This window comes from Yunchengibacter salinarum, from assembly GCF_037658235.1.
In the GTDB taxonomy this organism is placed as follows: domain Bacteria; phylum Pseudomonadota; class Alphaproteobacteria; order Sphingomonadales; family Kordiimonadaceae; genus Yunchengibacter; species Yunchengibacter salinarum.
Genome location: NZ_JBBJLN010000001.1, coordinates 340,005 through 395,779 on the forward strand (window position 1 = coordinate 340,005; position 55,775 = coordinate 395,779).

Consider the following 55,775-nt stretch of genomic DNA (forward strand, 5'->3'; position numbering starts at 1 on the left):
GGAATCGCCGTCCGTATGGGCATGGGGAACATGGATGACGCGCGCCTCCTCCCCGTTCAGATGCAGGCTCATTTCCTCATTGAAGGTGACAACCGGCAGGGTCGCATCGGAAGCCGGGTCCATCACGGCACCGAACGCCTTGATCTCCGCCCCGGTTTTCAGGCGATGGCGCACATTGTCATGGGCGATGATCAGCGCCCCGCTCTGCCCCAGATTCTCGTTGCCCCCGGAATGATCCATATGGAAATGGGTGTTGATGACGAAGCGCAGAACCGGATCGCCGGTTTCGGCCACCGCCGCACGGATTTTATCCGTCAGCGGCGCGTACTGATCGTCCACCAGAAAGGCACCATCCGACCCGCTGGACAGCGCAATATTGCCGCCCCGGCCAAAGATCACATGAACCGGGCCGCGCAGCGCCTCCCGCGTGACGGTTACATCCGCCATGTCATTCTGCGCGAAAACCGGCGCGCCCGCACCCATCACAAGCGCGCAAACCGCCGCAAACTTCCCGAACCCGCTCATAATGTCGCCCCTTTTGCCTGTGCGTTATCATTGGCCAAGAGCCTACCGCCTTCGCCCTTCCGGTCAAGCATGTCGGGCCGGGCGTGTTGCAGGCTGATCGCCTTTGGGCTTGTATGACCGGGGCGGGATTGGCTAAACCGATTGAAACCGGCGACTCATTTGGGAAGGCCGGGCGCGCTTCTTTTGGGATAAGGTGAATTATGGCCGACAGGCAGGTCATCGCGGTTCTTTTCGGCGGCCGCAGCGTGGAACATGATGTGAGCATCCTGACCGGCTTGCAGTTCCTGGAGGCACTGGACCCGGAGCGCTATAGCGGCCTTCCGGTCTATATCGACCCGCTCGGTCACTGGTGGACCGGGGCGCCGCTGCTCAGGCGCAGCCAGTATCCGATCAAGGCCGATGATCCGCCCCGCGGACTTCAGCGGGTGCGGCCCGATCTGGCCCGCCCGGCGGGCAGCCGCCCCCGTCTGGTGGCCACCCGGAAGGGCCTGTTCGGTACCAGGGAAACCCTGTTGCCCTTCGATCTGGCGGTGCCCGCGCTGCACGGCTCCAATGGGGAGGACGGCACGCTTCAGGGGCTGCTGGACTTTGCCGACATACCCTATGCCGGATGCCGTACGCTGGCGGCGGCAGCCACCATGGACAAGGCATTCTTCAAGTCCATCTGCCGCGACGGCGGGCTGACCGTGCTGCCGGACCTGGTGGTGGACAGGCCGGAACACGGCCAGTTCCTGGACCCGGACACGGTGGCGCAAACCCTGTCGGATGCACTGGGCGCGGACCCCTATCCACTGATCGTAAAGCCCTGCAATCTGGGCAGTTCCGTTGGCGTGCAGCGCGCCACCGACCGGGATGGTCTGATGGCCGCGCTGACCGGGGTGTTCCGGCTGGATGGCCGGGCCCTGGTGGAGCCATGCGTCACCTCGCTGGTGGAATATAATGTGGCGGTGCGCCGGGCGCCGGATGGCAGGGTGCTGACCTCCGCCATCGAACGCCCGCTGGCCAAGGGGGATGTGCTGGACTTCGCCAACAAATACCGCGCGGGCGGCGATGCGGGCGGCCCCAAGCTGGACGGCGCCGAGAGCGAGGGCATGGCATCGCTCAATCGGGAGCTGGACCCGGAAAGCCTGAGCGACGCACAGGCCCGGCAAATCCGGGAGACGGCGGAAAGCCTGTTCGACGGGCTGGACCTGGCGGGCAGTGTGCGGGTGGATTTCCTGGCCGATGCGGACAGCGGCGATTTGTGGCTGAACGAGGTGAACACCTGTCCCGGCAGTTTCGCCTATTTCCTGTGGGAAGCGGCGGAAACCCGCACCAGTTTTCTGGACCTGACCCATGACCTGATCCGGGAAGGGTTCCGGCTTTCCGGCAAGCGGCTGGGGCTGACCGATGCCGCCGCCGGGGGCGCGACCCTGTTCAAGGGGCGGGACTGACCCATGGCCAGCGCCGCCCAGAACATTGCGGCTGACCGCGCGGCCACCATGGATGGGAACAAGGCCGCCGCGCCGGATGGCCCCACACCGGAAGGCCCCTGGGCGGCGAAAACGCTTTCCCCGCCCACGGACGGGGCAACCGCCCATCGCAGCTTTGTCTGGCTGCATGGCTGGGGGCAGGACCATAACAGCTTTAACCGCCTGACCCGCCTTCTGGCGGATACCGGCCATCACCAGATATTCGACCAGCCGGGGTTCGGCGCCACGCCCAAACTGGCGGACGGCGCGGGCACGGCGGATTATGCCGACGCGCTGGCCCGTGAGCTGGACCGCCGCGGCGCTGCCGGTGGCCCCAGGGGGCCGCACATTCTGGTGGGGCACAGCTTTGGCGGGCGCGTGGCGCTGCAACTGGCTCAGCGCCACCCGAAAAAGGTGAAAGCCGTCATCATCATTGCCGGAGCGGGCCTGCCCCGGCGGCGATCGCTGCGCTTCCGGCTCCGGGCCATGGCCCTGAAGATGCTGGGGCGGCTGGCGGCGCTGGCCGACAGCCTGGCCCGCAATGCGCAGGACACGGGTTACCGCGCCCGCTTCCAGGCCCGTTTCGGCAGCGCGGATTACCGGAATGCGGGCGCCTTGCGGGCCACCTTCGTGGCCGTGGTCAATGAAAACCTGACCAATGTGGCGCGCGCCGTGCGCCAACCGGCGCTGTTGCTCTATGGCAGCGAGGACAGCGAAACACCGCCGGAACTGGGCGCCCGGCTGGAAGGGCTGATGCCGCTGTCCCGCTTCAGCGAACTGGCGGGGTTCGGCCATCTGGATATCCTCGATCGGGGTGCCTATCAGGTGGAAGCCCGCATCCGGCGCTTCCTGAACGATCTGGACCCGGACAATCGCCAGACCCGGCACCACGGGCCGCAGACACGGGGCGGCCAAGGCAGCAGGGGCAGCACAGGAAGCGGAAGCAACGGGGATAATGGCGCCACCGCCCCCCCTGACCGCGACCCCGGTGACAGGGAGTTCCGCACGCCATGATCTTCGACCCCGCCAACGGACTGATCCTGCTGGTGGCCGCCGCGCTCGGCTGGCTTCTGTTGGAACGTGCCCTGCTCTATATGACCTATTTCCAGCAGGAGGAATACGACACGCCGCGTTTTCTGGGCTGGATGTGGCGCGCCCGCGCCGTGGACAGCCGCACCACGCTGGCGCTGCTGACACTGGCGGCAATGGACGGGCTGGTCTTTCTGGCGCTGAAACAGCACCCCACCCCCTTTACCCTGGCACTGGCCGCCGTGATCCCGGCGCTGGCCGCCCATCAGGAACGGGCGCGCCGCCGCGGCCACAAGAAACCGCTGGCGCTGACCCAAAGGGTGCGGCGCATTCTGGGCGTTCATGCAGGGCTGATGCTGGCGCTGGTGGCAACGGCCTATCCGCTGGTATTGCAGGCCCCCACCGGCACCCGGCTGGATCTGGACCTGAGCGCGCTCACCATGGCGCAGGCACGCTATGACTGGCGCGGGCTGGCGCTGATCGCGCTGATGGTGGCGCTCATCCAGCTAACACCGCTGATGCTGGTGGTGGCCAATCGGGCGCTGGCCCCGCTGGAAGCCCACATCAGGGCCGGGTTCCGGCGGGAAGCCGAGGACCGGCTGGCCCGGCTCAACCCCACCGTGATCGGCATTACGGGGTCGTTCGGCAAGACCTCCACCAAGCATATCCTCGCCCATATCCTGTCCAGCGCCGCGCCCACGCTGGCCACACCCGGCAGCGTCAATACGGATATGGGGATCACCCGCATCATCCGCGAAAAGCTGACCGGCGAGCACCGCTATTTCATCGTGGAAATGGGCGCCTATGGCCCCGGCTCCATCGCCCGGCTGTGCCGCCTGACGCCGCCGGATACGGGCATTATCACCGCCGTGGGACCGGCCCATTATGAGCGCTTCAAAACGCTGGACGCGGTGGCCCGCACCAAGTTCGAGCTGGCGGAGGCCGTGTTCCAGAGCGGTGGCCGCATGGTGGTGAACCGATCCGGCATCCCGGCGGATCTGCTGGAAGACCGGCTGGACCAGGTGCGCGGCGATTATGTGATGGTGGCCATCGGCCCGGACGAGGGCGGCGCCCATGTGACGCTCACGGACCATCATATGACGCCCGACGGGCTCAACCTGACCCTTATCGAAAAAGCGGGCACCTTTGACACGGATGGCGCCACCCACACCCTGACCCTGCCGCTCTTTGGCAGCCATCAGGCGGGCAATGCGGCAGCGGCCATTGCGCTGGCGCGGTCACTGGGGATGCCCATGGCCGCCATCAAGGCCGCGATCGCCGATATGCCCCAGATCAACCACCGGCTGGCGGTCATTCGCGCGGCGGGCCAGCCCACCATCATCGACGACGCCTATAACAGCAATCCGGTGGGCTTCGAGCAGGCGCTCACCGTATTGGACTTTCTGGCCCACCACAGTGGCGGGCGCCGCATCCTGATCACGCCGGGCATGGTGGAACTGGGCGCCCGGCATGACGAGGACCACGCCCGGCTGGGCCACTTCGCGGCGGGCAAGGTGGATCTGGCGCTGGTGGTAACACCCCAGCGCATTCCCAGCTTTGTGGACGCGCTGAAGGCCGCCTCGGGCGGGGCCACCGTGCTCACATTCGATCGCCAGCAGGAAGCGGAAAGCTGGGCCGCGAACCAGTGGCGGCCCGAAGACGTGGTGCTGTTCGAAAACAATCTGCCGGACCTGTTTGAGAGCCGACTCTCGCTATAGGGCGTGGGATGGCAACCGCGCCCCTTTGCCCTGTTAATCAGGGTCCGGTTGATCCGGCGCGGGCGCTTCCGGGTCCACTTGGCCCGCCGCCTCTTCCTTTGGAAGATCAAGGTCCATCACCTCGATGGTGCGGCGGGCGATCTCGGCCTCCTCACTGTCCGGCGCCTGCTGGATAACCCTCACGAACGCCCGGCGCGCTTCCGCCAACCGGTCCTGCGCACGGCGCAGATTGCCCAGTTCCAGCAATCCATCCACCCGTTCGGGAAAGGCATCCCGGTAGCGGGACAGAATGTCCGCCGCCTCGTTCAGCCGGCCAGTCTGGCGCGCGGCGGATGCCAGAAGGGCGAGAGCGGGCGTGTCCTTACGCATCCCGTCCAATGCTTCCTTCAGAGTGTCATAGGCGGCCTCCATGTCCCCGTCCGCCGCATGGATGCGACCCTGATCCACCAACAGACTGCGATGCAGCGCCGTTCCCGATTCCACCAGCGACAGCGCCTGACCGATCGCCTGATAGGCGCGGACAATCTCCGACGCCATCAGCCAGGCATTGGCCGCCTGGCCCAGCATGTCCGCCAGCGCCCGCCCCGTGGCGGTGACCCGGCGGCCATCCACCAGCGGCATGTCCTTGCCGGTGCGCATGTCTTCCACCAGGCTTTCCAGCCTGACCGCCGATTCGGCATATTCGCCCAGCTCATACAGGCCCACCGCCTCGCAGTGGCGCGCGGGCACGCCGCCGCCATCCGCCTGCCAGGCCAGCGCCATGTTGATCCCCGCATCGGGGCTGCCCATCGCCTTGTTCATGCACTGGTCATAGCGCGCCCGGCCCGGGCGCTCGGCCACCGCATCAACGCCAAGCGCAAGAACACAACAGGCTGTCAGCATCAATCGGATCATGGTGAACGCACTCCTTCGACAGGGACCGCCTTGATTCGCCATCGGCATCGCCCCATTGTCGCAACTGGCATGGCCATTTCGGGGCAGTGGAAATTTAAGCGGAGACAGCATGACGGACACCCATCTTCTTGTGTTCGGTCCCGGCTACAGTGCCCGGGCCGTCATGGCAAGGGCCCGCGCGGCGGGATGGCGGATCAGCGCCACTGCCCGCACGACAGACAAGGCGGAAGCCCTGGCCGATATGGGCGTTACGCCGATCCCGTTCCAGGCGGGCACCCCCTTCGCCCCGCCGAAACAACCGGTGACCCATGTGCTCGCCAGCCTTGCCCCAAGCGCCGACCGGTCGGCGGAAGACCCGGTGCTGGCGCAGGCGGAAACCTGGCTGAGGGGTGAAGAAACACTGGTCTGGGCGGGCTATCTGTCCAGCACCAATATATATGGCGACCATGACGGCGCCTGGGTGGATGAAACCACGCCCCCCGCCCCCACGCTGGATCGCGGGCTGGACCGGCTGCGCGCGGAAACGGCCTGGCGGAGGCTGGCCGGGCCGGGCCGGGTGGTGGATGTTTTCCGCCTGGCGGGGATTTACGGGCCGGGTCGCAACGCGGCGCGCAGCCTGCGACTCGGCAGGGCGCGGCGCGTGATCAAGCCGGGTCAGGTGTTCAGCCGCATCCATGTGGACGATATCGGCGATGCGGTGATGCGGGCGATGGGTCAGGCGCTGGCATTTTCAAAGCCGCCAGGGGGGCTGGAAACCGACGGCGCCCGGCTGTTCAATCTGGCGGACGATATGCCCGCCCCGCCTCAGGACCTGATAACGCAGGCCGCCCACTGGATGGGAATCACCCCGCCACCGGAGCAGGACTTCGACACCGCCGACCTGCCCCCCATGGCAGCCAGCTTCTATGCTGACTGCAAGCGTGTGCAAAACAGGCGCGCGAAAGACATTCTGGGGTGGCAACCGCTATGGCCTGACTGGCAGAGCGGGCTGAAGCCACTGGCCGCGGCGGAAAAGGCGGTGCTGGCCATGGGACGGCACGGGGGCGCCTGACGGAATCCACCCGACACGCCTCGAATCAGGCCATGGCGTCCACATCCTCCACCGACATGGTGCCGGGAATGATGAAGATGGGGCAGGGCATCTGAGCAATATTGTGATGGGTGAAATAATCCACCAGCGGGCCGGGGTCGCCTTCCGTACCCGCCCCCAGCGCAAGGCCGAAAATATCCGGCGCCTCCCCCAGATATTTCAGCAGTTCTTCCCGCGGGTCTCCTTCCCGGATGACCAGTTCGGGCTGAACGGAATAACGGGATTCCAGCTTCTCCGCCTCGTCCCGGAGCATGATATCCGCTTCTTCCCAGGCTTCTTCGCGCATCCGGTTGGCCACCGCCATCCAGTGCTGAAACTCCCCCGGACGGATGCAATGGAACAAGACCAGTTCCCCGCCGGTAATGTGCGAAGCCCGCGCCGCGGCGAACCGGATGGCCACCCTTGATTCAGGCGAGCCATCCACCACGGCGACGATTTTCCGCACCCGTTTGGGCACCGGCTGCAATGGCGGGTGGATATCCCCGGTCTGGTCGGGTTCAGTCATGGCGTCTCCCCCTCGGATCGCGGTCAGCGTGACACCGCCGGGGGCCGATGACAAGATTGACGTTCCCGTTATTTCAACAGGACATTGGTGACCTCACGCATCTGAGTTCGGGCACGCAGAAGATAAAAACCCTGCATGGCCAGATGGTTGGCTAGAACGCCCGCCACCGCGCCATTGGTCACCACAAGGGGATCGAGCCGCGCCGCCGCGCTCAGGGAGGCGATCAGCTCATCGAACAACTGCACCAGATCCCTGTCTTCGAGAATTTCCCGGAAATCCTTTTTCAGCGCTTTCAGAACCATCGTATAGGCATAGACCTGCCCCTTGGTCCGGTAAAACAGATCGTCGGCGCCGGTGTCCGGCAGGAAGCCGCCCCCATGACCGGCGATATATTCATCCAGCGCCGCGCTGGATGAGCCAAGGTCCAGCGCCACCCGGTCCAGCGTGGCCAGCAGATTGTCCGCCCGGCGATCAAAAACCGCATCCCCCTTGCCCAGCCGGGCATTATAGGCGCGCAACTGGCGGGCGGCTTCCCGGTAATAGCTGTCCGCCGGGGTGGTGGGCAAAAGCGAGGTGGAAAAATTGATGATCCAGCGATCCGCTTCCTTTGACAGGTTCCCGGCAGCCTGTTCCAGGTCCGCGTCCTCCGCGCTGGAGCCGCGCCGCCGCCCCAACTGGTCCCGCAACTCAAACACGAAGCGGGACAGCGCCCCCATCATGCCGCGCTGAAAATTGGGGGTATTGTCCAGCCACCAGCCGGGCAGGATCATGGGATCATTGGGCAGCCAGTTATGGTCGCGGGTCTCCCGCTCCACCAGACGGGCGGTCATGGCCACCACATGGGCGCCACCCCCGACCGGTTCGGGCGCCATGTCCAGCGTATCATCGATCCGGTGGGCAATGGGCATACCGATCAGAATATAGAGCACAAAGGCCACCGGCAGGCCCAGCACCAGCTTGCGCCAGGTGCTTCCCGCCACGCCGCCCAGCGCCGCCGCCGCCCGCCGCCAGAGCCAGCGCATCCCCGCCACGATGCGGCGACCCGCACCGCGCAGCTTTTCCGCAATCCACAGCATCAGTTCCTTGATCATCCGAGACCGCCCCCATTTACCGGCGCATCGTTTGCCCGCGTGAAGATGCCTGTCCCTTCTTTGTCGGGGTACGGCGCCCTTAATGCAAGGACAGCATGGACATTCAGCACAATTCAGCCCCGGTTCATGCCCTTGGTGCATGGTGAAAAGGCATGATAGGGCTATGCCCTGTCCGGGTGTCGGCCCTGATCCGAAATTGTGATCCGAAATTGTGATCCGCGCCCGCCAACAAACCGGCCCCGCAGTGTGAAAGGTTGCGCCCGTGCACCCTCATCCCCGAACCATGGCTGAAGCCCCCTGCCACCCGGCCCCCGACAGGAAAACGGGGCTGACCGGGCGCATGAAGGGCGCCGTGATATCCGGTATGATAATGGCCGGTGCGCTGGCGCTGTCCACCCCCCCGGCTTCGGCACAGACACACAACGAACAAACCGAAAACCGCATCGTCACACAGGAAATAGACTGCCTGCGCGTCAGCCGCATTCGCAGTTACAGCATTGAATCCACCCGCCTGGTGCGGCTGGCACTCAATCACGGGCAGGACGGGCTGATGCAGGTGGGGTCGCATTGCGGCGATCTGGCGTTTCACGGCTATTTCAGCTTCATCCCGCGCAATGGCCGCCTGTGCCGTCGATTCGATTCGATTCAGACCCGATCCGGCCACCGCTGCGAGATCGAGCGCCTGATGCTGGTGCCGGAAGGGGCATCGGTTCCAGAAAGCCTTCGCGACCCGCCACCCGACGGGTAACGCGACAAAAAGAACCGATCCTGCCGCGATGCTTGTCACCATCGGGCCCACATGCCAAAACATGCCATCGGATAAACAAGATGACGAGACGGGCAGCATGACAGGACCAGCCTTTGACAGCCGTGGCCATGCCTTCAAGGTTTTGACCCTGGCACAATGGCGGGATCTGCGCGAACGGGGCAGCTTTTCCGGCAGCCCGGTGGACGTGCGCGACGGCTATATTCACCTGTCGAGCCGGGAACAGCTTGGCGCCACGCTGGAAAAGCATTTCAAGGGCAGCGGCCCTTTGATCCTGGCCGCCGTGAATCTGGGCCGGCTTGGCGATGCCCCGCTCCGGTTCGAGCCCGCGCGCGGCGGGGATCTGTTTCCCCACCTTTACGGCCCGCTGCCGCTCGGTGCCATTTCCGCGCACTGGACACTGGACCCCCCGGATCATGCCCTGCCCCCCGATCTGCCCCATAGCACCTCCGAGGGGGCGTCGTGATCTTTGAAGCCATGCGGCCCCTTTTGCACCGGATGGACCCGGAAAGGGCGCACGCGCTGACCGCGTTCGGGCTGTCGCTGGCGCACAGGCTGAGCATTTCCGCCAACCCGGACCCGTTTTCCGACGATCCCCGGCTGGGCATCTCCGTCTTTGGGCTGGATTTCCCGAACCCCATCGGCATGGCTGCCGGGTTTGACAAGAATGCCACCCTGATCGCGCCCCTTCTGGCCATGGGGTTCGGATTCGTGGAAGCAGGCACGGTGACCCTGTTCGCCCAGCCAGGAAACGACCGGCCCCGCATGTTCCGCCTCAAGCGGGATGAGGCGGTGATCAATCGGCTGGGCTTCAACAATCATGGCGCCGAGGAAGCGGCCCATCGGCTGGAAAAGCTGGAAAAACGGCATCTGGCCGGGCCCGTGGGCATCAATATGGGCGTCAACAAGGACTCCCGGAATCGTCAGCACGATTATGAGCGCATTTTCGAGCGGCTCTATGGTCTGGCCGACTATGCCACCATCAATATTTCCAGCCCCAACACGCCGGGGCTGCGGGATCTGCAAAGCCAGGACGCATTGCGGCGCCTGGTGGCGGGGCTGGATGGTGTGCGGGCGCGGCGGAAAACACAGGGCGCAAAGGCCATGCCCCTGCTGATCAAGGTGGCCCCGGACCTGACCATGACCGACGTGGACGACATCGCCACCATCGCCCTTGAAGGCGGCGTGGACGGGCTGATCATATCCAACACCACCATCACCCGACCCACCGGGCTGACCAGCGACAAAGCATCGGAACGGGGCGGCCTGTCCGGCAAGCCACTCATGCCCCTGTCCACCAAGATGCTGGCGGAATTCTATCGGCGGCTGGACAATCGGCTGCCCCTGATCGGGGTGGGCGGCATTGCCAGCGGCGCGGATGCCTATGAAAAAATCCGCCACGGCGCCAGCCTGATTCAGCTATATACCGCCCTGATCTATCAGGGGCCGCGGCTGATTTCCCATATCAAGGCGGATCTGGTGGCGTGCATGGAAGCGGATAAATTCACCCGCCTGCGGGATGTGGTGGGCACGGCGCTGAACGATAGCGAAAGCAGCACCTATCTGTCCCAATAAGCCCACTGACCCGGCAGGGTGGCGCCGTTTTGGCGGAAATTCATGACATTTGATATGGCTGGAGGTGATCGGCTGACAGCCGGTCAGGCGCTGAGGTCGAGGCGCCGCGTGATACCGGCGCCGCCATCTTCCCCGCCGGACCCAAGAGCGAGCCGGGCCACGCCACCGGCAAAGGGCTGAACCCCGACACTCGCCGTATCCGCACCGGCACGCGCCCCATTGCCGGGGCCATCGGCGGCGATGCCCGCTGTGGCCGGGCCCGTATTGGCACCACTGCCAGCACCGGCGATTTCCGCGGCGCGGTTGAAGGCTTCGCTGGCGCGGCTGAAGGCCGCCATGCCGGCACCGTCCCTGACGGCACCCCCGGCACCGCTCCGGCCCACGTCGGCCACGGCGTTTGCCGCGGCAAAGTCGGCTGAAACGCCCGCGCCACCATTTGCTGCCCGCTGATCGGCGGCAAAGGCGTTGGCGATTCCGTCAATGGCTCCCTCAGAAGCCGCGCCCCGCGCGAAGGCATTGGTGTTGTCCCGTGCACTTCCGGGGGCACTTTCGGGCGCACTTTCTGCGGCATCAGGGCTTTCCGGCCCATCGAAACCGGGGCGGATGGCCTGCGCAACGCCCTGAGTAACACCCTGAGTAACGCCCTGGGCATTGGCGCCGCCTGCCCGCTCCGCCTGCCCGTTTTGGGGCGCGCCGTTCTGGGGCGCGCCGTTCTGGGGGGCATCATTCCGAGGCGCGCCATCCTGGGCCTCTTCGCCCTCCCCGGCCTGATCGGCGGGGCCATCATTGGACTGCCGGGCCGCCTCGGCGCGGGCCTGCTGTGCTTCCGCCTGGGCCTTGGCGGCCACGCGCCGATCCTGCGACGATGGCTCCGCCGGTGCCAGCGCGGCGCGACGCACCACTTCCATCTTGCGGGCCGTGGCTTCCGGGTCCCCGGCGATGGGGGATGTATCGATGGAAACACTGCCCGCCACGGCGAACCGCTGGCCATTGGGGCCCTGTTCGAATTCAAATTGCGGCGCGCTGGCAAACTGCCCGCCCACACGGGCATGGGCTGCCTCATGGGCGCGGACTTCGCGGTCCCGGTCCCGCAATTCTTCCACGCGCTCCTGTTCCGCTTCGGTCAGGTCATTGGGGTCATTTGAGGCTTCCGCGCCCTCAGCGGGGAGTGCCTCGGCGCCCTCATTCTGTGCCTGACCAGCTTGTGCCGGGCCAGCCTGTGCCGGGCCGGCCTGATCGGTCAGCGGTCTGGCGCCGCTTTCCTGCGCCGCCACGGCACTGGCACCACCCAGCGAACCGGCCCCGCCCGACAGACCCGATTGCCCGGATTGACCGGGCCGACCATTGGCCCGGTCCCCGGACCCCTGAAAAGCAGAACCCTGAGTGCCGGACCCCTGAGTGCCGGACCCCTGAGTGCCGGGCGCGCGGGAACCGGCGTCGCGGCTTTCGTCCGCGAACAGGCCAACAGGCAGCCGCCCGCGCCCATCGCGCGAGGCGGCTGTGCCATTACCCGCTTCACCCGTTTGTTCCGGTATCACCGGCCGGGTCAAGGAAGGCAATGGCGGACCCAGACTGCTCAGACCATCACCGATACTCATGCCCGCGATAATAGCAGGTCCGGTTGAGGGAGTCATGCCTGAAAAGTCGGGCACACGAGGCTGTGAGTGATCCGGTCATTTCCAGTGATCGTAAATATGATCAGCACAACAAGGGGGAAAGGTCCGTGCGGTTATCGCATCCGGCATCGAATCATGCTACTGAGACCCTTGCGGAAAGGGCGCCGGAACAACGGGGCGCACCGCGACGAAGGGGGACTCATTTGACCTTGTTGGATGCACCGGATCACGCCGATCTGATCACCGCCATCGCCCAGGACAGGGATCGCGCGGCCTTTGCCAGACTGTTCAGGCATTTTGCACCCCGGCTGAAGGCTTTTGCCATGCGCGGTGGCCTGTCGGGGGACGCGGCGGAGGAAATCATGCAGGAAGCCATGGTGGCGGTCTGGCGCAAGGCCTATTCCTATGATCGGCAGAAGGCATCGCCGTCCACCTGGATTTTCACCATTATCCGCAACAAGCGGATCGACTATCTGCGCCGGGAAAGAAAGCCCGCTTTCACGGCGGAGGATTTCATTCATGAGGAAACCACCGAGGAAGGCGCGGACCAGAGCGTGGCGGTCAATCAGGAGCTGGGCGTTCTGAGCGATCGCATGAAAACTTTGCCACCGGACCAGATGGAAGTGATCCAGAAAGCCTTTCTGGAAGAAAAATCCCATAGCCAGGTGGCGGATGAACTGGGTCTGCCCCTTGGAACCGTGAAAAGTCGCATCCGGCTGGCCATTACGCGGCTCCGGGGCCTTATGGAGAAAGAGTAGCCGTGGTTGTCAACGACGTCGCAAATACACTCTTGCTGGATCATGCAACCGGCGTTCTGCCCGAACCGCTGGACGTGATGGTATCGGCCCATGTGGCGATCAATGAGGAAGCGCGGGTCAAGAAGGACGTGCTGATGTCCGTCGGCGGGCGCTTTCTGGAGTCCGTGGACCCGGCGCCCGTATCCGATACGGCCCTGGAATCCATCCTGTCCCGGATCGATACCGACCCCGGAAGTCCACCGCCGAGCCAGGCCACGGCCAACAGCCTGGAAGAAGACCCGAATACCGCTTATGATCCGGTGTATCGCCGGGTTCCGAAACCGCTTTGGCCCTATGTGCGCAAGGGCGCGGGCAAATGGCGATCCGTTGGCGGCGGCGTGAAGGAATTTCGCCTGAACTTCGCCGCCCAGGGGTATCGCGCCAGCCTTCTGGAAATCGCACCGGGTCGCCGTATTCCCAGCCATACCCACAGTGGCCGGGAATATACACTGGTGATCGACGGCGCCTATGACGATGGCGCCATGCGCGTGGACCGGGGCGATCTGGTCTGCAACGACCATGACGATACCCACCAGCCCGAAGCCGACGCCCGCATGGGCTGCCTGTGCATGGCGGTGCTGAATGCACCGTTGAAATTCAGCGGCCCGCTGGGCTGGGTGATCAATCCCTTCATGAAAGTATAAAGCCGCCGCGCAGGGCTGAAAGCTGTGCGCCCGCCACCGGCGCAGGCCCTGCCGCACCGGCCCGTAAAGCGCGCCCGCACCCCCACACGGTCGTTGTTCATGATGGACAACCGGGATCATTTTCAGTTCACTGCGCGCTCACCGGGCACTCAACTGGGTGTGTCGGACCAGAACCGGCAGAGCGGAAAAGGACGGACGCGACATGCGCATTGCAGTTGTTGGAACGGGGTATGTGGGGCTGGTTTCCGGCACCTGTTTTTCCGAATTCGGGCACGATGTGACCTGTGTGGATCAGGACGCGGATAAGATCGCGGCCCTGAACCGGGGCGAGGTGCCGATCTTCGAGCCCGGCCTGGATGGCCTGATAGAGCGGAACCGGGCGGCGGGCACGCTGGCCTTTTCCACCGACCTGGCCGCCGCCGTGCGCGGTGCCGAAGCCGTGTTCATCGCCGTGGGCACCCCGTCCCGGCGCGGCGACGGCCATGCGGACCTGCAATATGTCTATGCGGTGGCGGACGAACTGGCCGGTCTGATCCGGGATTATACGGTGGTGGTCACCAAATCCACCGTGCCCGTGGGCACCGGCGTGGAACTGACCCGGCGGCTGGGTGAAAAGCTGGACCCGGCGCTGTTCGACGTGGCCTCCAACCCGGAATTTCTGCGCGAAGGCTCCGCCATCGGGGATTTCATGCGCCCCGACCGGGTGGTGGTGGGCACCGCCTCCGAGCGGGCGCAAGCGGTGATGCGGGAACTGTATCGGCCCCTGTTTCTGAACGAAACGCCGGTGGTCTTCACCAACCGGGAAACGGCGGAAGTGATCAAATATGCTTCCAACGCCTTTCTTGCCACCAAGATCAGCTTCATCAACGAAATCGCCAATCTGTGCGAGGCGGTGGGCGGCGATGTGCAGGAAGTGGCCAAGGCCATGGGGCTGGACAATCGCATCGGGCCGAAATTCCTGCACGCCGGGCCCGGCTATGGCGGAAGCTGCTTCCCCAAGGACACGCGGGCGCTGGTGCATTCAGCGGATCAGTTGGGCGTGGACATGTCCATTGTGCGCACCGTGATCGCCAGCAATGATACGCGCAAGCACGGCATGGCCGACAAGATCATCCGCGCCTGTGGCGGCGATGTGGCGGGCAAGACCATCGCGCTTCTGGGCCTGACCTTCAAACCCAACACGGATGACATGCGCGAAAGCCCGGCCCTGGACATCGTGCCCGCGCTGGAAGCGGCGGGCGCCACGGTGCGCGCCCATGACCCCAAAGGCATGGCCGAGGCCCGCCCCCTGCTGCCCCGCACCACCCTGCTGGACGATCCGTATGAAGCCATGAAAGGGGCCGACGCGCTGGTGATCCTGACCGAATGGAACCAGTACCGCGCGCTGGACCTGAAGCGCGCCGCGGAGCTTCTGAAAGCCCCCCTGCTGATCGACCTGCGCAATATTTATGGCCGCGGCGACCCGGCTGCCCAGGGCTTTACCTATGTGAGCGTGGGTCGCCCGGATCGCCGGGCGTGACAGCCATGCCCGACCACCCCCATGCCTGATACGAACCAAACCACGGCGCACAGCCCCCATCGGCGCATCTGGGCCATTGCCGGCCCGGCCATCATCGCCAATTCCGCCGCCCCGCTGGTGGGGCTGGTGGATGCCTGGGTCATCGGCCATCTGCCGGGGGCGCGCTATCTGGCCGCCGTGTCCGCCGGGGCGACGGTATTCAGCTTCATTTACTGGGCCTTCGGCTTTTTGCGCATGGGCACCACCGGCCTGACCGCCCGCGCCCATGGCCGACGGGATATGGACAGCCTGAACCGGCTGTTGTTGCGTGCGCTGATCCTGTCGATGATCTTGTCTGGCACGATTCTTTTGTTCCAGACTGTCATCATGACGGCGGGGATGGCCGCCCTGGCACCACCGGAAGCGGTGCGCCCCCTGATGCGGGACTATATGGCCATTCGCATCTGGTCGGCGCCCGCCCAACTGGCCTTTTATGTGTTCAATGGCCTGCTGATCGGCCTGGCACGGGCCCGCACCGCCCTTTTGCTGCATCTGGTGCTCAATCTGACCAATGGCGCGCTCAATCTCGTTTTCGTGCTGGGTTTGTCCATGGGGGTCAGCGGGATCGCGCTGGGGTCGCTGATCGCGGAATGGATCGCCGCGCTGATGGGCCTGTATCTGACGGTGCAGGCGCTGGGGGGTGGGCGCCTTGTGGCGGCCCTGAAAGAGCGTGCCACCTATCGCCTGAACGCTTTTCGCGCCCTGTTCGCCGTCAATGCCTGGCTGTTCATACGCACATTGCTGCTGATCACGGCGCTCAGCCTGGTCACCCGGCAGGCGGGGCAGATATCCGCCGCCGCACTGGCCGCAAGCCATGTGCTGAACACTTTCCTGATGCTGCTGAGCCTGGGGCTGGATGGGTTTGCCTATGCCGCCGAAGCGCTCGCCGGGGCCGCCGCCGGGGCGCGGGATCGTCGCCAGTTTGATAAAGTCGTGCAGGCCGGGTTTCAGTGGGCCATCGCCGCATCCCTCGTCTATACGATTATCTTCGGCGGATTCGGAATGGCCATCGGGCGCGCGTTGACCGATGTGGCGGACGTGCGCGCCGCGCTGGCCACGGCCATGCCGATCATGGCCGCCATGCCGCTGGTGGCCGTATGGTGCTATCAGTTCGACGGCATTTTCATCGCCCTTGCCGCCAGCCGCGCCATGGCGCTGACCATGGCGGGGGCCACGCTGGTCTATCTGGCGATCCTGTTTCCGCTGACCCAGCATTTCGGGTTGTCGGGCCTGTGGACGGCTGTTCTGGTGCTGATGGGCCTGCGCGGTGGCCTGCAAGCGCTGGTGTGGCGGCGCCTTGTGCGGCGGGCTTTTGCCCCGGCGCGCAGGCCCGGCGCCTGAGGCGGCGACCGATCAAAAGATGTCCAGCACCCGTTCCGGCGGGCGGCCCAGCGCCGCCTTTGGCCCATTGATCACCACCGGGCGTTCGATCAGTTTGGGTGTTTCGGCCATGGCCCGAATCAGCGCGTCATCATCGCTGACATCCTTCAGGCCCTGATCCTTGTAGGCGGCTTCGCCCGTGCGCATCAACTGGCGCGGCTTCAGCCCCAGACGCCCCAGAATATCGCGGATTTCCGCCTCGTCCGGCGGGGTTTCCAGATAAAGCCGCACATCGGGATGAACACCTTTGTCTTCCAGCAGTTTCAATGTTTCCCGGCTTTTGCTGCAACGGGGATTGTGCCAGATGGTGACAGCCATGAAGCGCCCTTTCCTGCCTGATACAGCCTTTGACCAAGGCTTTTCCTGCCATAGAAATAGCAGACAGCAGGCCATGCGCAAGGGGCCGCCACGCGATGGACCCATACGAACGGGCCGGACGAAACATTGCGGCAAACGGATGGAGCGATTGCGGAAGAAATGGAGCGGGTGAAGGGAATCGAACCCTCGACACCGAGCTTGGGAAGCTCGTGCTCTACCACTGAGCTACACCCGCATGATCAAAAGCGGGCGGAGAATAGCAAGGCACGGGCCAAATGCAAGCGTGAAAACATGCCGGGCCGAGACCGCTTGACCGCGCCCCGCCATCGGGTCAGGTTGAGGGTCGGGGCCGCTTGAAGCCCGCATCTCATCCCATCGCTCTTGGCGGAAATATCTATGACACAGTCTCCTTCAAAGCCAGCCGGGCGCCCGAACTGGCGGCAGAAAACCAAGCTGGTGCGCACCGGCTCCCGGCGCAGCAATTTCGGCGAAATGTCGGAAGCGCTGTATCTCACCAGTGGCTTCGCCTATGACAGCGCGGAAGAAGCCGAAGCCCGGTTCGATGGCCGGGCGGAGGGGTTTACCTATAGCCGTCAGGCCAATCCGAGCCTTGCCATGCTGGAAGACCGCATGGCCGCGCTGGAAGGGGCCGAGGTGGGCCGCGCCACCGCCACCGGCATGGCCGCCATGACCGCCGCCCTGCTGTGCCAGCTCAAGGCCGGGGATCATCTGGTCGGCGGGCGGGCGGCTTTCGGTTCCTGCCGCTGGCTGATGGACAATCTGCTGCCCCGCTATGGCATCGAGACCACCGTGGTGGACGGCAAGGACGTGAACGCCTGGAAAGCGGCCATCCGCCCGGAAACACGGGTGCTGTTCTGCGAATCCCCCACCAATCCCACGCTGGAGCTGACCGACCTGTCGGCACTGGCCGCGCTGGCCCATGAACACGACGCCCGGCTGGTGGTGGACAATGTGTTCGCCAGCCCGCTTTATCAGAATCCGATGGCGTTCGGGGCCGATGTGGTCACCTATTCCACCACCAAGCATATTGACGGTCAGGGCCGGTGCCTGGGCGGCATGGTGCTGTGCGATGCCGCCTTTGATGAGGAGCATCTCTTTCCCTTTTACCGGCACACCGGCTGCGCCATGAGCCCGTTCAACGCCTGGGTCATGCTGAAAGGGCTGGAAACCCTGGCGCCGCGCGTGGACGCCATGACCGATAACGCGGAACATATCGCCAAGAGCCTGGCCGCGCGACTGAAAAGCACACGGTATCCGGGCCTCGACACGTTCGGGCAAAAGGCGCTGGCGGACAAGCAGATGCGCCGCGGCGGCACGCTGGTCACGTTCGATCTGCCGGGCGGGCGGGATCAGGCGTTCCGGTTCCTGAACCATCTGACGGTGTTCGATATCTCCAACAATCTGGGGGACAGCCGGTCGATCGCCACCCATCCCTGGAGTACCACCCACAAGGCGGTGGCGGAAGAAAGCCGGCTGGAACAGGGCATCACGCCGGGCATGATCCGGCTATCCATCGGGCTGGAAGCGGTCGAAGACCTGCTGGACGATCTGCATACCGCCCTGGATGCGGCGGGCCTTGACTGAGGCATGAGCAGAATGCGCGCCCCGGAGCGAAACTCCGGGCAGGGACCAGGGCGGCGGAAAGGACAGACTGCATGAGCGAAGACCTGATCAACGGCGTAATGACCTTCGAGGAAGAAACCGACGGCGTGCGGGTCGCGGTCCAGAGCTATTTCCTGGAGGACCAGAGCGAGCCGGACACGGGCCAGTATGTGTGGGCCTATCGCATCCGCCTGCACAATGAACGGCCCACGCCGGTGCAGTTGCTCACCCGCCACTGGATCATCACCAATGGTCTGGGCGAGGAGCACGAGGTGAAAGGCGAAGGCGTCATCGGTGAACAGCCGGTCATCGATCCCGGTGAGGCATTCGTCTATACCAGTGGCACCCCGCTGGACACGCCCACCGGCTTCATGCGCGGCAGCTATGGTATGCGGGCGGAGGATGGCAGCCGCTTCACCGTGACCGTCCCCACTTTTTCCCTGGACAGCCCGTTCCAGACCACCCGCATCAACTGACGGCGCCCGGTCATGACCCTTTCCATCCCGGATCTGCGCCCCGTTCTTCATGTGGTCGGTATTCTGATCACACTGATGGGCGCCACCATGGCCCTGCCGGTTCTGGCGGATCTGATCGCCGGCCACCCAGACTGGCGGGTCTTTCTGGCGGCCATGGCCCTGACCGGGACACTGGGCGGGATGATGGTGCTGGCCACCCGCGGCTATCAAACGGTGCTGAGCCTGCGGCAGGCCTTTCTGCTGACCATTCTGGCCTGGTTCATCCTGCCCGCCTTCGGCGCCCTGCCGCTGGTTTTTTCCGCCCGCGCGCTGGATTTCGCAAGCGCCTATTTCGAGGCCGCGAGCGGGCTTACCACCACCGGCGCCTCAGTGCTCAGCGGCCTGGATGACAGCCCGCCGGGCCTGCTGCTGTGGCGGCAATTGCTGCACTGGCTCGGCGGGCTCGGCATTGTGGTGATGATGGTGGCGATCATGCCCATGTTGCAGGAAGGCGGTATGCAGATCTTTCGCATGGAAAGCAGCGATACATCCGAAAAGATCCTGCCCCGCGCCCGCCAGATCGTTGGCGCGATCACCAGTATTTATGTCAGCCTGACTGCGCTGTGTGCCCTGATCCTGATCTTTCTCGGCCTTGGTGCCTTTGATGCCGTCAGCCATGCCATGTCCACCGTGTCCACCGGCGGTTTCGCCAATTATGACGCTTCCATCAGCCATTTCGACAGCGCGGCGGTGGACATGACCATATTGACCTTCATGATCCTGGGGGGGCTACCTTTTCTGTTGATCCTGCAACTCATACGGGGCCGCCCTGCTGTCTTCTGGCGGGATGAGCAGGTAAGGGTGTTTTTTGGTGTTATTGTCTTTCTTTCTGCCTTAATGACACTTTGGCTTTATTACAATAATAATTATACCTTATTTGAGTCTTTCAGGTATGGAACTTTCAATATCATATCAGTTCTTACGACAACAGGGCTTACCAACACCAATTACTTTTCATGGGGAAGCTTCGCAACCATTGTATTTTTGTTTGTCTCCCTTATTGGAGCCTGTGCCGGGTCCACGTCCGGGGCGATAAAGATTTTCAGGTTTATTGTTGTATTCAAGGAAATGGCTAAAATAGCTAATAAGATTGTGGCACCGAACGGACTTTTCATAGCGAAATATAACAAACGAAAAATTGACAACAGCGTAGAAAACTCGATATTCATTTTCATATTATTGTTTTTTGCAATTCTAGTAGCGATCACTTTCATTTTGTCCATGACGGGACTTGGATTCAAGGAATCCCTGTTCAGCGCGGTCATCACGATCACCAATGTGGGCGTTGGCCCAACCGGCGACATCGGGGCCTTTTCCGATCTGGCGAAATGGACTCTGTCCCTGGCCATGGTTCTGGGGCGGCTGGAGCTGTTCACGGTACTTGTGCTGATCTCGCCTGCCTTCTGGCGGGGTTAGGGCCATTGTCGCGGCCGCCTAAAACCGGCATAGTGCCCCCATGAAAAACCTTGTACTGACAGCGCTGATGCTGGGGATGCTCGCATCCCTTCCGGCCAGGGCGGATGATCGGCTTGCCCGCGCGCAGGCGGCGTTTGACGCGGGCGCATTCGAAACAGCCGCCGATCTGGGCCGGGCCAGCGACACGGCGGACGGGCTGTCCCTGGCCTGTCGCAGCGGCCTGATCCGGGGCGGCTGGCAGACCGAGGGCCCGGAAATGGTCACCATTCTGCATCAGGCGATCCGGGATTGCGAAAACGCCGTCATCAAGGAGCCCACCCACCTGGTGGGCAAGCTGTCGCTGGCGCTGGCGGTGGGATTCGAAGGCAAACGCCGCAAGAAGGCGGGCTATGCCGATGCCGCAAAGGACCACCTGAAAACACTGGTGCAGCTTTATCCCGATCACCCGGACCCCTGGGGCGCCCTTGCCGGATGGCACGCGGAAGTCAGCAAGGAAGGCTTCATGGCCCGGCTGGTTCTGGGGGCGCGGCCATCAAAGGCGCACGAATTCTTTGAAACGGCCCTGAAAAAGGGGTCGGTGGACGGGCCCTTCATGCTGGAATACTGCAAGTTTCTGGCCCGGCTCGGCCCGGTGGAACAGATGATAGCGGAAAGCCACCTGAACACCATGCTGGAAAAACCGGCACACACCGCTCTTTTGAAGATTGTCCGCGGCAAGGCCCGGAAACTGAAGGAAGCGCTGGCCAGCGGCAAGAAAACCCGCATTGCCGATGCGATCGAGGCCGCCAGCGCCTTTCCCGACATCGAAAAGCACGACAAGGTGGCGGATACGCTGGACCTGAAAGACCTGCCCGAACCGCCCGAAAGCGCCCTTGCAAAGGATGCGCTGTAGCGGCGCGAAAACGGGGTCCGAAACGGAAAAACGGCCCCGGCCCGCTCGGCTCAGTCCTGATTCAGGCTTTTCTGCCGGGCCGCCACACCCCGTTCCAGCGCGGCGGCGGTCAGCCGATCCACCCCCAGCGTATGACGGATGATTTCCAGCAGGCGCAGTTCCGCCTGGGTCAGTTCACTGTCGCTGGCGGCCACTTCACATGCCAGCGAATACACCAGATCATAGCGGCTTTCCGGTATCGCTTCCATGATCAGGCCCAGCGCCGCATCCAGCCCTTCTTCCGAGGACATCATCTCGATGCAGCTATCCGTGTCCGCTCGCAACCGTTCCACATTATAGTCGCGGAAAGCGGGCAGATATCCCACCAGCCCGGTCATCCGGGTGATTTCGCTTTCCGACATATCCCCGTCCGACGCGGCGGCCACCACCATCACATAGACCAACGCGGTTTCCTGAGAAATGGTGGACATGACAAGGCTCCCTGAAAAATTTGAACCGAACCCGCCGAACGGTTCGCCAGACGTGTTTGAAAGCAGTCTTAACAGGTGAACGGGCAGACGCAAACCTTCACCCGCCCGATGAGACGGAATGCCCAGAACCGGGATCATGAAAGGCGGCCACCCGCGCCACCGCATCCCTGAGGCCCAGGCGGTGAACCGGCACACCCGCGGGCAGGCCATCCAGCAGGCGGGTGGGGGTGCGGCCATCCAACAGCACGAACACGCCCCGATCGTCAGCGCGCCGGATCAGGCGCCCGAAAGCCTGCGCCAGCTTCAGCCGGGTCAGCATCTCGTCATAGCCCCGCCCGCCAAAGGCGGCCCGGCGCGCCCGGTGCAGCAGGGTGGGGCGCGGCCAGGGCACCCGGTCGAACACGATCTGCCGCAGCGCCCGGCCCGGCACGTCCACCCCGTCGCGCACGGCATCAGTGCCCAGCAGGCAGGCATCTTCCTCAAGCCGGAAAATATCCACCAGCGTGGCCGTGTCCATCGGGTCCACATGTTGCGCCAGCAGGGGCAGGCCGCGCGCTTCAAGGTCCGGCGCGATGGCATTCCAGGTGGCCTTCAATCGGCTGATGGCCGTGAACAGGCCCAGCGCACCGCCCCCGGACGCCATAAAAAGGGCACGATAGGCGGCGGCCACCTGATCCGGGTCCTGCTTGTTCACATCGCCCACAATGATCACTTCGGTCTGGCGGGCATAATCGAAAGGGCTCGGCACGCTGAGCCGCCGCGCGGGAGATAGCAAGTGTTGCGCGCCGGTGCGGCTGTCGGCGGCACCCCAGCCGGATGCCTCCCGGCTCGCCGCCCGATGCGCCTGTGGCCGGGCCATATGCGCCTGATCCATTTCCGATCGGGGCGGATCGGCTTCTTCCTGTTCCAGCGCCGCCCCGTCCACACGGTCCCGAAGGGTGGCCGAGGTGACCAGCACACCATGGGCCTTGTCGAACACGGTGCGGGCCAGCGGTTCGGTGGGGTCCACATAATGGCGGAACAGGCCCACATCCCGATCCTTGCCCGCGATCCGATCCAGTTCCAGATAATCCACCATGGCCGGGCCGTCGCCCTGCACGGTGCCATCCGCTGCATCATCGGGGCCAATGGTCTGAAGCATATGGCACCATTGACGCACCAGTTCCGCCCGCTGGGTCAGGGAACGGGCCGCCGCTTCCAGGCGCCCGCGGTCGCTGCTGTCCAGCGTGTCGGCCTGCTCATCCATCAGCCCCTTGAGCCGGGCCGACAGGGCCGTCAGCGCCCGGCCAAGCGGGTGCAGCTTGCGCCGCAGTTGGTCCGCGCTTTCCACCAAAGCCGGGGCGGGATCGGTCAGGGCGGCTTCCAGCGAATACGGCCCCGCATCCCGCGCCCGCGCCAGAATATGGCCGCGCGCATGGGTCAGAAAGGTCTCATAGGCGGTGATGGGGGCGCCGCCCGCCAGACGGGACAGCCAGTTATCCGCCGGAAGCTGGCGCGCCTCGGCCATGACCTGTTCCAGCAGGGTCACCGCCTCCTGATCGCCGCTGACCAGCTCTTCCAGCCGGTTTTTCAGCCCCCGCGCCCGTGTCGTGCCGCCCGACTCCTTGCCCCGAAGCCAGCGGCGAAGCTCTGCCCCCTCACTGCCGCTCAGGGCCACCGCAAAGGCACTGTCAGCGGCATCGAACAGGTGGTGCCCCTCGTCGAACACCAGGCGCAGGGGCAGGTCCGGGTCGCCGTCGGGCCGGGTGGCGGCCTGTGCCATCACCAGCGCATGATTGGCCACCACCAGGTCCGCATGGCGGGTCTTGCGCGCCGCCCGCTCGATGAAGCAGCGTCGATAATGGGGGCAGGCGGCATACAGGCATTCCCCCCGTCGGTCGGTCAGGCCGCTGATGCGATTGACCCCGAACGGCCCCTTCAACCAGGCGGGAAAATCGCCGCCGATCATGTCGCCGTCGCGGGTGAAGCGCGCCCAGCGCAGCACCAGCCCCACCAGCACCCGGTCCCGGTCCAGGCCACTTTCCACCCGTGCGCGCTGAAACACGGCGCGGGTGGTTTCTTCCAGATTCAGCAGGCAGGCATAGTTTTCGCGCCCTTTGCGGATCACGGCGCGGGCAGCCTTGGTGCGCGGGTCCGGGTACAGTCGGCTCAGTTCCTGATCCAGTTGCCGTTGCAGATTCTTGGTATAGGTGGCCAGCCAGACCGGCGCATCATTGGCTTCCGCCCATAAGCTGGCGGGCGCGATATATCCCAGCGTCTTGCCGGTGCCGGTACCCGCCTCCAGAAGCTGCATATTGGGCCCGTCCGCCATTTCACGGGGCCGGAACGCATGGGTGGCGGCCCCCGCATAGCGATGCTGGCCGGGCCGCTCCTCGGACCCGCTGCCGAGTATCCGGGCCAGGCGGTTCTGGGCGTCTTCCGGTGCCACGGGCGCGTCGCCGGGTGGCGGGGGCGGGGCATCATCCTGCCATTCCGGCACCCTGAGCCAGGTGGCAAGGCCGTTTTCCCCCTGCCCGTCCCGGTTGCCCGCGCGCCGGTCCAACGCCTGTATCACCAGCGGCCCCCACGGCCAGCCCGCCTGCGCCATCATCACCGCCACATCCCGCGCCCCGGCATGATAGCGATAGGTCTCGCTGGCCATGTCCGCCAGCAGCCGGGCCGCCAGTGTGCGAATGGCGCCGCAGCGCTCGGCGCCGGTTTCCAGCGACGCATCCAGCGTCAGCGCTTCCGCCAGACCTTTCAGCGTGGGCAGGGCGGGGCGCGCGGGCCGGGCAAAGGCGAACAGTTCCAGCACATCATGGGCCACCAGCGCGTTCAGCCCTAGCAGGCGCCCGGTGCGCAGCCGGTGAACGCACAAATGGGGGCCCTCCGCCATGGCGTCGGCGGCGGCGTTCAGGCTCAGGGTCTCAAGGGTGCCGTCGCCTGCAAGGCGGGTGGCGCCGCCGATGGTCACGTCCATCACCGGCAGCAAGGACAGGTCCGCATCCTCGGCGGCGGCTTCAACAATCAGATCACGCATGAGCCGAACCATAATCCAGCGAGCGCACCCTCACCAGAGCAAACCGGCCAAGGTCTTCAGCCATCGCGGCCATGTCCCGCCCGAACAGGCCGTGGCCAGCTTGATTTTTGGCCGCCGCTGCCATAGGTTCCATCACCCGCGCGAACGCCGGAAACACCCCAGCGAACAGGATACTCCCATGACCGCCAACCGTGAGCTCGCCAGCCAAGCCAATACATGGCCCTTCAAGGAAGCGGAGGCGGTGCTCAAACGGGTGAACAACACCACGCCGGACAAGGGTTATGTGCTGTTCGAGACGGGCTATGGCGCATCCGGCCTGCCGCATATCGGCACCTTTGCGGAAGTGGCGCGCACCACCATGGTCATGCGCGCCTTCAAGGCGCTGAGCGACATTCCCACCCGGCTGATCTGCTTTTCCGACGATATGGACGGCCTGCGCAAGGTGCCCGGCAATGTGCCCAACCGGGACAAGCTGGAAGCGGCCCTTGGCAAGCCCCTGACCCAGGTGCCGGACCCGTTCGGAGAACATGAAAGTTTCGGCGCGCACAACAATGCACGGCTGCGCCGCTTTCTGGATGGTTTCGGCTTTAAATACGACTTTCTGTCCGCCACTGACTGTTATCACAGTGGCCGGTTCGACGACACGCTCATCCGCATCGCGCAGAATTATGAGCGCATCATCAATGTGATCCTGCCCACACTGGGGGAGGAGCGGCGAAAGACCTACAGCCCGTTCCTGCCGATCTGCCCGAAGACCGGCGTGGTATTGCAGGTGCCCGTAACCCTGCTGGACGCGGACACCGGCCTGATCGCCTTCGAGGATTCCGAAGGAGAACGGGTGGAAACCACCGTCACCGGCGGCAAGGTGAAATGCCAGTGGAAAGTGGACTGGGCCATGCGCTGGGACGCGCTGGACGTGGACTATGAAATGGCGGGCAAGGACCTGATGGAAAGCGTGAAGCTGTCATCCACCGTGCGGCGCATTCTGGGCGGCAGGCCGCCGGAAGGTTTTTCCTATGAAATGTTCCTGGACGACAAGGGGGAGAAGATCTCCAAATCCAGGGGCAATGGCGTAACCATGGAAGAATGGCTTACCTATGCCAGCCCGGAAAGCCTGTCGGTCTATCTGTACCAGTCCCCGAAAAAGGCCAAGAAGCTGTATTTCGACGTGATTCCCAAGGCGGTGGACGAATATTACACCTTCGCCGCCAAATATCACGAGCAGGAACCGCTGGACCAGTTCAAGAACCCGGCCTGGTACATTCATGGGTCCGAAGTGCCGCGCTATGACCTGCCGGTGAGCTTCGCCCTGCTGCTCAACCTGGTTTCCGCCGCCAATGCGGAAGACAAGGAAACACTGTGGGGCTTTGTTTCCCGCTATGTGGACGGCGCCACCGCCGAGCAATACCCGGAACTGGACCGGTTGATGGATTACGCGGTGCGCTATTATCATGATTTCGTAAAGCCCACCAAGGCGTTCCGCGCCCCCAATACGCAGGAGCGGGAGGCGCTGGAAAACCTGAAATCCCGGCTGAAAGCGCTGGGCGAAGGGGAGCATGACCCGGAAACGATCATGACCGAGGTGTTTTCCGCCGGCAAGGATGCGGGTTTCGACAATCTCAGGGACTGGTTCCGCGCCTGCTATGAAACCCTGCTGGGCCAGAGCCAGGGCCCGCGCATGGGCGGCTTCATCGCGCTCTATGGCACACAGGAAACCATCGCCCTGATCGACAGGGCGCTGGCTGCCTGATCCACCGGATCGCATCAATCCATGAAAAAAGCCCGGCACCGCGCGGTGGCCGGGCTTTTCCATGCGCGTTAAAGCGGATCAGGCCTTGGTGTCCACCTTGGTCTCGCCGGACTGGGGCCCCGACTGGGGCTTGGCCACGCCCACCATGGCCGGGCGCAGCAACCGATCCTTGATCATATAGCCAACGCCCATGACCTGCACCACGCTGCCCGCGGGGTGTTCGTCCGTGGGCACCTCGAACATGGCCTGATGCCTGTTCGGGTCCATCTTCTGGCCGGGTTCCGGCACTTCCTGGGTGATGCCATGCTTTTCCAGCGTGTTCACCAGCTCCCGCTGGGTCATTTCCACGCCGTCCACCAGGGGCTTCACGTCGTCCGGCACGCTTTCCGGCACGGATTGCATGGCCCGGCCCAGATTATCCACCACGGACAGCATGTCCCGCGCGAATTTGGTGATGCCATAGGCATTGGCGTCGGCCTTTTCCTTTTCCGTGCGGCGGCGCAGATTTTCCATCTCCGCCCGCTCCCGCAGGATACGGTCCTTCAGCTCGGCCACCTCGTTTTGCAGCGCCACCACATCGGCACCCGCATCCACCATGCCCTCGGCATCGTCGGGGTTCGCGTCGGCATCGGGCGCATCGCCCATGCCCGCCTCGTCCCGCATGGCATCGGCGGCGGCCTGCTCAAGATCATGCGTATCCTTGTGGGCCTTGGGGTCGGTCTCGTGGGCGGCCCTGTTCTCGCCGGTATCCTTTTCGTTATCCATCGACATGCCTCGTTTACCTGATCTGTCCTGCCGGGCGCTCAGCCCAGCAAGCGGGAGAGTGTCCGGGCCGTGTAATCGACCATCGGAATCACCCGCGCATAATTCAACCGGGTCGGGCCGATCACACCGATCACCCCGACAAGCTCATTGCTGTCGCCTCTCATATAAGGAGAGACCACCAGAGATGAACCCGACAGCGAAAATAATTTGGTCTCGGACCCGATAAAAAGCCGAACGCCCTCCCCTTCACGGGCCAGTTCCAGCAGGCGGGCCAGGTCCCGCTTGCGCTCCAGTTCATCGAAAAGCTGGCGCACACGCTCCAGTTCCTCCACCGCGCGCACATCTTCCAGCAGATGGCCCTGACCGGTAACGATCAGGGAGGCTTCTTCCGTCTCCTCGCCGGACCAGACGGCCAGCCCTTCTTCCACCACCTTGCTGGTAAGCTGATCCAGTTCCGCCTTGCGGGTGGACAGCTCCTGATTCACCAGCCGGGTGGCCTCTTCCAACGTATGGCCCGCCAGCCGCGATGACAGATAGTTACTCGCCTGCACCAGCGAGCTGGATGGCAACCCCGGCGGCAAAGACACCAGCCGGTTTTCCACGCTGTCGTCTTCCCCCACCAGCACCACCAGCGCCCGATCCGGCGCGATGGACACGAATTCCATATGCCGCACCCGGCGATGCTCCTTGGGGACCATCACCACGCTGGCCAGATTGGACAGACCGGAAAGCGCCTTGGTGGCTTCCCCCAGAAGGTCTTCCATGCTGCGCCCGGTGGCCTCACAGTGGCCGCGAATGGCGGCCCGGTCCCGCGCGGACAGGTTGCCCACCTGCATCAGGCCATCCACGAACAGCCGAAGCCCGGTATCGGTGGGTATCCGCCCGGCGGATGTGTGGGGTGCCGCCAGCAGGCCCGCCCGCTCCAGATCCCGCATCACATTGCGCACCGTGGCGGGGGACACGGATATCCCGTCACCCAGCGCAATGGTCTTGGACCCCACCGGCTCGCCACTATCCAGATAGGTTTCCACGATGCGGCGGAAAATATCCTGGTTGCGCTTGGTCAGGTCCGTAAGGGTCATGGGGCAAAAAGCCTGCTGTGATGATGATGGCCTGATGGTACAGATGGGCATGACCGAGGCCAAGATCAATCACCCGCCGGGCGGGCTTTCCCCGCAGGGGCGCCCGTTGCGCATGGGGGGCGCCCGTTGCGCATGACGGCTTGCTCTTTGACCTCGGCGCGGCAAGGGGCTAGTAGAGACCGTAAGTTCCAAAACACCAGCGCCCTTGCAGCCATGTGCCGGGGCGCGCCTGCTGAAACCGTTCTGCAAGAAGGACCGAGCCCATGCGACCGAGCGGACGCGCCGCCGACGAGATGCGAACCCTGGAATTCCTGCCCGGCTTTTCCAAGCACGCCGAAGGCAGTTGCCTTGCCAAATTCGGCGATACCCATGTGCTGGTCACCGCCAGCTTCGAACACCGCCCGCCGCCCTGGCTCAGGGATACCGGCAGGGGCTGGGTCACGGCGGAATATGGTATGCTGCCCCGCTCCACCCATGAACGGATGCCGCGCGAAGCCAGCCGCGGCAAGCAGGGCGGTCGCACGCTGGAAATCCAGCGCCTGATCGGCCGGGCGCTCCGCGCCGTGGTGGATCTGGAAAAAATGGGCGAAAAACAGGTGCGGGTGGACTGCGACGTGCTGCAAGCCGATGGCGGCACCCGCACGGCGGCCATTTCCGGCGCCTATGTGGCTCTGCACCAGTGCTTCAGCCACCTGTATCAGGAAGGCAAGATGGAGCATTTCCCCCTGATCGACAGCGTTCAGGCGGTCTCGTGCGGGCTGTATAAGGGCCAGCCGGTGCTGGATCTGGATTATCCCGAAGACAGCGCCGCCGCCACGGATGCCAATTTCGTCCTTACCGGGTCCGGCGGGATCGTGGAAATCCAGTCCACCGCCGAGGAAGAGCCCTTTTCCGAAGAAGACTTCCTGCGCCTGCTGCGGCTGGCCCGGATCGGCTGCGACGGCATCAAGCGCACTCAGGAAAGTGCGCTGGGGCAGGGCTGATGGCCCGCGCGCTCACCGGGCAGGGGCGGCTGGTGATCGCCAGCCACAATCAGGGCAAAGTGCGCGAAATCGGCGCCCTGATGGCCCCCCACGGGATCGAAACCCTGTCTGCCGCGGACCTGAACCTGCCCGAACCGGACGAGACCGGCACCAGCTTTCAGGCCAATGCGGAGCTGAAGGCACTGGCGGCGGCAAAAGCGGCGGGTCTGCCCGCGCTGGCGGATGACAGCGGGCTGGAAGTTCATGCGCTGGGCGGCGATCCCGGCATTTACAGCGCCCGCTGGGGCGGCCCGGACAAGGATTTCACCCTGGCCATGGACAAGGTGCGCCGGGCGCTGGAAAACGGCGGCCATGACAATCACGGCGCCAATTTCACCTGCGCGCTCACCCTCGCCTGGCCGGACGGCCACAGCGACACATTTCTGGGGCGCGTGTTCGGAACCCTGGTCTTTCCGCCCCGCGGGGAGCAGGGCTTCGGCTATGATCCGATCTTTGTGCCGGAAAGTCATTCCATCACCTTTGGCGAGATGGACCCGGATGCCAAGCACCGCATCAGCCATCGGGCCGACGCGTTCCGCCAGTTGATGGCGGCCTGCCTGCCGCGATGAGCGCCCCCGCCCCGGCAAGCGACACGGCTGCCCATGCCGTCGCCCTGCCCGGTTCCGACCGGGCCATGCCGGTGGGGGTTTATGTGCATTGGCCGTTCTGCGAGAAAAAATGCCCTTATTGCGACTTCAACAGCCATGTGCGCCCGGAGGTGGACCATGATCGCTGGCGCCGGGCGCTGGTGCGGGAAATCCGGGAAACCGCCGCGCTTTATCCCCGCCTCACCACCCGCAGCGTGTTTTTCGGTGGCGGCACCCCCAGCCTGATGGACCCGCACACCACCGCCGCCGTGCTGACGGAGATCAACCGCGCCTGGCCCATGGAGCAGAATGCGGAAATCACGCTGGAGGCCAACCCTTCCAGCGTGGAGGCGGGCCGCTTCCGGGCCTTTGCGGATGCGGGCGTGAACCGGCTGAGCGTGGGTGTGCAGAGCTTTGACGATGACGCGCTTCGTTTTCTGGGGCGCCTGCACGACAGCGCCGCCGCCCGCCGCGCGCTGGATGTGGCGTTCAACAGCGTGGGCCGGGTCAGCTTCGATCTGATTACCGGGCGACCGGACCAGAGCCTGTCCGCCTGGCAGGCGGAGCTGGATGAAGCGCTGGCTTATGGGCCGGATCATATCTCGCTGTATCAACTGACCATCGAGCCGGGCACCGCCTTTGCCGCCCAACATGCGCGCGGGCGCTTCACAATGCCCGACGAGGACCATGCTGCGGCACTGTTCCGCGCCACGCGGGACCGGCTGCACGCCGCCGGGCTGCCCGCCTATGAGGTATCGAACCATGCCCGGCCCGACATGGAAAGCCGCCACAATCTGATCTATTGGACCGGCGGCGCCCATGTGGGCATCGGCCCCGGCGCCCATGGCCGCCTGCCCGCCCACAGCGGCCCCGGCGCCCTGGCCACCGCCACGCACAAGCGACCGGAACGCTGGCTTTCACAAGTGGAGAAAAGCGGGCTGGGGCTGATCGAAACCACGCCCGTTCCAGCGCAAGAGCGCTTGCGCGAAACCATCATGACCGGCCTGCGCCTGACGGAGGGCCTGTCGCTCGACGATCTGAAAGCCCGCTTCGGCGACAAGGCGGTGGCCACCGCGCTGGACAGTGACGGCCTGGCCCTGTTGCGGGATCAGGGTTTTCTTCAAGCAGTCCCGGACAGGCTTGTGGCCACGGAAAAAGGCTTCCTGGTTCTGAACGGGGTGATAGCGGCCATCCTTGCCTGAGCCCTGCCCGTTTGTTTCCAACCCTGTCGGATTCCTGCCCTGTCGGGGCGCCGTGACCCCTTATCGGGCCGCATCCTCGCCGTCGGGAATGGGATCGCCGGGCGCCACCAGCGGCGCACGAAACACGCCGGGGGCCGGCGCCGCCACGGTAAAGGCGCCGTCTTCAATGGCGATCACGGCCAGATTGCGATCCACCACGCCGGTTTCCAGAAACCGGAACGGCCCATCCACCCCGGCAAAGCCACCCGGAACGGTCAATCGCTCTTCACTGAAGGGGTCTTCCGGCCCATGGGTGCGCACCAGATGAGCGGCCAGCGCGACGGCATCATAGGCCAGCGAGGCAATGCGCGGCGGCGACCCTGAAAAAAGCTCTTTATATCGTGCCAACAAGCGATTGCCGGGGCCGGGGTCGGGCGCGGCGAACAGCCCCCCCTGAAGGGTGGTTTCCCCCAGCACCACATCGTCCTGCCACAGCCCGGTTCCCAGAAAGCGCACCTGTTCCGGGTCCACCTCGAAATAAGGCAACAGCGCGGCCATGGTTCTGAGCAGGGCGCCCCCTTCAGGGATCAGCACCGCATCAAACGGTGGCGGGCCCAGCACTTCCCGATCAGCCAGGTCTTCAAGAATAGGGTCAACAAGGCCGCTGTTCAGCGCTTCCAGCGCTTGTCGTTCCGCACGCAATTCCGCCTGTCGGCTGTCATAGGCGGTCAATCTGCGGATCGGGTCGCTGACCGCTTCGGCCATCGGGGGATAATCCTGAAGGCGCGCCACCTCCGCCCCGGCGCGATTCACCGCCATGGTGAAGGCCCGCTCCACCTGGTCGCCATATCGCCCCGCCGGAATAAGGGCGGCGAACCGTTCATGGCCGCGTTCCACCGCATAGCGCACCACCCGCGCCACTTCCTGTTCCGGCGCAAATCCGAACACATAGCGGCCCGGCGCGGCGATGGAACGGTCATTAGACAGGCCGATCACCGGAATGCCGCGCGCCGCCACCATTTCATCCGCCGCCACCACATTATTGGCGAACAATGGTCCGATAATCAGATCCGCCCCGGCATTAAGGGCATTAAGCGCCTGTTCCCGCGTACGATCCCGCTCTCCCGCCGTATCGAAAGGCAGCAACACAAGCCGGGGATCATAGGCTTCGAACAGGGCCATGCTGGCCGCATTGAGCAGGGCCTGCCCGGTGGATGCCTGATCGCCGCTGAGCGGCAGCAAAAGGGCAATGCGCACCTTTTCGTCTTCCGGCGCCCGATCCGGCAAGGGCGACAGAACGGGGCGGCTGTCCTCCACCGGGGCGGGTGCCTCCTGCCGGGGTTGCTGCACCCGTGTTTCCGGCGCGGGCTGGCGCGTGGTCTGGCCACCACAGCCCGCCAGCATCAGGCCGACCAGCATGGTCAGCCCCACAGCCCTAAGCCGGAGCGGAAAGCGGTTTCTCGCGGGATGTATGGACGCGTGCCTCAAAAACCTGCACCCTGCATCAAACGGTATCCACGCCGACCGCAACACGCGGCCCGGCGCCCATGACCCGAAAAGCCCCATCAACCTAGAGAGAGAGCGGCCCCGGTGCAAGGCGCAAGCCGCGCCATCAGGCCACATCCCGCAACGGATTTTCGCCCATGACCAAGCCGCAGGACACGCCCCCGGAAAATGACCCCCTGGAACACGGGCTCCTCGCGCCCGGTTTGTATATCGTGGGCACGCCGATCGGCAATCTGGGCGATCTGAGCCCGCGCGGGCGGGACACCCTGGCCCGCGTGGATCGCATCGCCTGCGAGGATACCCGCGTCACCGGCAGGCTGACAGGATGGATCGGCAGCAAGGCCAGCCTCACGGCCTATCACGACCACAATGCCGCCCGCGTGCGGCCGGGCCTTCTGGCGGCACTGGCACGGGAAGAACGGGTGGCGCTGGTGAGCGATGCGGGTATGCCGCTGATCTCCGACCCCGGTTACAAACTGGTGGCCGAGGCCCGCGCGGCGGGTCATCCGGTGCGCGTTGTGCCGGGGCCGAGCGCGGTAAGCAGCGCCCTGGCGCTGGCCGGGTTGCCCACGAATCGGTTCCTCTTCGCCGGGTTTCCGCCACCAAAGACCGCCGCCCGGCGGCGCTGGTACGCCGAGCAGGACCGGGCCAATGCCACCCTTGTGGTGTTTGAAAGCGCCAAGCGCGTCGCCGCCAGCCTGCAAGACGCTGCCGGGGCACTGGGAAACCGGCCCGTGGCGCTGTGTCGGGAAATCACCAAGCGGTTTGAAACCGTGCTGGAGGGTCGGCTGGATGATCTGACCGAACGGCTTGAGGCAAGCCCGGTCAAGGGGGAAATCGTGCTGGTGATCGCCCCTGCCCCCGAAAAGCCAACAGAAATCAGGCTGACCCCGGAAGGTATTCTGGAAAAGGCACTGGAAACCATGACGGTCAGTGCCGCGGCACGATTCACGGCGGAGCTGACCGGTCGGCCCCGCAAGGCGCTGTATCAAAGGGCGCTGGAAATCGCCGATGACCCGGATACGGATGCATGAGCACCGCAGACCGCCAGGCCCGCGCCCAAAAGGGCCAAAGGGCGGAACGCCAGGCCCGCTGGTGGCTCCGCCTGACCGGTCACCGGATTCTGGCGCGCAATTATCGCTGCAAGGTGGGGGAGGTGGACATCATCGCCCGCCCCTTGCGCCCCGGCGCTCCGCTGCTGGCGATCGAGGTGAAGGCGCGCGCCACGGAAAGCGCCGCCAGAGAGGCCGTCAGCCACCGGCAATGCCAGCGGATCGCCCGCGCCCTGCAACACTGGCAGAGCACGGCACCCGCCACTTTGCGGGGCCTGCCGGTGCGTTTCGACCTGATGGCCCTTGTGCCGGGCCGTCTGCCACGGCATATCAGGGACGCTTGGCGGATGCGGACCTGATGCCGCCGCCATGAGCCGATAACGGAAAGGACTGTCATGACTGCCACAAACCGCCGCGTCGCCATTCAGATGGACCCCATGGAAAACATCAACATCGATGGGGACAGCACCTTTGTCCTGGCGCTGGAAGCACAGGCACGCGGCCATGCCCTGTGGCATTATCTACCCGGTGACCTGAGCTACCGGGAGGGTCGCGTGGTGGCCCGCGCCCGGCCACTCACCGTACAGCGGGAAAAAGGCAGCCATTTCACTTATGGCCCGGTTCAGACACTGGACCTGGAAACCGATCTGGATGTGATCCTGATGCGGCAGGACCCCCCCTTCGATATGAGCTATATCGCCGCAACCCATTTGCTGGATATGGTGCATCCGAAAACGCTGGTGGTGAATGACCCCACCCATGTGCGCAATGCACCCGAAAAGCTGTTCACGCTGATGTTCCGGGACCTGATGCCGGAAACGCTGATCACCCGTAGCCTGGATGAAATCCGGGAATTTCGTGCCCGGCACGGGGAAATCATTCTGAAACCCCTGTTTGGCAAGGGCGGCGAAGGCGTCTTTCATCTGGATGAAACCGACAGCAATCTGGCCAGCCTGTTGGAAATGTTCACCCTGCACAGCCGGGAACCCGTTATGGTTCAACGCTTTTTGAAGGAAGTGCGCGGGGGCGACAAACGCATCATATTGGTGGACGGCGAACCCGCCGGGGCCGTGAACCGTGTTCCGGCGGACGGCGAAGTGCGTTCAAACCTGGTGGTGGGGGGCCGTGCCGAGAAATCCAGCCTGACCGACCGGGAACTGGAAATCTGCCGGACCATCGGCCCCGACCTGAAGAAACGCGGCCTGATATTTGTCGGCATTGACGTGATCGGCGGCTGGCTGACCGAGATCAATGTTACCTCGCCCACGGGCCTGCAATCCATCAATGGCTTTGACGGCGTGCGGCTGGAGGCCGATATCTGGACAGCAATCGAGAGAAAGCTGGAAAGCACCTGAATATTATCCGGGTAATATCGGCTGAGACGACTTTATACGGTGAATGGCTATATCCCGCAGACCCCCAGCTTGGCGCATAGCGCATCAAGCTGGTCCAGCGTGTCATAGCCAAGGGTGAGCGTGCCACCATCATCGCCGTGCCGGATGTTCACGCGCACGCCGGTGGCCGCGGCGATGTCTTTTTCCAGTGCGACGGTATCCGCATCCTTGGCCGCCTGCCCGCCGGGGCGCGGCTCCCGTCGGCGCACGGGCGATCCCTTGGCCTCCCCCGCCAGCTTTTCGGTCTGCCGCACGCTCAGCCCGTCCGCCACCACTTTTTTCGCCAAGGCATCCGGGTCCGTCGCACCAATAAGCGCCCGCGCGTGGCCCATGCTCAAGGCCCCCTGATCCACCAGGGCGCGGACACTTTCGGGCAACCCCAGCAGACGCAGAAGATTGGCCACATGACTGCGGCTTTTCCCCACCACCTGCGCAACGTCCGCCTGATTATGGCCGAAATCATCAATCAGGCGCTGATAGGCGCTGGCTTCTTCCATGGGGGTCAGGTTCTGGCGCTGGATATTCTCGATAATGCCGATTTGCAACACATCGGCGTCGTCCAACTCCTGCACCACCACGGGCACATCATGTACCGCCGCCTTTTGCGCCGCACGCCAGCGACGCTCCCCGGCGACGATCTGGTAGCGTCCACCATCCAATGGCCGCACCAGAACCGGTTGCAGCAGCCCTTTTTCCTTGATCGAGCGCGCCAGGTCTTCGAGGGCCTCCGCGTCAAAGGACTGGCGCGGCTGATGGGGGTTGCGCTCCAACAGGCCAATGGGAAGCTGCCGGGGATGCAGACCCTCCGCCGCCAGAGCATCCTGATCGGGCGCGGTGGTATCCCCCGTTTCACGATCATCCACCATCAGCGCGGACAAACCACGCCCCAGACCTTTTTTACGCTTCGTGGCCATGTCAGATATACCTTTATTTACAATAGTTTATGCAGCCTGTTCCCGGTGGCGACCCAATATTTCGCGGGCCAGCCGAATATAGGCCTGACTGCCGGGGCAGCGATAATCATACAGCAGAGCCGGTTTGCCATGGCTGGGAGCCTCGGAGATGCGCACATTGCGCGGAATCACCGTTTCATAAACCTGATCGCCCAGAAAACCCCGCACATCCTCCGCCACCTGAACGGACAGATTGTTCCGACCATCATACATGGTCAGCACCACCCCCTCCACGACCAGTTGCGGATTCAGCCCGGCCTGTACCTGCTCCACCGTGCGGAGCAGAAGACTCAACCCCTCCAGCGCATAGAACTCACATTGAAGGGGCACGAGAACACTGTTCGCGGCCACCAGCGCGTTGATCGTCAACAGTGACAGCGATGGCGGGCAATCGATCAGGATAAAATCATAATCCGCCGCCACACCTGCCTGTTCCAGCGCATATTGCAGGCGGAAATTGCGATGGCGCATTTCGGCCAGTTCCAGATCCGCGCCGGAAAGATCCACCGTGCTGGGCACCACATCCAGTCCGGGTACGCCACTGTCCGCCAGCGCCTGTTGCAGGGGCGCGGCCCCAAGAACCACGTCATAACTGGTGATTTCCCGCGCCGTGCGATCAATCCCGAAGCCGGTGCTGGCGTTGCCCTGCGGGTCCAGATCGATGATGAGAACCCGCTTCTTGGCGGCGCACAAGGCGGTGGCAAGATTGATGGCCGTGGTGGTCTTACCCACGCCACCCTTCTGGTTGACCACCGCGATGATGCGGGCCTTTGCCCTGTCAGGCATAGAATATCCCCCCATTTTGTGCGCCCACGGAAGTGGGCTTCATGCGCCCCGAAAAGCGTTTCAGACGGATCAATGTTTCACGTGGAACATGAAACACGGGCCTATGAGTGGGCGGCAACCCCCGTCAGGTCCAGTATTACGCCCGATGGATCACTCAGGCTGGCATGTCGCTGCACTGATACTTTCCAATAGCGGCGCGCATGGGTCAATTCCTCTTCTGCCCTGGCCCCTTTCAAAAACAGGCATCTGGTCCCTTCATCGCAGAAAGGTTCTGCCCATTCCAGAAGTTGGGCCAGATCAGAACAGGCCCTGCTGATCACCACATCCACCGGAAACGGCGTTAATTCTTCGAATCGCGCCATATGAATCCGGGCATCCACCCCGGTTTCCCGGCAAACCTGACGCATAAAGGCGCCTTTTTTGGCATTGGCCTCAACACTATGCAGTTGGATCGGCGCCAGCATAGCCATGACCAGTCCCGGAAATCCGGCGCCGCTACCGATATCCAACACACGCAAGGGCGCCCCCCTATCCGCCGGCAACAAAGGAACCAGTTGCGCGGAATCGAGAAAGTGCCGCTCCGCCATGTTATCCAGTGATCCGTTCGCCACGAGATTTTTCGCCTTTTGCCATTTTTGCAAAAGACTGCCATAGCGCATCAGGGTCTCAGCCTGCGCCGCGGTCACAGGACAGGCGCGGCGCACCATGTCAGGAATGGCGGCGACCGGGTCTCCGGCGGTGCTCATGCAGCCGTCCGTTTCCTGATATGACTGAGCAGCACGCTCAGGGCCGCGGGGGTCACCCCGGCAATGCGGGATGCGGCGCCGAGCGTCTCCGGCCTCGCCTCGCGGAATTTTTCCTTCAATTCGTTGGAAAGGCCGCTCACCGCGTCAAAATCCAGATTGGCCGGAATCACCAGATTTTCATCCTTGCGGAACGCCTCAATATCCCGGCGTTGCCGGTCAAGATAGGTTTTGTACATGGCATCGATTTCCAATTGCCGGGCGATGGGCTCCGCCACCTCGCCAAGCTCTCCGGGCCATATGCCAGCCAATGTGGCGAAATCGATATCCGGGAAAGCCAGCAGGGTTTCCCCGTTTCGCCGCACGCCATCCTGATTCAGATTCAGGCCGTGGCGTGTTGCCTCCGTTGGCGTCAGGCTGAGGGCACACAGCCTGGCCCGCGCATCTTCCAATGCCACGTGTTTCGCGGAAAAATGCGCCCAGCGATCTTCACCGACCAGCCCGACCCCGTGGCCGAGGGGCGTCAAGCGCTGATCCGCATTATCCGCCCGCAGCAACAGGCGATATTCCGCCCGGCTGGTGAACATGCGATAAGGCTCCCGCGCGCCCTGTGTGATCAGGTCGTCAATCATCACGCCCATATAGCCATCGGCCCGGTCCACATAAAAAGGGGCCGCGCCCCTTGCCGCCAACGCCGCATTGGCGCCCGCGATCAGGCCCTGTGCCGCGGCTTCTTCATATCCCGTGGTGCCGTTGATCTGCCCCGCCAGATACAGGCCGGGCATGGCGCGCACTTGCAGGGCGCGGTCCAACTCTCGCGGGTCCACATAATCATATTCGATGGCATAGCCCGGTTGCAGGAGACGCACCTGTTCCAGACCCGGAATGGTGCGGATGAACGCTTCCTGCACGTCTTCCGGCAGGCTGGTGGAAATGCCATTGGGATACACCGTGTGGTCGTCCAGCCCTTCCGGCTCCAGAAAGATCTGATGGCTGTCCTTGTCCGCGAAACGAACCACCTTGTCCTCGATGCTTGGGCAATAGCGCGGCCCGCTGCTGTCGATCTGTCCGCTATACATCGGCGCGCGGTGCAGGTTATCCCGGATGATGGCATGGGTTTCCGGCGTGGTGCGGGTGATATGGCACGCCACCTGCGGCACGGTGATCCTGTGGGTCAGAAAGGAAAACGGCACCGGTTCCGCATCGGCTTCCTGCGGCGTGCAGCGGGACCAGTCAATACTGCGGCCATCCAGGCGAGCGGGGGTGCCGGTTTTCAGCCGCCCCAGGCGAAGGCCGCCGGTTTCCAACCGCTCGGACAAGCCATAGGCGGGCGCATCGCCCACACGGCCCGCCGGTATCTGCCGCTCCCCCATATGGATCAGGCCACGCAAAAATGTGCCGGTGGTCAGAACCACACGGCCCGCCCATAGCTGTTCCCCGCTTTCAAGACAAACCCCGGCCAACCGATCACCACCGTCCATGATCAGATCATTCACCGCGCCTTCTTTCAGGGTCAGATGGTCACATCCGGCAAGATGGTTCTGCATGGCCTGACGATACAATTTCCGGTCGGATTGGGTGCGCGGCCCTTGCACCGCAGGGCCCTTGCGCCGATTGAGCAACCGGAACTGAATGCCTGACTCGTCGGCCACCCGCCCCATCAGGCCATCCAGCGCATCAATTTCCCGAACCAGGTGCCCCTTGCCCAGGCCGCCTATCGCCGGATTGCAGGACATGGCGCCGATGGTATCCAGCTTGTGCGTAACAAGGCACGTGCGGACACCGACGCGCGCGGCGGCAGCGGCGGCTTCCGCACCGGCATGGCCCCCACCAATAATGATGACCTGATAATCCGTCATGACGCACCCTTGAGCAATGAAATCCGGCCCAGTGTTTCTGGATGGGGTCTATAGGGCCATTGGGGCCATAAGTCAAAGAACCACGGTGAAAGTGGGCATGTTTCACGTGAAACATGCGGCGCGGGGAACACGCCTTACTTACCAATGCAGAATTCGCTGAATACCTTGTCCAGCATATCTTCCACACCGACCCGCCCGGTGATCCGGCCCAATGCCCGAGACGCCAACCGCACATCTTCCGCCGCCAAGACCGGGTCCTGATCCGCCATGGCATCGAAACGGGTGAGATGTTCAATGGCATCCGTAACCGCCTGCGCATGTCGCTGCCTTGTGAGAGGAACCGCTTCCGCGCCGCCAAGCATCATGGACACCCGCGCTTCCAAAAGCGCCTGCAATGTTTCCATGCCCTCCCCCGTCTCGGCGGACAGCGCCACGGAAGGGGTCCAGGGGCTGTCATGTTCCACGTGAAACACATCAACGCGATCTTTTTGCGTCACCACCAACAGGGAGCGGTCATCGATGAAGGCCGCAGTCTCGCTATCCTCCCCGGCACAAAAGGCATCCCAGCAATCCGCGCGCACCAGTATCAACTTCAGGTCCGCTTGCTCCGCCCGTTCGCGGGCCCGGCGTATACCCTCCCGCTCCACCGCTCCGCCGCCTTCGCGAAGCCCTGCCGTATCCACCAGCCGCACCGGATAACCGCCAAGGTCCATCTGCACATCCAGAACGTCGCGGGTGGTACCGGCCTCGGTGGTAACGATGGCCACATCGCTTTGGGCCAATCGGTTCATCAGGGTGGACTTTCCGGCATTGGGCGCCCCCAGAAGAACGATACGAAAGCCATCCCTGAGCGTCCGACCGCGCGCACCATCCGCCAGATGCCGGGCCATTTCGTTCCTGAGAACTCCGAGTTCGGGCCGTACCGCCGCACCGATGCCTTCGGGCAAATCCTCATCCGGGAAATCAATATCCGCTTCCAGCCGGGCCAGTGCCTGCATCAGCCGCTCCCGCCAGCCCTCATACAAGCGCCGCAGCACGCCATCCATCTGGCGAAGCGCCTGTTCCTTCTGCGCCGCCGTCTGGGCCTGTATCAGATCACCCAACCCTTCCACTTCGGTCAGATCGAGCCGTCCGTTATCAAAAGCCCGACGGGAAAATTCCCCCGGTTCCGCCATCCGGCAGCCCGATTGCCGTGAGAGCGTCGCCAGAACGCCCTCCACCACCGCGCGGCCCCCATGCACATGAAGCTCCACCACATCCTCTCCGGTGAAGCTGTGCGGCCCCGGAAAGGTCAGCACCAGGGCTTCGTCCAGCCGCGTCCCCGTATCCGGATCAATCAGTCGCCGCAGGGTCGCCCGGCGCGGATCGGGCCTTGGCTTGCCGGGGCACAGCCCATCCAATGTGGAAAGCGCCCGTGGGCCACTCAGGCGCAGAACCGCCACACCACCGATACCCGGCCCGCTGCTGAGCGCAAAAATCGTGTCATCCATCACGGGGCCTTATGACCCTTTTTTGCCGGATTGGCCGGCCTTTTCCATCATGGACCAGAATGCCTTTTGCATTTCACCGAACCCGCTGGTGGCGCCTCCCATCCAACCGGCCATCATGCGGTCGATTTCCTCCGGCGAGATGCCTTCCTCCATCCGGCGCTGCATTTCCCGCACCAGGGTGTCATGCACCGGTGTCAGGTCCGGCAGGCCGAAAAAGGTGCGGGCCTCCTCCGGTGTACAGTCGATGTCGATGGATACTTTCATGGTTCCCGGCTCCGTAATCCAGGGTTTCAGTGCATGGGCGGTTGCTTGCGCGGCCCGGTGACAGGGCGTAAACTCCTGCCCAATTGATAAAGGGAGGCGGACTGTGGGGCAACTGTCCATGCATACACCCATCGGCGATCTGACGCTGTTCGATCAGCGGGGCGCCATTACGGCCCTGTCTTTCGGATGGTGCGATCTGCAAGAACCCAGCTTTGTGCTGCAACAGGCCAAGGACCAGATCGACGCCTATTTTGACGGCCATCGCACAGGTTTCAACCTGCCGCTCGCGCCATTTGGCACCGACTATCAAAAGCGGGTCTGGCGCGCGCTTGCCCGGATTCCCTATGGCGAAACCCGCCAATATGGAGAACTCGCCGCTGAGCTTGGCTCGGCCCCCCGCGCCATTGGCGGCGCTTGTGGGCGAAACCCGTTACCCATCCTGCTGCCCTGTCACCGGGTGCTCGCGGCGGACGGAGGGCTTGGCGGCTATAGCGGCGAAGGCGGTGTGGATACCAAAAAAGCCCTGCTGATCCTTGAAGGTGCCCTGCCGGTTCCCACCTGACTAGGGGTGCCATCGCCGGATCGGCGATGCCAGAGCCATTTCATGCAACCACCACGATGGGAGATCATCCATGGGAGAAACGGTTCGTATTCAGGCAAAGGACGGCAGCGGCAGCTTCGATGCCTATATTGCCCGACCTGAAACCGGCAACGGGCCGGGTATTGTCGCCATTCAGGAGATTTTCGGCGTCAATGACGGCATGAAAGAGATCTGCGACGATCTGGCGGCCCAAGGCTATATCGCCATATCGCCGGACCTGTTCTGGCGGCTTGAGCCCAACATATCCCTGACCGACAAGACCCAGGCCGAATGGGACAAGGCCTTTGATCTGATGAACCGGTTCGACATAGACAAAGGCATTGAGGACATCGACGCCACCATTGAACATCTGCGGGATACCGAGCCCTGCTTCGGCAAGGTGGGGGCTGTGGGCTACTGCCTGGGCGGGCTTCTGGCCTATCTGACCGCCTGCCGGACCAAAGTGGATGCCACGGTGGGTTTCTACGGCGTCAATATTCCCAAATTCGCCGACGAGGCGCAGACTATCCAGCGTCCGCTCATGCTCCATATCGCCGAGGAAGACGAATTCGTGGACAAGGAAAGCCAGAAGGCCATGCACGACCTTCTGGACGATCACCCGCTGGTCACATTGCACGATTATGCCGGGGTCAGCCACGCCTTTGCCCGCCCGAACGGGGTGCATCATGACGCGGACGCGGCGGCCAGGGCAAATGACCGCACCCGCGAATTCTTCCAGCATCATCTGAAAGATAAAGCCTGAAACACCGCCCCTATTCGTTTCGGTATCGGAACGATGTAATGGCTTTCAGCCCGATCCATCAAACATGAAAAACGCCGGTGGGATCACCCCGCCGGCGTTTTCGTGTGAGAGACAGGCGCGCCCGGCGCCCCACCTCAGTTGTTCATATTGGCGAAAAACTCTTCATTGTTCTGGGAATCCTTCAGCTTGGACAGCAGAAATTCCATGGCATCCACGGTGCCCATGGGCGTCAGGATGCGGCGCAGAACCCACATTTTGGAAAGCGTGGCCTGGTCCACCAGCAGTTCTTCCTTGCGGGTGCCGGATTTGAGAATGTCGATGGCCGGGAACACGCGCTTGTCGGCCACCTTGCGATCCAGCACGATCTCGCTGTTGCCGGTGCCCTTGAACTCCTCGAAGATCACCTCGTCCATACGGCTGCCGGTGTCGATCAGGGCGGTGGCGATGATGGAAAGGGAGCCCCCTTCCTCGATGTTCCGGGCGGCGCCGAAGAAGCGCTTGGGCCGTTGCAGGGCATTGGCATCCACACCGCCCGTCAGCACCTTGCCGCTGGATGGCACAACGGTGTTATAGGCCCGCGCCAGGCGGGTGATGCTGTCCAGCAGGATCACCACATCCTTGCCGTGCTCCACCAGCCGCTTGGCTTTCTCGATGACCATTTCCGCCACCTGCACATGGCGTTGTGCGGGCTCGTCAAAGGTGGAGGAGATCACCTCCCCGTTGACGCTGCGCTGCATGTCGGTCACTTCCTCGGGCCGTTCATCGATCAACAGCACGATCACATAACATTCGGGATGCTTGCGGGTGATGCTCTGGGCGATGTTCTGCAACAGAACGGTTTTACCCGTGCGCGGCGGGGCCACGATCAGCGCCCGCTGCCCCTTGCCGATCGGCGATACCAGATCGATCACCCGCGGGCTCTTGTCCTTCACCGTGGGATCGTCCGGGTCCAGTTCCAGTTTTTCATCGGGATAGAGCGGCGTCAGATTATCGAAATGCACCTTGTGGCGGGTGGCTTCCGGCTTGTCGAAATTGATGCTCGATACCTTGAGAAGCGCGAAATACCGTTCCCCGTCCTTGGGTGCGCGGATCTGGCCTTCCACGGTATCCCCGGTGCGCAGGGCAAAGCGCCGTATCTGGCTCGGGCTTACATAGATGTCATCCGGGCCGGGTAGATAATTGGCTTCCGGGCTTCGCAGAAAACCGAACCCGTCCGACAGGATTTCGATCACGCCGGCGCCGGTGATCTCCTTGTCGTCGTCCGCCATCTGTTTGAGAATGGCGAACATCATGTCCTGCTTGCGCATACTGCTGGCATTTTCCACGCCGACTTCTTCAGCCAGCTTCAACAGGTCGGCCGGGGATTTCTGCTTTAGTTCGGTAAGATTCATGATGAGTCCAGAAAAGGGGCTGTTAGGGCTTGATAAACACGAAGGCAATCGACGGTTGGCCCCGTTTGACCGGTACCCCCGAAGGAGTCTGGCCCGGTTCGATTGCTTTTCTTGCGGCGCGATTCTTCGGGATTGGCAAAACGCGCCGAATAAGGGCGTGAATTCAATTGAATGATGGTGGTGACCGCCCTGAAAGGCCAAGCGCGCGGTCATCCTTGGCCGTACGCTAGCAAGAACGGGCGCGCTGTCAAGAATTAGCTGAACCGATAACGCGAATTCCTAAAACGGTTTGAGGATCGCCAGCATCACCACGGCAATAATGATCAGGGACGGAACTTCATTCACCATGCGATAAAGCCGGGCTGCATGGGGCCGCTCCCCCCCGGCCAGCCGCCGCCGCCAGCGCGCCAGAACCATATGAAAACCGGTAAGCCCCAGCACCAGCAGCAGCTTGAGATGCAGCCAGCCATTCTCCGCCAGGCCGATATGTACCGCCAGGGCCAGCCCCAGTATCCAGGCGATGATCATGGCCGGATTCATGATAATGCGTAAAAGGCGCAGCTCACGCGATTGCCAGCGCGCGTCTTCCGGGCTGCCCACCGGGTCTTCCACATGATAGGCGAAAAAGCGCGGCATCATCAAAAGCCCCGCCATCCAGTAGATCACGAAAATCACATGGATCGCCTGCACCCAAAGATAGGCGCCGCCGAGAAAACCGGTCATGGCCGATGCCCCTTCGATTACCGTTCAGCGCCGATACCCTTTCACCAGGCGGCTAAGGGCCGCCACATGGTCAATGGGTGTATCGGGTGTGAACCCATGGCCCAGATTGAACACATGGGCGCCATCTTTCAAGCCGTCCAGAATGCGCAGGGCCTCTTTTTCCATGGCCTCGCCCCCGGCATGGACCAGATGCGGGTCCAGCAGGCCCTGTACCGGCAATTTGGGCTGAAGGCGGGTGGCCGCCCAGTTGACGGAAACACCGCTGTCCAGCGATACCGCATCCACCCCGGTTTCCCGCACGAACCGTTCCAGCAATGTACCGGCAAGGCGCGGAAAGCCGATAATGGGCACGCCGGGGCAGGCACGGCGCACATCATCCACGATGGCGCGGGTGGGCCCGATCACCCAGCGATCGAAATAGCTGTCGGGTATGGCCCCCGCCCAACTGTCGAAAAGCTGAACCGCATCGGCCCCGGCCCTGATCTGGCCGATCAGATAGCGGGCGGTGCCTTTCGCCAGCATCTGCAACAGGCGCTCGAACAGGGCCGGATCGTGATAGCCCATGCGCCGGGCGGGCGCCTGATCGCGGGTGCCCTCACCCGCCACCATATAGGTGGCCACGGTCCAGGGGGCACCGGCAAAGCCGATAAGGGTCTTGTGGGCAGGCAGGGCCGCGCGCACGGTTTCCACCGTCTTGAAAACAGCCCCCACCTTGTCTTCCATATCCTGAAGACCAAGGCGGTTGAGGTCCGCGCTGGTGCGGATCGGGGTGAGTTGCGGCCCCACCCCCTTTTCGAACCAGACGGTCTGCCCCATCACATCCGGCAACACCAGAATGTCCGCAAACAGAATGGCGCCGTCCATGTCGAACCGGCGGATCGGTTGAAGGGTCACTTCCGCCGCCTTGTCCGGGCTGTGGCAGAATTCCAGGAAACTGGATGTGGTGGCGCGCACATCCCGATATTCCGGCAGATACCGCCCGGCCTGACGCATGTACCAGAAAGGAACCCGATCAGCGGGCTCCCCCTTGAGGGTGTTCAACAAAAGCTGGGTCACGCATCCTCCCGTGGATTGGGTGCGGGTGAAAATCGGTCAGGCGGGCCATGTGGCCGGCCCCTCCTTTATCTATTTCTTATATTAATTAAAAGAAGGATGTTGATGTAGTAGTCCCTGTGAAGACCGGGGATAAGCCTTTATCCACAGCTTTATCCCCAGTTCGGGCAAGCTTGTGGACCCGCTTCGGAAACAGCGTTCCCTTTTCCGCACAAAAGGGAAGTGACATGGGAATCGATCTTGATTCGCCGGGAGTCGCAAACCCGTCCTCTGGCCGGATGGGGCCGCATTCCTGATCTTCGACGGGTTGGGTTCGATCTGTTTTATCCCCTTTTTGCCGCGCTTGTTGAGAAATGCGCAAAGCAGTGCACAATGCGATGGAAAGGTGTGGCTTATGCACAGGCCATGTTTTGCCCAGTACGGGCCACAGGGTTATCCACAGGTTTGCACAGAGGGCTGTCCACCGGTTTTCCCGTGCCGATACGGCACTGATTGAGGCGCAGTATGACGGACAAGAAGGATGATACCAAAGCACCGGCGCATGACCGGCCATTCGTCACCACGCCTGCCCCCATTCCGCCCTCGCCGCTGCGTGACATTCACCGGCGGCATCAGCGATCCGGGGAACAGGTTTTCCATCTGCATCTGGTATCCGATTCCACGGGTGAAACGCTGGAAGCGATTCTGTCCGCCGCGCTGGTGCAGTTTGAAGGGGTCAAAGTTCACAAGCATTTCTGGCCGCTGATCCGCAGCGCCATGCAGATGGAACGGTTGCTGGATGATATCCGCGAGGAACCGGGCCTGGTCATGTACACGCTGGTCAACCCGGAAATCCGCACCGTGCTGGAAGACGGCTGCGCCGCGGCGGACCTGCCCGCCCTGTCCATTCTGGACCCGGTAATCAATCTGCTGGGGTCTTATTTCGGCAAGCAGGCGCGCAATCGTCCCGGTCGTCAGCATATCATGGACCGCCGTTATTTCGACCGGATCGACGCGCTGCATTACACGCTGGCCCATGATGACGGTGTAATGACCGAAGACCTGTGGGAAGCCGACATCATTCTGGTGGGGGTATCCCGCTCCTCCAAGACGCCCACCTCCATCTATCTGGCCAACAAGGGCTACAAGACAGCCAATGTGCCTTTTGTACCGGACCTGCCCATGCCCTCGGAACTGGACCGCATGACCGACCGGTTCATCATCGGCCTGACCGCCAGCCCGGAACGCTTGTCCCAGATACGCACCAACCGGTTGCGCGCCGTGGGGGAAAACGGCAATGGCGATTATACGGACCTGGACACCATCCGGGACGAGGTGAAAGCCTGCCGCCGGTATTGCAGTGCGCATGGCTGGCCCGTGCTGGACGTGACCCGCCGGTCCATCGAGGAAAGCGCCGCCGCCATTCTCAATCGCTATCATCTGTGGCGGGAAGAGCGCGGCCTTGAAGCGGAGCAGAGCCGATGAGCGCCGGGGCATCCTTCACCGGCATGGCGCGGCCACTGGTTCTGGCGTCCGGCAGTGCCACGCGGGCCGATATGCTGCGCCGGGCCGGGCTGACTTTCGATCAGCAGCCCGCCCGTGTGGACGAAGACATGATCAAGGATGCCATGCTGGCGGAACAGGCGCCGCCAAGGGATGTGGCCGATGCCCTGGCGGATGTGAAAGCGCGCTCCGTGGCCTGTCAGCGGCCCGATGCGCTCACCATTGGCGCGGATCAGGTGCTGGTGAAGGACGGGCGGCTTTTCTCCCGGCCTGAAACCCGCGATCAGGCCGCCGACACGCTGCACGCCCTGTCCGGCGGGCCGCACGATCTGATATCCGCGGTGGTGGTGGCGGATGGGGACCGGGTTCTGTGGCGGTTCGTGGATCAGGCCCGGTTGACCGTGCGGCCCTTGAGCGACGCCTTCATTCAGCACTATCTGGATGCGGCGGGGGACAGTGTGTTCGCCAGCGTCGGGGCCTATCAGCTCGAAGGTCTGGGGGCACAGCTTTTCACCGGCGTGCGCGGCGATTTCTTTACCATTCTGGGGTTGCCGTTGTTGCCGCTGCTGGATTTTCTTCGCCGCCATGACATGGTACCGCTCTGACCATGCCGGCCTGAAAACATCCTGTTCAAGAGAAGCCCAAGGAGCAGCCCCCGTGGCGGATCAGTCCGTTTTTCCCAGTGTCGATGCCCTGCCCCACGACACCCGCGCCCTGGTGCTGGGCCATCCGGTGGGACACAGCCTGTCACCCCTGATGCAGGATGCCTGGCTGGACCGGGCCGGGCTGAACGGGCGCTATGCGGCGCTTGACGTGGCGGCGGACGATCTGGCCGACACCATCGCCGCCCTGCGCAAACGGGCAGGGGATGGGGCGCTGGCGGGGTTCAATGTCACCGTCCCCCACAAGGAAGCGGTGCTGGACCATCTGGACAGCCTGTCCCCCTCGGCCCGACAGATGGGGGCGGTGAACACGGTGCGGATACAGGATGGCAGGCTTGCCGGGTTCAATACGGACGGTATCGGTTTCATGCGCCATCTGGATCAGACCGTGCCGCACTGGCCCGTGACCAGACCGCCGCTGGTGCTGGGCGCGGGCGGCGCGGCGCGGGCGGTGGTGAGCAGCCTGATCGCCCGTGAGGTGCCGTTTGTCATGCTGAGCAATCGCACCCGCGAAAAGGCGGAGGCGCTGGCCGCCGCGCTGGGCCGGGGCCGGGTCACGGTGGTGGACTGGGAGGATCGTTCCGCCGCCCTTGCCGGGGCGGGGCTGTGTGTCAACACCACCGCGCTGGGCATGGCCGGGCAACCGCCCCTGGCGCTTGATCTCGGCCCCGCGCCCGCGGACATGGTGGTTTATGATATTGTCTATAAGCCGCTCCACACCCCGCTTCTACAGGCGGCGGCGGCGCGCGGGCTGGCCACGGTGGATGGCCTGGGCATGTTGGCGGGGCAGGGGGCGGCGGCCTTTGAATTGTGGTTCGGCGTGCGCCCCGTTTATGACGCGGCGCTGAAGGCCCGTTTGATGGAGGCGTTGGGTGAGCGGGACTGACCGGCCAGGGGAGCGGCTAAAAGTTCTGGGGCTGACCGGGTCTATCGGTATGGGCAAAAGCACTGCCGCCGGGTTTTTCCGGGATGCGGGCGTGCCCGTGTTCGACGCGGATGCCACCGTGCGCGCCCTGCAAGCGCCCGGCGGGGCGGCCCTGCCAGCGGTGGAGGCGGCGTTTCCCGGCGTGGTGGTGGATGGTGTTCTGGACCGCGCGGCGCTTTCCCGGCGTGTGTTCGCTGATGACGCGGCGCGGCGAAAGCTGGAATCCATTCTTCACCCCATGGTGGGGGAGGCGCGCGCCCGCTTTTTCGAGGATGCCGCCAGGGCCCATGCGCCGCTGGTGGTGCTGGATGTGCCGCTGCTGTTCGAGACCGGCGGGGACGGGGCGTGCGACCGGGTTGCCGTGGTATCCGCCCCATTGGATGTGCAGCGGGACCGGGTGATGGCCCGCCCCGGCATGACCGAGGCGGTGTTCGAACAGGTTCTGGCCACCCAGATGCCGGATCGGGACAAGCGCGCTCGCGCCGATTATGTTATCCGCACCGGGGACGGATTCGCCCCCACCCGACGAAAAGTGAATGCCATCATCGCGGATATGAGCGGTGAAAAGGATGGATCGCCCCATGCGTGAGATTATTTTCGATACCGAAACAACCGGCTTCGATCCTTTCACCGGGGATCGCCTGATCGAAATTGGCTGTGTGGAAATGGTCAATCATGTGGTCACCGGGCCCAAGGGGCATTTCCATCGCTATGTGAACCCGGAGCGGGACGTGCCGGAAAGCGCCGTGAAGATTCACGGCCTGACGATGGAGTTCCTCGCCGACAAGCCGCTGTTTTCCGAGGTGGTGGAAGAATTTCTGGCCTATCTGGGCGAAGACAGCGTGCTGGTGGCCCATAATGCGGAATTCGACAAGAAATTCATCAATCATGAATTGGAACAGGCCGGATTTGCCCCTCTGCCGCCGGAGCGCTTCAAGGACACGCTGGCCATTGCGCGAACCAAATTCCCCGGTCAGCAGAATTCACTGGACGCTTTGTGCCGCCGGTTCGGCGTGGAAAACGGCCACCGCACCCTGCACGGCGCCCTGCTGGACAGTGAAATCCTGGCGGAAGTCTATATCGAGCTTCTGGGCGGCAAACAGGCCGGGCTGGACCTGAGCGTTTCCAGCGGCAGCGGCCCGGTGGGCACGAGCCGCAAGATCCGGCCTCATCGCCGTTTTCCCGTCTGTGAGGCGGAGTTGGAAGCCCATGCCGCATTCGTGGATGACCTGACCAATCCGCTGTGGCGCACGGATTGAGGCACGGAAGCAGCCTTAGCGTATCACATTGAAGAAGCGGCCCGTGGGGATGCCCATGGGGCAGGTGATGTCCTTGCCCTGATCGCAGTCATACAGGCTGAGCGTGGTGATGTCCGCCCGGCCCACCAGATGGGCATGGGCGACAAATCCCATGCGGTTGATTTCCCGGCTGTCGGCGGAGCCGTCCCGATTGTCGCCCATCATGAAATAATGGCCGTCCGGCACGGTGAATTTGGGCGTATCGTCCAGCCGCCCCTGATCGGTGCGTTCATAAATCCGGTGGGTGACGCCGTTCGGCAGGGTTTCTTCATATTCCCGTACGCGCAGGTCATAGCCATTGTAATTGGTATAGACCACCGCCCGCTTGAACTGGCGCGGTACCATGGTGCCATTGATGAACAGGCGCCCCCCCTGCATCTGGATGGTATCGCCCGGCAGACCGATCACGCGCTTGATGAAATCCGTATGGCCGCGTTTGGGCAGGGTGAAGACCACCACATCCCCGCGCTTGGGCGTGTCGTCCAGCAGGCGCCCTTCCGGTATGAAGGGCGGATCGAAGGGTACGGAAAAACGGTTATAGCCATAGGAAAACTTCGACACGAAAATCCGGTCCCCCACTTCCAGCGTTGGTTCCATGCTGCCGCTGGGAATGTGGAAGCTGGCATAGCCCACCGTGGTGAAGATGCCATAGAACAAGCCGATGATAGCTATATCCTTGATAAGGTTGGATATTTCTTTTTTCATAAGCTGTCGTCCGTTTCCTGCTGTCCTGAGCGAAGCCTGCCACCGGTCGGCGCCGGGCTCAAGCGCTTTAGCGCACGCGACCGGCGCTGTCACCCCGCGGCCCGTCTTTTCTGCGTGACCCGGCCCGGTTTTTTGTTTGGTCCGATCCTGTTTTTTGCCCGGCCTAGTCTTGCAGCATAAAAACCGCCTCCCTATATACGCGGCAGGGAGCCGCCGGGGGCGCCGTGATCGGCGCTTGTGGCGAGCTGGACAGAAAACGGCATCATACAGGGGGTTGCCCCTGGTTCGTCGGGCCGGATCGGACGGCGGACAACGTGGCCTGAAACGGCACGGGCAATCTCGCAGCAGAAAGGATGACAGGTATGGGTAAAGTAATTGGTATTGACCTCGGCACGACCAATTCGTGTGTGTCCATCATGGATGGCAGCAAGCCGAAAGTAATCGAAAACGCGGAAGGCGCGCGGACCACACCGTCCATGGTGGCCTTCACGGATGAAAGCGAACGACTGGTGGGCCAGAGCGCCAAGCGCCAGGCCGTGACCAATTCCGAACGGACCCTGTTCGCCATCAAGCGCCTGATTGGCCGCACCTATGACGATCCCACCACCAAAAAAGACAAGGACATGGTGCCTTACAAGATCGTCAAGGCGGACAATGGCGATGCCTGGGTTGAGGTGGACGGGGAGAAATATTCCCCCAGTCAGATTTCCGCCATGATCCTTCAGAAGATGAAGGAAACGGCGGAAGATTATCTGGGCGAGGAAGTGACCGAGGCGGTCATTACCGTTCCTGCCTATTTCAACGACGCCCAGCGCCAGGCCACCAAGGACGCGGGCAAGATCGCCGGCCTTGAAGTGCTGCGCATCATCAACGAGCCCACGGCGGCGGCGCTGGCATACGGCCTGGAAAAGAACGACGGCAAGACCATCGCGGTCTATGATCTGGGCGGCGGCACGTTCGACGTGTCCATCCTTGAGATCGGCGACGGCGTGTTCGAGGTGAAGTCCACCAACGGGGATACCTTCCTGGGCGGTGAAGACTTTGACCTGCGGCTGGTGGATTATCTCGCTGACGAGTTCAAAAAGGAAAACGGCATGGACCTGCGGCAGGACCGCATGGCCCTGCAACGCCTGAAGGAAGCGGCGGAAAAGGCCAAGATCGAGCTGTCTTCCTCGCAGCAGACGGAAATCAACCTGCCCTTCATCACCGCGGATCAGAGCGGGCCGAAGCACCTTCAGATGAAGCTGACCCGCGCCAAGCTGGAAAGCCTGGTGGAGGATCTGATCAAGCGCACGTTGGACCCGTGCAAGAACGCCCTGAAAGATGCCGGCCTTGCTGCCGGTGAGGTGGACGATGTGGTCCTGGTGGGCGGCATGACCCGTATGCCCAAGCTTCAGGAAACGGTGAAGGAATTCTTTGGCCGTGAACCGCACCGCGGCGTGAACCCGGACGAGGTGGTGGCCATGGGCGCCGCCATTCAGGCGGGCGTGCTGCAAGGCGATGTGAAAGACGTGCTGCTGCTGGATGTGACGCCTCTGAGCCTCGGCATCGAGACGCTGGGCGGCGTGTTCACGCGCCTGATCGATCGCAACACCACCATTCCCACCAAGAAGAGCCAGGTGTTCTCCACCGCCGAGGACAATCAGAATGCGGTGACCATCCGGGTCTTCCAGGGTGAGCGCGAAATGGCCGCTGACAACAAGATGCTCGGCCAGTTCGACCTGGTGGGCATTCCGCCGGCACCGCGCGGTGTGCCGCAGGTCGAGGTGACCTTCGATATCGACGCCAACGGCATCGTCAACGTGTCCGCCAAGGACAAGGGCACCGGCAAGGAACAACAGATCCGCATTCAGGCATCCGGCGGCCTGTCGGAAGAGGACATCGATCAGATGGTCAAGGACGCCGAAGCTCATGCCGACGAGGACAAGAAGCGGCGTGAGCTGGTGGAAGCCCGCAATAACGGGGAAGCCCTGATCAATCAGAGCGAAAAGAACCTTGAAGACTATGGCGACAAGATCGGTGCCGACGACAAGAAGGCCGTGGAAGACGCGGTTGCCGCGCTGAAAACGGCCCTTGAAGGCGACGATTTGGACGACATCAAGGCCAAGACGGAAGCCCTGACCCAGGCATCCATGAAACTGGGCGAGCAGATGTACAAGGCCCAGCAGGAAGCTCAGCAGGGCGCTGAAACCACCGACGGCGGCGAGCAGGCCGAGGCCGGGGACAGTGGCCAGAGCGACGAGGACGATGTGGTCGACGTGGACTTCGAGGAAGTGGACGACGACAAGAAAAAGTAAGGGCGGCCTGACCCGACGCCCGCTTGACGGACGATCAGGGCAAGCCGATACAGGTACGCCGCCCCCTGCTGCGGTTGGGGGGCGGCGTTCGCCGTATCGGGCGCGCTGAAGCCGGTGCGCGGGCAGGACCGGAGCCGGTACAGGTTCCGATGGTGGTCAAGACGGGCAGCAAGCCGACAATCGGAGGCGACGTGTGGCTAAGCGTGATTATTACGAGATCCTCGGGGTGGACAAGGACGCGGACGAAGCGGCCCTGAAAAAAGCCTATCGCAAACAGGCCATGAAATATCACCCTGACCGCAATCCCGACGACGAAGAGGCGGAAAAGCGGTTCAAAGAAGCCGGTGAAGCCTATGAAGTTCTGAAGGACCCGGAAAAGCGCGCGGCCTATGACCGCTATGGTCATGCGGCCTTTGAAGGCGGCATGGGCGGCGGCCCCGGTGGCCCCGGCGGTGCCGCGGGCGGTTTCGACTTTTCCGATATATTCGACGAATTCTTCGGCGATATGATGGGTGGCGGTCGCGGGCGGCGCCGGTCCAGCGCCCAGCGCGGCAGCGATCTGCGCTTCAACATGGAAATCTCGCTGGAGGAAGCCTACAAGGGCAAGGAAGAGTCCATCACCATCCCCACCAGCGTATCCTGTGACACGTGCCAGGGAAGCGGTGCGGAGCCGGGCAGCCAGCCCATGGCCTGCGACACTTGTGGCGGCGAAGGCAAGGTTCGCACCAGTCAGGGCTTTTTCATGGTGGAGCGCACCTGCCCCCGATGCCGTGGCAAGGGCGTGGTGATCACCAATCCCTGTAAAAGCTGCGGCGGTCAGGGCCGGGTGCAGAAGGACAAGACCCTTCAGGTACGCATCCCGCGCGGCGTGGAGGACGGCACCCGCATCCGCCTTGGCGGCGAGGGCGAAGCGGGCATGATGGGTGGCCCGCCCGGTGATCTGTATATCTTCATGAGCGTGCGCCCCCACAGCCTGTTCAAGCGGGATGGCGACACCCTGTTCTGCCAGGTGCCCATTGCCATGACCAAGGCGGCGCTTGGCGGCCAGATCGAGGTGCCCACAATCGAGGGCAGGCGCGCCCGCATCAAGGTGCCCGAAGGCACCCAGACCGGCAAGCAGTTCCGCCTGCGCGGCAAGGGTATGCCCCGGCTCAATGGCGGCGGTGCCTGTGGCGACATGATCGTGGAGGTGTCGGTGGAAACGCCGGTCAATCTGAACAAGCGGCAAAAGGAGCTGCTGGAAGAATTCGCCGAGCAAGGCGGCGACAAGGTATCCCCCCGTACGGAGGGCTTTTTCGCCAAGGTGAAAGATCTGTGGGACGACCTGACCGAGTGACCGCCGCGCGCCGCCGTGCGGGAAGGCCGTGTGAGATCCGGGCCGGGGCGGGCGTGCCCCGGCCTTTTCTGTGTCCCGTGGTCATGCTAAGCGATTGTCACCGGCGCGAGACGAACCCGCGCCCGCCATGCTTGAGGGAGCCGAGGTGATGACGGAACAGGTGAAGCTGGGTCTGCTGGGGTGCCGGGGCCGGATGGGTCGGGCCATCACGGAAGCCATTGTGGCGGGGTTCACGGTGCGGCTGGTCGCGGCTGCCGAGCATCCCGATCACCCGGAACAGGCCATGACCTTGAGCGATGGTGTGATCGTTACCGACGACCCGGCCAGTGTGTTTGCCGTCAGCGATGCCGTGATCGATTTCACGCCGCCCGGCCTGACGGCCCGCATGGCGCCGCTTGCCGCCCGGTCGGGCGCGGCCTATGTGGTGGGTACCACCGGGCTGGGGGCAGATGATCACGCCGCGCTGGACAAGGCTGCCGAGCAGGTGGCGGTGGTGCAGGCGGGCAATTTTTCGCTCGGTGTCAATCTGTTGCAGGTGTTGACGCGCCAGGTGGCGGCAACCCTGGGCGAGGATTGGGATATCGACATTCTTGAAATGCATCACCGGCACAAGGTGGATGCCCCTTCCGGGACGGCAAAAATGCTGGGGGAGGCCGCCGCCGACGGGCGGGGCCGCCGTCTGGCGGATGTGGCCCGCACCAGCAGGGAAGGCACCACCGGGCCGAGACCGGAAGGCGAGATCGGCTTTGCCACCCTGCGCGGCGGTGCCGTGATCGGCGAACATGAAGTGATCTTCGCCAGTGAAAATGAACGCCTGACCCTGTCGCACAAGGCGGAAAATCGTGGCCTGTTCGCCGCCGGTGCCGTGCGCGCCGCCCGCTGGGCCGCCACGCAGGCGCCGGGGCGCTATGCCATGACGGATGTGCTCGGCCTTTAGGGCGGGCACGCGGAAAAGGAACCTCACCCATGCAGGAAGCCCTGTTGACCCTGTGGACCGGTCTGCCGGTCTTTCTCGCCCATTCCAGTGTTTCGCTCGGCATTCTGGTGCTGGGTGTGCTGATTTACATGAAAGTCACCGCCCATGACGAACTGGCCCTGATCCGGGCCGGCAATGTGGCGGCCAGCCTGTCGCTGGGCGGTGCCATTGTGGGGCTGGCCCTGCCGCTGTCGGTGTCGCTGTCGGTCAGCGTATCGCTTTGGGATCTGGCGCTTTGGGGGTTGGTGGCGCTGGTGC

Annotated in this window: 54 protein-coding genes and 1 tRNA gene (2 of these 55 cut by a window edge); 33 read left to right on the forward strand and 22 right to left on the reverse strand. The window is 63.6% G+C overall.

Translation table 11 applies throughout. From position 1 onward, the window contains the following. On the reverse strand, positions 1-525 hold the 5' portion of the coding sequence (locus tag WGH93_RS01585; RefSeq protein WP_374763087.1) for an MBL fold metallo-hydrolase. The gene continues 384 nt to the left of window position 1, outside the view; only the first 525 of its 909 coding nucleotides appear in the window; the start codon lies at positions 523-525; the stop codon falls past the left edge of the window. A 200-nt stretch (positions 526-725) separates the two neighbouring features. Here WGH93_RS01585 and WGH93_RS01590 point away from each other — a divergent pair, with 200 nt between their 5' ends. From WGH93_RS01590 to WGH93_RS01600, 3 genes are read left to right on the forward strand one after another with little or no spacing between them, the layout of a single operon-like run. After that, entirely contained in the window at positions 726-1,958 is a 1,233-nt protein-coding gene (locus WGH93_RS01590; protein WP_374763088.1) for a D-alanine--D-alanine ligase, read from the forward strand. Between the two features lie 3 nt (positions 1,959-1,961). Then, on the forward strand, positions 1,962-2,990 hold the full coding sequence (locus tag WGH93_RS01595; RefSeq protein WP_374763089.1) for an alpha/beta fold hydrolase: 1,029 nt from the start codon (positions 1,962-1,964) through the stop codon (positions 2,988-2,990). Further along, a complete protein-coding gene (locus WGH93_RS01600; RefSeq protein WP_374763090.1) occupies positions 2,987-4,723 on the forward strand; it encodes a Mur ligase family protein in 1,737 nt (578 codons plus the stop codon). The genes WGH93_RS01595 and WGH93_RS01600 overlap by 4 nt, the downstream gene beginning before the upstream one ends. A gap of 33 nt (positions 4,724-4,756) precedes the next feature. Here the strand turns inward: WGH93_RS01600 and WGH93_RS01605 are convergent, their stop codons facing one another. Next, positions 4,757-5,617, reverse strand: coding sequence for a tetratricopeptide repeat protein (locus WGH93_RS01605; RefSeq protein ID WP_374763091.1), 861 nt, complete (start codon positions 5,615-5,617; stop codon positions 4,757-4,759). A gap of 109 nt (positions 5,618-5,726) precedes the next feature. On the opposite strand from WGH93_RS01605, the gene WGH93_RS01610 reads away from it, so the two are divergent. Beyond that, the gene (locus WGH93_RS01610) at positions 5,727-6,668 is read left to right on the forward strand and encodes a Rossmann-fold NAD(P)-binding domain-containing protein (protein ID WP_374763092.1); all 942 of its coding nucleotides are present in this window, start codon (positions 5,727-5,729) and stop codon (positions 6,666-6,668) included. 25 nt (positions 6,669-6,693) lie between these two features. Here WGH93_RS01610 and WGH93_RS01615 read toward each other — a convergent pair whose 3' ends face one another. Then, entirely contained in the window at positions 6,694-7,212 is a 519-nt protein-coding gene (locus WGH93_RS01615; protein WP_374763093.1) for a universal stress protein, read from the reverse strand. 68 nt (positions 7,213-7,280) lie between these two features. Continuing rightward, positions 7,281-8,303, reverse strand: a complete 1,023-nt coding sequence (locus WGH93_RS01620) for a DUF2333 family protein (protein WP_374763094.1) — start codon at positions 8,301-8,303, stop codon at positions 7,281-7,283. 364 nt (positions 8,304-8,667) lie between these two features. On the opposite strand from WGH93_RS01620, the gene WGH93_RS01625 reads away from it, so the two are divergent. The 3 genes from WGH93_RS01625 to WGH93_RS01635 all read left to right on the forward strand — a co-directional run bounded on the left by WGH93_RS01625 (position 8,668) and on the right by WGH93_RS01635 (position 10,644). Continuing rightward, on the forward strand, positions 8,668-9,051 hold the full coding sequence (locus WGH93_RS01625) for a hypothetical protein (protein ID WP_374763095.1): 384 nt from the start codon (positions 8,668-8,670) through the stop codon (positions 9,049-9,051). A 97-nt stretch (positions 9,052-9,148) separates the two neighbouring features. Then, positions 9,149-9,535, forward strand: coding sequence for a DUF952 domain-containing protein (locus WGH93_RS01630; protein WP_374763096.1), 387 nt, complete (start codon positions 9,149-9,151; stop codon positions 9,533-9,535). Then, positions 9,532-10,644, forward strand: a complete 1,113-nt coding sequence (locus tag WGH93_RS01635) for a quinone-dependent dihydroorotate dehydrogenase (protein WP_374763097.1) — start codon at positions 9,532-9,534, stop codon at positions 10,642-10,644. Before WGH93_RS01630 ends, WGH93_RS01635 begins: the two co-directional genes overlap by 4 nt. 83 nt (positions 10,645-10,727) lie before the next feature. Here the strand turns inward: WGH93_RS01635 and WGH93_RS01640 are convergent, their stop codons facing one another. Further along, positions 10,728-12,182, reverse strand: coding sequence for a putative metalloprotease CJM1_0395 family protein (locus tag WGH93_RS01640; protein ID WP_374763098.1), 1,455 nt, complete (start codon positions 12,180-12,182; stop codon positions 10,728-10,730). Positions 12,183-12,463: 281 nt separating this feature from the next. On the opposite strand from WGH93_RS01640, the gene WGH93_RS01645 reads away from it, so the two are divergent. The 4 genes from WGH93_RS01645 to WGH93_RS01660 all read left to right on the forward strand — a co-directional run bounded on the left by WGH93_RS01645 (position 12,464) and on the right by WGH93_RS01660 (position 16,600). Next, positions 12,464-13,018, forward strand: coding sequence for a sigma-70 family RNA polymerase sigma factor (locus WGH93_RS01645; protein WP_374763099.1), 555 nt, complete (start codon positions 12,464-12,466; stop codon positions 13,016-13,018). Positions 13,019-13,020: 2 nt separating this feature from the next. Then, complete coding sequence (locus WGH93_RS01650; protein WP_374763100.1) at positions 13,021-13,701, forward strand: ChrR family anti-sigma-E factor; 681 nt, start codon at positions 13,021-13,023, stop codon at positions 13,699-13,701. A 202-nt stretch (positions 13,702-13,903) separates the two neighbouring features. Further along, entirely contained in the window at positions 13,904-15,220 is a 1,317-nt protein-coding gene (locus WGH93_RS01655) for a UDP-glucose dehydrogenase family protein (RefSeq protein ID WP_374763101.1), read from the forward strand. Positions 15,221-15,241: 21 nt separating this feature from the next. Further along, complete coding sequence (locus WGH93_RS01660) at positions 15,242-16,600, forward strand: MATE family efflux transporter (protein ID WP_374763102.1); 1,359 nt, start codon at positions 15,242-15,244, stop codon at positions 16,598-16,600. Positions 16,601-16,612: 12 nt separating this feature from the next. Here WGH93_RS01660 and arsC read toward each other — a convergent pair whose 3' ends face one another. Together arsC and WGH93_RS01670 are read right to left on the reverse strand one after the other, a co-directional pair. Further along, positions 16,613-16,957 carry an arsenate reductase (glutaredoxin) gene (arsC, locus tag WGH93_RS01665; RefSeq protein ID WP_374763103.1) on the reverse strand — a complete coding sequence of 115 codons (345 nt, stop codon included), beginning with the start codon at positions 16,955-16,957 and terminating at the stop codon, positions 16,613-16,615. Positions 16,958-17,117: 160 nt separating this feature from the next. Next, a tRNA-Gly gene (locus WGH93_RS01670) sits at positions 17,118-17,192 on the reverse strand. 161 nt (positions 17,193-17,353) lie between these two features. On the opposite strand from WGH93_RS01670, the gene WGH93_RS01675 reads away from it, so the two are divergent. The 4 genes from WGH93_RS01675 (at position 17,354) to WGH93_RS01690 (ending at position 21,403) form a co-directional block, all read left to right on the forward strand. Next, positions 17,354-18,562 carry an aminotransferase class I/II-fold pyridoxal phosphate-dependent enzyme gene (locus WGH93_RS01675; protein WP_374763104.1) on the forward strand — a complete coding sequence of 403 codons (1,209 nt, stop codon included), beginning with the start codon at positions 17,354-17,356 and terminating at the stop codon, positions 18,560-18,562. Between the two features lie 71 nt (positions 18,563-18,633). Then, positions 18,634-19,056, forward strand: coding sequence for a Co2+/Mg2+ efflux facilitator ApaG/CorD (gene apaG, locus WGH93_RS01680; protein WP_374763105.1), 423 nt, complete (start codon positions 18,634-18,636; stop codon positions 19,054-19,056). Between the two features lie 12 nt (positions 19,057-19,068). Further along, positions 19,069-20,511, forward strand: coding sequence for a TrkH family potassium uptake protein (locus tag WGH93_RS01685; RefSeq protein WP_374763106.1), 1,443 nt, complete (start codon positions 19,069-19,071; stop codon positions 20,509-20,511). 40 nt (positions 20,512-20,551) lie between these two features. Beyond that, the gene (locus tag WGH93_RS01690) at positions 20,552-21,403 is read left to right on the forward strand and encodes a hypothetical protein (protein ID WP_374763107.1); all 852 of its coding nucleotides are present in this window, start codon (positions 20,552-20,554) and stop codon (positions 21,401-21,403) included. 50 nt (positions 21,404-21,453) lie between these two features. On the opposite strand, the gene WGH93_RS01695 is transcribed toward WGH93_RS01690, so the two are convergent. Continuing rightward, entirely contained in the window at positions 21,454-21,873 is a 420-nt protein-coding gene (locus WGH93_RS01695) for a tellurite resistance TerB family protein (protein WP_374763108.1), read from the reverse strand. A gap of 97 nt (positions 21,874-21,970) precedes the next feature. Beyond that, positions 21,971-24,892: an ATP-dependent DNA helicase gene (locus WGH93_RS01700; protein ID WP_374763109.1), complete on the reverse strand. Its 2,922-nt coding sequence runs from the start codon at positions 24,890-24,892 to the stop codon at positions 21,971-21,973. A 178-nt stretch (positions 24,893-25,070) separates the two neighbouring features. On the opposite strand from WGH93_RS01700, the gene WGH93_RS01705 reads away from it, so the two are divergent. Continuing rightward, positions 25,071-26,642: a lysine--tRNA ligase gene (locus WGH93_RS01705; RefSeq protein ID WP_374763110.1), complete on the forward strand. Its 1,572-nt coding sequence runs from the start codon at positions 25,071-25,073 to the stop codon at positions 26,640-26,642. Between the two features lie 78 nt (positions 26,643-26,720). On the opposite strand, the gene grpE is transcribed toward WGH93_RS01705, so the two are convergent. Both grpE and hrcA read right to left on the reverse strand, forming a co-directional pair. Beyond that, the gene (gene grpE, locus WGH93_RS01710) at positions 26,721-27,413 is read right to left on the reverse strand and encodes a nucleotide exchange factor GrpE (RefSeq protein ID WP_374763111.1); all 693 of its coding nucleotides are present in this window, start codon (positions 27,411-27,413) and stop codon (positions 26,721-26,723) included. 32 nt (positions 27,414-27,445) lie between these two features. Continuing rightward, positions 27,446-28,489 carry a heat-inducible transcriptional repressor HrcA gene (hrcA, locus tag WGH93_RS01715; protein ID WP_374763112.1) on the reverse strand — a complete coding sequence of 348 codons (1,044 nt, stop codon included), beginning with the start codon at positions 28,487-28,489 and terminating at the stop codon, positions 27,446-27,448. A gap of 263 nt (positions 28,490-28,752) precedes the next feature. Between hrcA and rph the strand changes: the two genes are divergently transcribed. Genes rph through hemW form a run of 3 tightly spaced genes read left to right on the forward strand, consistent with a single transcriptional unit; the run spans position 28,753 to position 31,300 of the window. Next, complete coding sequence (gene rph / locus WGH93_RS01720) at positions 28,753-29,472, forward strand: ribonuclease PH (protein WP_374763113.1); 720 nt, start codon at positions 28,753-28,755, stop codon at positions 29,470-29,472. After that, the gene (rdgB, locus tag WGH93_RS01725; protein WP_374763114.1) at positions 29,472-30,080 is read left to right on the forward strand and encodes an RdgB/HAM1 family non-canonical purine NTP pyrophosphatase; all 609 of its coding nucleotides are present in this window, start codon (positions 29,472-29,474) and stop codon (positions 30,078-30,080) included. The genes rph and rdgB overlap by 1 nt, the downstream gene beginning before the upstream one ends. Beyond that, a complete protein-coding gene (gene hemW / locus WGH93_RS01730; protein ID WP_374763115.1) occupies positions 30,077-31,300 on the forward strand; it encodes a radical SAM family heme chaperone HemW in 1,224 nt (407 codons plus the stop codon). The genes rdgB and hemW overlap by 4 nt, the downstream gene beginning before the upstream one ends. A gap of 60 nt (positions 31,301-31,360) precedes the next feature. Here hemW and WGH93_RS01735 read toward each other — a convergent pair whose 3' ends face one another. Next, the gene (locus WGH93_RS01735; RefSeq protein WP_374763116.1) at positions 31,361-32,698 is read right to left on the reverse strand and encodes a penicillin-binding protein activator; all 1,338 of its coding nucleotides are present in this window, start codon (positions 32,696-32,698) and stop codon (positions 31,361-31,363) included. Between the two features lie 224 nt (positions 32,699-32,922). On the opposite strand from WGH93_RS01735, the gene rsmI reads away from it, so the two are divergent. Genes rsmI through gshB form a run of 3 tightly spaced genes read left to right on the forward strand, consistent with a single transcriptional unit; the run spans position 32,923 to position 35,192 of the window. Further along, positions 32,923-33,819 (forward strand): 16S rRNA (cytidine(1402)-2'-O)-methyltransferase, encoded by an 897-nt coding sequence (gene rsmI, locus WGH93_RS01740; RefSeq protein ID WP_374763117.1) that lies wholly within the window; start codon positions 32,923-32,925, stop codon positions 33,817-33,819. Then, entirely contained in the window at positions 33,816-34,196 is a 381-nt protein-coding gene (locus tag WGH93_RS01745) for a YraN family protein (RefSeq protein ID WP_374763118.1), read from the forward strand. Before rsmI ends, WGH93_RS01745 begins: the two co-directional genes overlap by 4 nt. Before the next feature lie 36 nt (positions 34,197-34,232). Beyond that, the gene (gene gshB, locus WGH93_RS01750) at positions 34,233-35,192 is read left to right on the forward strand and encodes a glutathione synthase (protein WP_374763119.1); all 960 of its coding nucleotides are present in this window, start codon (positions 34,233-34,235) and stop codon (positions 35,190-35,192) included. A 47-nt stretch (positions 35,193-35,239) separates the two neighbouring features. Here the strand turns inward: gshB and WGH93_RS01755 are convergent, their stop codons facing one another. The 6 genes from WGH93_RS01755 to WGH93_RS01780 all read right to left on the reverse strand — a co-directional run bounded on the left by WGH93_RS01755 (position 35,240) and on the right by WGH93_RS01780 (position 41,326). Beyond that, positions 35,240-36,145: a ParB/RepB/Spo0J family partition protein gene (locus WGH93_RS01755; protein WP_374763120.1), complete on the reverse strand. Its 906-nt coding sequence runs from the start codon at positions 36,143-36,145 to the stop codon at positions 35,240-35,242. Between the two features lie 27 nt (positions 36,146-36,172). Further along, positions 36,173-36,970: a ParA family protein gene (locus tag WGH93_RS01760; RefSeq protein ID WP_374763121.1), complete on the reverse strand. Its 798-nt coding sequence runs from the start codon at positions 36,968-36,970 to the stop codon at positions 36,173-36,175. A 101-nt stretch (positions 36,971-37,071) separates the two neighbouring features. Beyond that, positions 37,072-37,716, reverse strand: coding sequence for a 16S rRNA (guanine(527)-N(7))-methyltransferase RsmG (rsmG, locus tag WGH93_RS01765; RefSeq protein ID WP_374763122.1), 645 nt, complete (start codon positions 37,714-37,716; stop codon positions 37,072-37,074). Beyond that, entirely contained in the window at positions 37,713-39,572 is a 1,860-nt protein-coding gene (gene mnmG, locus WGH93_RS01770) for a tRNA uridine-5-carboxymethylaminomethyl(34) synthesis enzyme MnmG (RefSeq protein ID WP_374763123.1), read from the reverse strand. The genes rsmG and mnmG overlap by 4 nt, the downstream gene beginning before the upstream one ends. A 134-nt stretch (positions 39,573-39,706) precedes the next feature. Further along, on the reverse strand, positions 39,707-41,062 hold the full coding sequence (gene mnmE / locus WGH93_RS01775; protein WP_374763124.1) for a tRNA uridine-5-carboxymethylaminomethyl(34) synthesis GTPase MnmE: 1,356 nt from the start codon (positions 41,060-41,062) through the stop codon (positions 39,707-39,709). Positions 41,063-41,071: 9 nt separating this feature from the next. Then, entirely contained in the window at positions 41,072-41,326 is a 255-nt protein-coding gene (locus WGH93_RS01780; RefSeq protein WP_374763125.1) for a DUF6489 family protein, read from the reverse strand. 118 nt (positions 41,327-41,444) lie between these two features. Between WGH93_RS01780 and WGH93_RS01785 the strand changes: the two genes are divergently transcribed. Both WGH93_RS01785 and WGH93_RS01790 read left to right on the forward strand, forming a co-directional pair. Beyond that, positions 41,445-41,888: a methylated-DNA--[protein]-cysteine S-methyltransferase gene (locus WGH93_RS01785; RefSeq protein ID WP_374763126.1), complete on the forward strand. Its 444-nt coding sequence runs from the start codon at positions 41,445-41,447 to the stop codon at positions 41,886-41,888. 70 nt (positions 41,889-41,958) lie between these two features. Next, on the forward strand, positions 41,959-42,669 hold the full coding sequence (locus WGH93_RS01790) for a dienelactone hydrolase family protein (protein ID WP_374763127.1): 711 nt from the start codon (positions 41,959-41,961) through the stop codon (positions 42,667-42,669). 134 nt (positions 42,670-42,803) lie between these two features. Here WGH93_RS01790 and rho read toward each other — a convergent pair whose 3' ends face one another. The 3 genes from rho to hemE all read right to left on the reverse strand — a co-directional run bounded on the left by rho (position 42,804) and on the right by hemE (position 45,839). Beyond that, positions 42,804-44,060, reverse strand: a complete 1,257-nt coding sequence (rho, locus tag WGH93_RS01795) for a transcription termination factor Rho (protein ID WP_374763128.1) — start codon at positions 44,058-44,060, stop codon at positions 42,804-42,806. Positions 44,061-44,339: 279 nt separating this feature from the next. Then, a complete protein-coding gene (locus tag WGH93_RS01800) occupies positions 44,340-44,783 on the reverse strand; it encodes a CopD family protein (protein WP_374763129.1) in 444 nt (147 codons plus the stop codon). 24 nt (positions 44,784-44,807) lie between these two features. Next, entirely contained in the window at positions 44,808-45,839 is a 1,032-nt protein-coding gene (gene hemE / locus WGH93_RS01805; protein ID WP_374763130.1) for a uroporphyrinogen decarboxylase, read from the reverse strand. A 501-nt stretch (positions 45,840-46,340) separates the two neighbouring features. Between hemE and WGH93_RS01810 the strand changes: the two genes are divergently transcribed. From WGH93_RS01810 to dnaQ, 5 genes are read left to right on the forward strand one after another with little or no spacing between them, the layout of a single operon-like run. Next, positions 46,341-47,300: a pyruvate, water dikinase regulatory protein gene (locus WGH93_RS01810; RefSeq protein ID WP_374763131.1), complete on the forward strand. Its 960-nt coding sequence runs from the start codon at positions 46,341-46,343 to the stop codon at positions 47,298-47,300. Then, positions 47,297-47,923 carry a Maf family protein gene (locus tag WGH93_RS01815; RefSeq protein WP_374763132.1) on the forward strand — a complete coding sequence of 209 codons (627 nt, stop codon included), beginning with the start codon at positions 47,297-47,299 and terminating at the stop codon, positions 47,921-47,923. Before WGH93_RS01810 ends, WGH93_RS01815 begins: the two co-directional genes overlap by 4 nt. 52 nt (positions 47,924-47,975) lie before the next feature. Further along, entirely contained in the window at positions 47,976-48,866 is an 891-nt protein-coding gene (locus WGH93_RS01820; RefSeq protein ID WP_374763133.1) for a shikimate dehydrogenase, read from the forward strand. Beyond that, positions 48,853-49,494 carry a dephospho-CoA kinase gene (gene coaE, locus WGH93_RS01825; RefSeq protein WP_374763134.1) on the forward strand — a complete coding sequence of 214 codons (642 nt, stop codon included), beginning with the start codon at positions 48,853-48,855 and terminating at the stop codon, positions 49,492-49,494. The genes WGH93_RS01820 and coaE overlap by 14 nt, the downstream gene beginning before the upstream one ends. Further along, positions 49,487-50,164 (forward strand): DNA polymerase III subunit epsilon, encoded by a 678-nt coding sequence (gene dnaQ / locus WGH93_RS01830; protein ID WP_374763135.1) that lies wholly within the window; start codon positions 49,487-49,489, stop codon positions 50,162-50,164. The genes coaE and dnaQ overlap by 8 nt, the downstream gene beginning before the upstream one ends. 15 nt (positions 50,165-50,179) lie before the next feature. Here the strand turns inward: dnaQ and lepB are convergent, their stop codons facing one another. Then, positions 50,180-50,908, reverse strand: a complete 729-nt coding sequence (gene lepB, locus WGH93_RS01835) for a signal peptidase I (protein WP_374763136.1) — start codon at positions 50,906-50,908, stop codon at positions 50,180-50,182. Between the two features lie 362 nt (positions 50,909-51,270). Here lepB and dnaK point away from each other — a divergent pair, with 362 nt between their 5' ends. The 4 genes from dnaK to WGH93_RS01855 all read left to right on the forward strand — a co-directional run. Further along, a complete protein-coding gene (dnaK, locus tag WGH93_RS01840; RefSeq protein WP_374763137.1) occupies positions 51,271-53,205 on the forward strand; it encodes a molecular chaperone DnaK in 1,935 nt (644 codons plus the stop codon). A gap of 193 nt (positions 53,206-53,398) precedes the next feature. Further along, on the forward strand, positions 53,399-54,541 hold the full coding sequence (gene dnaJ, locus WGH93_RS01845; RefSeq protein ID WP_374763138.1) for a molecular chaperone DnaJ: 1,143 nt from the start codon (positions 53,399-53,401) through the stop codon (positions 54,539-54,541). Between the two features lie 148 nt (positions 54,542-54,689). Beyond that, the gene (gene dapB / locus WGH93_RS01850) at positions 54,690-55,478 is read left to right on the forward strand and encodes a 4-hydroxy-tetrahydrodipicolinate reductase (protein ID WP_374763139.1); all 789 of its coding nucleotides are present in this window, start codon (positions 54,690-54,692) and stop codon (positions 55,476-55,478) included. Positions 55,479-55,507: 29 nt separating this feature from the next. Next, positions 55,508-55,775 carry the 5' portion of a DUF350 domain-containing protein gene (locus WGH93_RS01855; protein ID WP_374763140.1) on the forward strand. The gene runs 146 nt beyond the window's last position, so only the first 268 of its 414 coding nucleotides appear in the window; the start codon lies at positions 55,508-55,510; its stop codon lies beyond the right edge, outside the window.

What these genes read in the sequence shown, in the direction of transcription:
- WGH93_RS01675 (WP_374763104.1), top strand. Translation starts at nt 17,354, where the DNA reads ATGACACAGTCTCCTTCAAAGCCAGCCGGGCGCCCGAACTGGCGGCAG.
- arsC (WP_374763103.1), bottom strand. Translation starts at nt 16,957, where the DNA reads ATGGCTGTCACCATCTGGCACAATCCCCGTTGCAGCAAAAGCCGGGAA.
- hemW (WP_374763115.1), top strand. Translation starts at nt 30,077, where the DNA reads ATGAGCGCCCCCGCCCCGGCAAGCGACACGGCTGCCCATGCCGTCGCC.
- WGH93_RS01660 (WP_374763102.1), top strand. Translation starts at nt 15,242, where the DNA reads ATGCCTGATACGAACCAAACCACGGCGCACAGCCCCCATCGGCGCATC.
- WGH93_RS01685 (WP_374763106.1), top strand. Translation starts at nt 19,069, where the DNA reads ATGACCCTTTCCATCCCGGATCTGCGCCCCGTTCTTCATGTGGTCGGT.
- mnmG (WP_374763123.1), bottom strand. Translation starts at nt 39,572, where the DNA reads ATGACGGATTATCAGGTCATCATTATTGGTGGGGGCCATGCCGGTGCG.
- WGH93_RS01745 (WP_374763118.1), top strand. Translation starts at nt 33,816, where the DNA reads ATGAGCACCGCAGACCGCCAGGCCCGCGCCCAAAAGGGCCAAAGGGCG.
- dnaQ (WP_374763135.1), top strand. Translation starts at nt 49,487, where the DNA reads ATGCGTGAGATTATTTTCGATACCGAAACAACCGGCTTCGATCCTTTC.
- rsmG (WP_374763122.1), bottom strand. Translation starts at nt 37,716, where the DNA reads ATGAGCACCGCCGGAGACCCGGTCGCCGCCATTCCTGACATGGTGCGC.
- WGH93_RS01610 (WP_374763092.1), top strand. Translation starts at nt 5,727, where the DNA reads ATGACGGACACCCATCTTCTTGTGTTCGGTCCCGGCTACAGTGCCCGG.
- WGH93_RS01785 (WP_374763126.1), top strand. Translation starts at nt 41,445, where the DNA reads ATGCATACACCCATCGGCGATCTGACGCTGTTCGATCAGCGGGGCGCC.
- WGH93_RS01810 (WP_374763131.1), top strand. Translation starts at nt 46,341, where the DNA reads ATGACGGACAAGAAGGATGATACCAAAGCACCGGCGCATGACCGGCCA.
- apaG (WP_374763105.1), top strand. Translation starts at nt 18,634, where the DNA reads ATGAGCGAAGACCTGATCAACGGCGTAATGACCTTCGAGGAAGAAACC.
- hrcA (WP_374763112.1), bottom strand. Translation starts at nt 28,489, where the DNA reads ATGACCCTTACGGACCTGACCAAGCGCAACCAGGATATTTTCCGCCGC.
- mnmE (WP_374763124.1), bottom strand. Translation starts at nt 41,062, where the DNA reads ATGGATGACACGATTTTTGCGCTCAGCAGCGGGCCGGGTATCGGTGGT.
- WGH93_RS01735 (WP_374763116.1), bottom strand. Translation starts at nt 32,698, where the DNA reads ATGCTGGTCGGCCTGATGCTGGCGGGCTGTGGTGGCCAGACCACGCGC.
- WGH93_RS01600 (WP_374763090.1), top strand. Translation starts at nt 2,987, where the DNA reads ATGATCTTCGACCCCGCCAACGGACTGATCCTGCTGGTGGCCGCCGCG.
- rdgB (WP_374763114.1), top strand. Translation starts at nt 29,472, where the DNA reads ATGGCCCGCGCGCTCACCGGGCAGGGGCGGCTGGTGATCGCCAGCCAC.
- WGH93_RS01780 (WP_374763125.1), bottom strand. Translation starts at nt 41,326, where the DNA reads ATGAAAGTATCCATCGACATCGACTGTACACCGGAGGAGGCCCGCACC.
- WGH93_RS01625 (WP_374763095.1), top strand. Translation starts at nt 8,668, where the DNA reads ATGATAATGGCCGGTGCGCTGGCGCTGTCCACCCCCCCGGCTTCGGCA.
- gshB (WP_374763119.1), top strand. Translation starts at nt 34,233, where the DNA reads ATGACTGCCACAAACCGCCGCGTCGCCATTCAGATGGACCCCATGGAA.
- WGH93_RS01705 (WP_374763110.1), top strand. Translation starts at nt 25,071, where the DNA reads ATGACCGCCAACCGTGAGCTCGCCAGCCAAGCCAATACATGGCCCTTC.
- WGH93_RS01630 (WP_374763096.1), top strand. Translation starts at nt 9,149, where the DNA reads ATGACAGGACCAGCCTTTGACAGCCGTGGCCATGCCTTCAAGGTTTTG.
- WGH93_RS01590 (WP_374763088.1), top strand. Translation starts at nt 726, where the DNA reads ATGGCCGACAGGCAGGTCATCGCGGTTCTTTTCGGCGGCCGCAGCGTG.
- WGH93_RS01695 (WP_374763108.1), bottom strand. Translation starts at nt 21,873, where the DNA reads ATGTCCACCATTTCTCAGGAAACCGCGTTGGTCTATGTGATGGTGGTG.
- WGH93_RS01790 (WP_374763127.1), top strand. Translation starts at nt 41,959, where the DNA reads ATGGGAGAAACGGTTCGTATTCAGGCAAAGGACGGCAGCGGCAGCTTC.
- lepB (WP_374763136.1), bottom strand. Translation starts at nt 50,908, where the DNA reads ATGAAAAAAGAAATATCCAACCTTATCAAGGATATAGCTATCATCGGC.
- WGH93_RS01755 (WP_374763120.1), bottom strand. Translation starts at nt 36,145, where the DNA reads ATGGCCACGAAGCGTAAAAAAGGTCTGGGGCGTGGTTTGTCCGCGCTG.
- rho (WP_374763128.1), bottom strand. Translation starts at nt 44,060, where the DNA reads ATGAATCTTACCGAACTAAAGCAGAAATCCCCGGCCGACCTGTTGAAG.
- dapB (WP_374763139.1), top strand. Translation starts at nt 54,690, where the DNA reads ATGACGGAACAGGTGAAGCTGGGTCTGCTGGGGTGCCGGGGCCGGATG.
- WGH93_RS01800 (WP_374763129.1), bottom strand. Translation starts at nt 44,783, where the DNA reads ATGACCGGTTTTCTCGGCGGCGCCTATCTTTGGGTGCAGGCGATCCAT.
- WGH93_RS01760 (WP_374763121.1), bottom strand. Translation starts at nt 36,970, where the DNA reads ATGCCTGACAGGGCAAAGGCCCGCATCATCGCGGTGGTCAACCAGAAG.
- WGH93_RS01690 (WP_374763107.1), top strand. Translation starts at nt 20,552, where the DNA reads ATGAAAAACCTTGTACTGACAGCGCTGATGCTGGGGATGCTCGCATCC.
- dnaK (WP_374763137.1), top strand. Translation starts at nt 51,271, where the DNA reads ATGGGTAAAGTAATTGGTATTGACCTCGGCACGACCAATTCGTGTGTG.
- grpE (WP_374763111.1), bottom strand. Translation starts at nt 27,413, where the DNA reads ATGTCGATGGATAACGAAAAGGATACCGGCGAGAACAGGGCCGCCCAC.
- WGH93_RS01605 (WP_374763091.1), bottom strand. Translation starts at nt 5,617, where the DNA reads ATGATCCGATTGATGCTGACAGCCTGTTGTGTTCTTGCGCTTGGCGTT.
- WGH93_RS01615 (WP_374763093.1), bottom strand. Translation starts at nt 7,212, where the DNA reads ATGACTGAACCCGACCAGACCGGGGATATCCACCCGCCATTGCAGCCG.
- WGH93_RS01655 (WP_374763101.1), top strand. Translation starts at nt 13,904, where the DNA reads ATGCGCATTGCAGTTGTTGGAACGGGGTATGTGGGGCTGGTTTCCGGC.
- WGH93_RS01815 (WP_374763132.1), top strand. Translation starts at nt 47,297, where the DNA reads ATGAGCGCCGGGGCATCCTTCACCGGCATGGCGCGGCCACTGGTTCTG.
- WGH93_RS01620 (WP_374763094.1), bottom strand. Translation starts at nt 8,303, where the DNA reads ATGATCAAGGAACTGATGCTGTGGATTGCGGAAAAGCTGCGCGGTGCG.
- WGH93_RS01700 (WP_374763109.1), bottom strand. Translation starts at nt 24,892, where the DNA reads ATGCGTGATCTGATTGTTGAAGCCGCCGCCGAGGATGCGGACCTGTCC.
- rsmI (WP_374763117.1), top strand. Translation starts at nt 32,923, where the DNA reads ATGACCAAGCCGCAGGACACGCCCCCGGAAAATGACCCCCTGGAACAC.
- rph (WP_374763113.1), top strand. Translation starts at nt 28,753, where the DNA reads ATGCGACCGAGCGGACGCGCCGCCGACGAGATGCGAACCCTGGAATTC.
- WGH93_RS01595 (WP_374763089.1), top strand. Translation starts at nt 1,962, where the DNA reads ATGGCCAGCGCCGCCCAGAACATTGCGGCTGACCGCGCGGCCACCATG.